Consider the following 56293-nt stretch of genomic DNA (forward strand, 5'->3'; position numbering starts at 1 on the left):
GTCTCGCTCATGAGTGGAAGACCACGGTTTTGTTATTGTTGAGGAACAGTCGTCCCTCGAGGAACCAAGCGACCGCGCGGGCGAGGACGCGGCGCTCGATGTCGCGTCCTTTCTGGACGAGGGCATCGGCGCTATGCTCGTGGCCGATGCGTTCGACATCCTGCTCGATGATGGGGCCTTCGTCGAGGTCGGAGGTGACGAAGTGGGCGGTTGCGCCGATGAGCTTGACCCCGCGGCCGAACGCCTGGTGGTAGGGCTTTGCGCCCTTGAACCCGGGCAGGAAGCTGTGGTGGATGTTGATGCAGCGGCCCGAGAGGAAGGTGGCAAGGTCGTCGGAGAGGATCTGCATGTAGCGGGCCAGGACGATGAGTTCGGCGCCGCTCTGCTCGACGATCGCCTTGATCTGCGCTTCCTGCTGGGACTTGGTGTCCTTGGTGATGGGGAGGTGGTGGAAGGGGGTGTCGCCCAGGTCCATGGCGCAATAGGTTTCGCGCGGGTGGTTGGAGATGATGCCGACCACGTCCATGTCGAGTTCGCCGATGCGCTTGCGGTAGAGGAGGTCGACGAGGCAATGGTCGAACTTGGAGGCGAGCAGGAGGACCTTGGTGCGCTGTTCGCGGGGCCGGATCTTCCATTCCATGCCGAAGGCCTCGGCGATGGCGGCGAACTCGCTGGCGAGGGCTTGGCTGTCCTGTTCCTCGGGCATGCCGAACACGACGCGCATGAAGAAGCGGCCGGTGTCGGCGTCATCGAACTGGTTGGCCTCGACGATGTTGCCGTTGAACTTGAAGAGGTGGCCGCTCACCCGGGCGACGATGCCAGGTCGGTTGGCGCAGGAGAGGGTGAGGATATAGGGCAGGTCAGCCATGTCATGGGTCCGCAATGAGGCTGCCGGCGCCACGGGCGCCGGGAGCATGTTTGTCAGCTTGGAAGGGCTCGGCTCAGTATTTGTGGAGATCGTCGCGCCTGTTGTCCTGGTAGGGGGCAGGGGCGACGGTCGCCCGGATTTCCTTTTGTGGCTGCCCGGGGTTGCCCCAGGTGACCACGACCTCGGTGCCTGGCTCTGCTGATTCCGGCTCGATGCAGACGAGCGAGAGCATCTCGCGGAAGTAGTAGCTATAGCCGCGTGAGGTGGCGGCGCCAACGACCCGGTCGCCGCGCAGCACCTTGTCAACGGTCATGGTGGCGCGCTGCTCGCGGGGCATTTCCATGAACTGGTAGGGCGTGGCTTCCTTGCGGAAGAGCGAGGCATAGACATCGGCGACATCCTGCGCATTCCACACCAGGGTCCGCATCACCCGCCCGGGTGTTTCGGCTTCCTTCTCGAGGGCAGCGCGCCCGATGAAGTCATGATCGAAGCGGATGTTCTTGCCCCAACCCAGCTCGATGGGGCTGCGATAATATTCGCTGACGTCGCTGGCCTCGTAGCTGCCGTTGACGCTGAAGGTGGCGAAGCCGCCGCCGAGCGACCGGAAGAACTCCTCGCGATAGCTGTCCATGTCCTTGCCGAAGACGGCAGGGAGATAATCGAGGACGGCGGTAGGGAAGCAGGCTTCAAGATGGCCGACATTGCTGGCGCGACCGCCCAGGCGCCGCAGGCCGTGCTTTTCGCCGGCCTTGAGCAGGGTGGCATAGACTTCCTCGGCATGGGCGCGAGGACCCTGCAGCTCGAAGCCGGGGCCAAAGGACATGCCCTGCCGCAGCGCGAGCAGCTTGTGGCCGGCGATCTCGATTTCGCCCGAATGCATGAACTTGATGTCGCGCAGGCTGGTGCCCGATACCTCCTCGAGGAGGGCCAGGGTGTTGGGCCCGGCTACCTGGAAGTTATACCAGTCCTCATGTTCGGAGACGACGTCATAGTTGCCCTGGCGACGGACATAGTCGACCCAGAAGCTGCCGCGGCCCATGAGCACGAACTCATCCTCGCCTACGCGGGTGAGGATGCCCTCGGCGATGACCTTGCCGTCGGCATTGCAGTGGGTGGCATGCTTGGACTGGAGGATGTCGAACTTCTTGAACCCGTTGATGACGGTATCGCGCAGCAGGCGCATGGCGTCGGGGCCCTTGAAGCGGCGCTCCCAGATCCAGGACCAGTCGCCGATCGAGCAGGTCCGCTTCCAGGACATGCTTTCATCGATCCAGTCGGTAAACTCGATCTCGCCAAAGCGGCTGGTGATATAGCCGGGCGGCATGAAGCGCATATCGGCGACGTTCATTCTAACTTCCTTTCTTCACGGCGCTCTTGCCGCCTGTGTCTGGGGCGGTGGGGGCAGGCCCACCGCCCGGATTGTCAGAAGCGGTAGCCCACTTCCACGCCGTACATACGCGGATCGCCCAATACGCCGCCGGTCAGGCCGCCGAAGGGCAGGCTGTAGAAGGCCTGCGCCGCGGTATAATATGTCTTGTTGGTCAGGTTGGTGCCGAACACCGCCACCCGCAGGTTGGAGCCCCCGATCTTGTCGAAGGTGATGCGGCCGCCCAGCACGCCATAGCCCGGGATGACTTCGCCCGGCAGGGGCGGGCGGTCCTGGCGAATGACGCTGGAGGTGTGGAAGTAATCGGCCTGTGCACTGACCTCGCCGATATTCTCGGGCACCGGCAGGATGACGCGGCCAGAGAGCCGGTAGTTCCACTTGGGCACATAGGCGAAGGGCGGGATGCCCGTCAGCGTGCCGTCGTTGAACTCCTTGTACTTGGCATCGGTATATCCCACGAAGCCGGTCAGTTCGATCGCCCGGATGGGGCTGACGAACAGTTCTGCCTGGGCGCCATTGATATGGGCCTTGGCGGCGTTGAACAGGGTACGGACCGGGGTGGTGCCAATGACGGTGAAGACGTTGCGCTGGATGTCCTCGTAGATGGAGTGGAAGGCGGACATGGAGGTGCGGTAGCGCATGCCGCCCAGGCGACCCTGGCTCTTGAAGCCGATCTCATAGTCGGTGAGGATCTCGGGCCTCAACTCGGTGAAGGTGGCAGGGGTAGTGGCGCCGCCATTGAAGCCGCCACTGCGGTAGCCGCGCCGGTTGGTGACATAGAGGAGGGTGTCGGCGTCGGGCTTGTAGTTGAGGCTCAGCGTCCAGGTCGGCTTCTTGAAGGTGGCCGACTTGCCGGTGTTGAGTGCGACGGCCGTGGGGCTCGACTGGGCATATTGGTAGACGTTGCGATCGTCGATCGTGTAGCGCGCGCCGGCCGTCATGCTGAGCTTCTGGCTCAGATGATAGTCAACCTGGGCGAAGAGCGACTTGCTCTCATTGGTGGCACGGTCGAGTGGGCTGATCAGGAAGGGGCTTGCGAACACACTGTTGAAGGTGGTGCTCGTCGCCTGCTCCCAGAAGAAATAGGCACCAGCGATATAGTCGAGCTTGTCGTCGAGCGCCTTGCCCGAGACCTGGAACTCGTTGGTCACCTGCTCGGCCTTGACCTTGACCCGCTGGATGAGGGTGTTGATCGGCAGCGAGGCATCTGCGGTGTCGTCGCTCCTGATCCGGCGATAGTTGAAGATGTTCTTGAGGGTGACGTCCCCGGCCTCGAGCGTCGAGGTGTTGGTTACGCCATAGTTGGAGGAACGGCTCGGGGAGTCGGTGAACTGGGCGACGCGTCGACGGTCGGCCTGCTGGGCGGCAAGGGCGGCCAGACGCACGGAGAGCGGGTTAACCGGGGAGTTGATGGCGGGGTTGACGGCAATGACGGTGACGCCGCCGTCGTTGCTGTGCCCCTTGAAGCCATCGACGATGGTGACATTGCGAAACTGGTCGGAGGGCTCGAGGAGCAGCGATACACGGAAGGAGTCCGAGTGATCGGTGCGCAGTTCGTTGCCGGTGGTGGCATTGGTGAGCCAGCCGTCGCGGCGGGTCAGGTTGCCCGCCAGGCGCAGGGCGACCTTGTCGCCGAGCGGGACGTTGAGCGCCCCTTGCAACTCGCGGCGGTCATAGTTGCCATAGGTGCCCTGGACATAGCCTTCGACCTTGCCGAGCTTGGGCGCCTCGGGGGCGATCAGGATCGCACCGCCTGTGTGGTTACGGCCGAAGAGGGTGCCCTGTGGCCCCGACACAACCTGGATGGAACTCAGGTCATAGAAAAGCTTGCCGCTGCCCTGAGGGCGGGCCTGCACGGCCTCGGCGAAATAGAGGCCCACCGCCGGGTCCGAGGTGGGAAGGCCCGAGGTCTCGATCTGACCGCGAATGATGAAGCTCACGGTCGACTGACGCCCTTGCACAGGATAGGTGCGCACTTCAGGTGCGACGCGGCCAAGGTCGGCGACCGAGGAGATGTTGGCGCGCTGCAACTGGTCGCCGCTGACCGCGGTCACAGACACAGGAACATCGACGATCGACTCGTCACGCCGCCGGGCGGTCACGACAATATTGTCCAATCCGTTCACAGAACCTGCTGACGTGCCTGCAGGAACAGAATCCTGACCGTAAACCGACCCGCTTGCCATGCCGACTAGCGCCATCAAGCAGAAGCCGCTGGTGTACCTGTATTTCTCGCGCACCTTCATTCTCCCTCATGAACTTCGCAAAGTTCGCCCTACTTGCTGTTCCCGCAGTTCTCACGCCGCGGATTGTTACACTGATGCCCGGCGATGATTCCATCGCAGCATTCAGTCTTGCCAAGAGTGCATGCACTTTATCGATTGGTCAACCATAGAATGTTCCGCGATCTTGGTCGCCGTTGATGCGCACGCTTCGGCGGCTTGACGGCCTGGTTTCGGCCCGCGTTCGCCATAGTTAAAGACAGAGGAGGGCGGAAATCCGCGCTAAAACAGAAGAAAGGGAGGCGGACTTTGCCTTGATCGGCCCAGCTATGGAAGGCAAAAATGCACAAACTGCATGCAGCCTGTTGATCAATTTTGTTCCTGAGTGTACACAGCTTGGATTGAAATGAGTGAGGCTCCAAGTGGGCGCCAAATAGCTCCGTCACGAGGCTGGCATCCGTCTCTCTGTGGCGAGCGGCGACCACGAGGGCGAGATGGAGTTTTCCCATGGCATTGAATGTCGACCTCCCCGGGACGCGGGAGCTATTTTACGGGGGCGCTTTCCACCAGCCCAAGGGTGGATATGGCAGAACGGTGAATCCAGCCAACGGCGAGGACCTGGGCCCGGTTGCGATCGCCAATACGGAGGATGTCGATCTTGCGGTGAAGGCTGCTCAGCGCGCGTTCATGGAATGGCGGAGGGTCGAGCCAACGCAGCGCGGTGCGCTGCTTCGCTCCCTTGCGGAACGCATTCGCTCCGAAGCTGAGTATCTTGGCTGGCTTGATTCCATCAACACGGGCAATCCGATCGCTGAGATGAAGAAGGATGCGGCTGCAGGCGCCGCATTGATCGATTATTTTGCGGGCATTGCCGGCATGGCCAAGGGCAGCACGATCCCGATGGGGCCGCAGGCGCTTAACTACGCTACGCTAGAACCCCTCGGGGTGGTTGCACGGATCGTCGCCTACAATCATCCACTGATGTTTCTCGCCTCACGGCTGGCTGCGCCGTTGGCTACGGGTAATACGGTCGTTCTCAAGGCTCCAGACCAAGCACCACTCTCTGCATATAGGCTTGCCGAAATCGTCGCAGACATTCTCCCGCGGGGGGTGGTGAACATTCTCAGCGGCAGCCGCGAATGCGGCGAAGCGCTGGTGGCACACGATCTCGTCAAGAAGGTTACGCTCATCGGCTCCACCGGGACCGGGCGAGCTATCCTTCGAGGGGCGGCCGACAAGATCATGCCGACACAGTTGGAATTGGGCGGCAAGAATCCCTTCATTATGTGCGATGATGCTGACCTGGACTTAGCGATCGACGGCGCAATTGCAGGCATGAATTTTGTTTGGGCAGGGCAAAGTTGCGGGTCGACCTCGCGCTGCTTCGTGCATGCATCGATCTACGAAAAAGTGCTGTCGGAATTTTCGAAGCGTATCCCCGCTCGGCATCGTTGCGGGGACCCCTCGGACCCTGCGACAACGATGGGCAGCTTGATCAGCAAGGCCCAGTTCGAGAAGGTCATCGGCTTCATCGAGGATTCCAAGGCAGAAGGCGCTAGGCTGGTGTGCGGCGGGGGGCGTCCGGCCGAAGAAAAGTTGGCCAATGGCTGGTTTGTCGAGGCCACGGTCTTCGCTGACGTCACGCCGCGCATGCGGCTCTTCCGCGAAGAGGTATTCGGGCCGGTCCTTGCGGTCATTCCGTGGGAAGACGAAGATCAACTGGTATCGATGGTCAATGACAGTGAATATGGCTTGACCGCTGCGATTTGGACGAATGACCTGAAAAAGGCCCATCGCCTCGCTGGGTTGGTCGAGGCCGGCTATGTGTGGATCAACCATGTCGGCAGCCACTTCGTTGGAACGGATTTCGGTGGCTACAAATCCTCCGGGCTAGGGCGGGAGGAGGGCTTTTCCGAGCTCATTGCCTTCACCCAGTCCAAGAACATCCACGTCTCGCTACGCTGAAGGGTGAATAAATGAAAATCACACCGCTGGATATTGAGGGTATCTTTGGGATCGTGCCGACTCCCGCGATTGAGGGATCCGAGCACTGGTCCGTTGTCGACTCAATCAATTATGATGAAACGGAGAAGATGATTCGGGCGGTGATGGCGGCCGGATGCGATATGATCGCGACCAATGGAACCTTCGGCGAAGGAGCAACTGTTACCTTCTCTGAACTTAAATCCTTCACCCGCTGCGTCGCTGACGTGATCGGTGGATCGCGTCCCTTCTTTGCCGGCGTCACGACGTTGAACACCCGGGAGACGATCGAGCGGGGGCGGGCCATCGTAGATGCGGGAGCCGATGGACTGTTCATCGGTCGTCCAATGTGGCTTGCCATGGACCAGGCGGCGATCGTTCGCTTCTACCAGGATATCGCTGAAGCGCTGCCCGGCGTCCCTCTCGTGGTCTATGACAATGCGCTGACATTCAAGGGCAAGATCTCCACCGAAGCCTATGTTGAACTGGCAGCCATCCCCGAAATCGTCGCGGCGAAGCATACAGGCGGTCCGATTGCAGAAGACATGCAGGCTGTCGGCCATGACATGCGTGTCCTGCCCCTTTTGGCAAACTGGCATGAGACTGCCAAGGAGCTGCCGGACTTGGCGAGGGCTGCATGGGCCGGTTCAATTGCTTGCGCCCCGAATGCCGTCATGCGCCAAGCAAGGGCAATACGCGACCGGGACTGGGACTTGGCCAACGATCTTGGCGAGCAGTTCCGTTGGGCCGAGCGAGTCATGATGCCGGGTGGCGACATGGCCACTTTCATGGATTATTCAATCCAGATTGCCCATTGCCGGTTCAAGACCGCTGGCATTTTCGATCCAGGTCCAGCCCGCCCGCCTTATCTGTTCCTTCCCGACGACTACCGTGAGGGCGGTCTCGAATGTGGTCGTCGATGGGCTAAGATCGAAGCGGAATTCACGCCCGCCCAATAATGGGCACGGATCGTAAAGGGTCGGAGCCGGCGAGATGAGTGACGAAATGCAATCAGAAGCGAGCCTGTTCGATCCGTTGTCAGTTGGACAACGGAAAAGTCGAAACAGGCTGTTCCTTGCTCCAATGTCGGTCTGCTACGCAGATTCGTCTGGCTTCGTGACCGACGCCCAGATTGAGCATTATGGCAGGCGGGCGCTGGGAGGCGTTGGCGTGGTCGTGACCGAAAATTTCGCTGTCTCGCCTGCCGGGCGCCAGTTGCCGGGGCAAACCAACATCTGGTCCGACGATCACCTGCCCGGTCTTTCCAGGCTGGCGGCAGAAATCAAGCGGCACGGCGCCCTGGCAATCGCGCAGATCGTTCATGCTGGCCGCTATGCGGGGCCTTGGGGGGACTATGAAGCTCATCCGGGCCTCGCCCCGTCGGCGATTCCATTCCCGCTGCAGCCCGGGCGTATCGTCACGCCCATTGAGATTTCGACGAAGCAAATCGCCGATGCAATCTGCGCATTTGCGAATGCGGCCCGTCTGGCTCAGTTGGCCGGGTTCGACGGCGTGGAAATTCACGGTGCCCAAGGCTTTCTAATCTCGCAATTCCTTTCCCCACGCTCGAACAAGCGTCATGACGTCTGGGGCGGGGATCCCGGTCGCCGTTCCCGATTTGCACGGGAGGTGCTCGCGGCAGTGCGGTCTGCTGTGACCGACGATTTCATCGTTGGGTGGCACATGCTGAGCGACGAACTCATGGAAGGGGGCTATGGATTGGAAGATGCCAAGGCCTTGGCGTGCGAACTGCAGGCGGGGATAGATTTCCTGATCCCGGTCGCAGGCACGTTCGAAGCATTTCAGCAAACCGAAAACCACGGGCTGATGACCCGTCCCGCGTTTCAGCTCGAATCCGCGATCCAAATCGCGCAGCTCCTCGACATACCAGTCGTGGCCAATGGGAATCTGGGTACTGCAGCTCACATGGCGGCACTGATCGAAAAGGAAGGGATATCGGCCATCGGCCTTGCACGACCGCTTCTTTCTGATCCCGACTGGCCCCGCAAGGTTATTGAAGGCCGAGAAGGCGAAATAAATCGATGCAATTGCCAGCCGCCATTGTGTCTGCAGACGCAGTTGTCGGGCGTAAAGTGCAGCGCGTGGCCATCGGCGATCCAAGAGACCGGGCACTATGGCTATCAAGACCAGTAATCTAACCAGCGGTATTCAATTAGGAGATTGATGTGAAAGACGTCCATAGCATCGCGATAGTCGGCGGCGGTTTAGGTGGACTTGCAACGGCGGTCGCGCTCTCGAAATATGGCTTCGACGTCCACGTTTACGAAAGGGCTTCCTCTCTGAGGGAAGTTGGTGCCGGCATCAATATCAGCCCTCAGGCAACAAAAGTTCTCCTGGACCTTGGGCTTGGCGAGGGCATGGCCAGCATTGGCAATGTCCTTAAGTGCCAGGTCCGCCGCTCGATGGAAACGGGCACCATTGTATCCGAGATGGACCTCGGCGGCATCGAGGATCGGTTGGGAGCTCCATATTATGTGTTCCACCGTGCCGACCTCCTGGACATCTTTGCAAAAGCCATTGCTGCCGATCGCATTCATCTCGGTCACAGATGCATAGGGCTGCGCGAGTTGCCAGAGTCCGTCGCAGTCGTCTTTGAAAATGGCAAGCAGATCGAAGCTGACGTCGTAATAGGGGCCGATGGTATTCACTCAGAGGTCCGGAACCATCTCTACGGCAAGGATAGTCCCGAGTTTACCGGTCAGATGGCTTGGAGGGCGATACTAGACGGCGACGCCGTCCCGCCTGAACTTCTCGGTCCCCATGGATTCTGCGGGTGGGTTGGCCAAGGCAGCCACCTCATGACCTATTATATGCGGGGAAGGAAGCTGATCAACATCGTCACCCAAACCGACACGGATGAATGGCTGGACGAAGGTTGGTCCATTGCAGGCGACCCGAATGTGATGAGGGCAACTTTCCCGAACGCCGCGCCGAGCCTCCAAACCCTCCTTGATGCAGTGACGGACTGTTCGCGCTGGGGCTTGTTCTCGCGCAAGCCAACGTTCAAGTGGGGACGAGGACGCATTCAGCTGATCGGCGATGCCGCTCACGCAATGCTGCCCAATGCCGGGCAGGGTGCAGCCCAGGCCTTCGAGGACGCTTATATCCTGGCTCGCTGGCTCGATGCGCATAGGGCCGATCCCTTGCTGGCTTTCGAGAAGTTCAAGGCAGTTCGTTATCCGCGGGCCCACGCTGTCCAGCGGCAGTCTGCCGCGAATGCGAAGACGCTTCACAGCGGCAAGTGGGACAAGGCTGCAAATGCGCAAGCGGCCAAGGAGAGTCAGGCCCAGGCGGCGCTCGGCCTCGACTGGATTTATAATTACGATGCCATCAACGACTGGGACAAGGTCATCGAATATCCCTTGTCCCGCGGGTGAGCCTTTAACTAACCCGGTCGCCAGCAGAGTTGACACAGCCCTAGGAAGTAGACAAATCATGGCGGTAGCCGCTTTTTCAGATACCACCGGCATCGAGGCGTCGCGCCCCTCGAAGTTCACCACCTATAGCTTCTCGCTATTTTTGCTGTGCATTCTCATTGCGATGACGGAAGGCTATGACGGCATTGCAATGTCACTCGCCGCGCCGATGCTGGCGACCGAATGGGCGCTCCCGCCGTCCTCTGTTGGCATCCTCCTGACAACCTCGATCGCCGGGATGATGTTTGGCAGTCTCGTGTTGGCACAGTTGGGTGATCGATGGGGGCGGCGGCCTACCGTGATTCTTTCGCTTTCCATTGCTGGGATCGGCACTGCCGCAGGGGCGGTGGCTCCTGATTTTGATACAATGCTTTTGACGAGGGTGGTCGCAGGGGTCGGGCTTGGAATGGCGATCCCTAATGTGCTTGCCATCGTCATGGAACTGGTTCCGAGCTGGTTTCGAACATTTTCCATCGTCCTCGTAAGTTGTGGATATCCGCTTGGCTCGAGTGTGGGTGGGCTCGTCGCAAGCCAGTTCACCTCCGATCATGGTCATAAGGCTGTTTTCTTGGTGGGCGGCGTCGGAACACTGCTAGCTGCGAGCTTGTGCCTGCTGTTCCTGCCGGAGTCTCCCGCGTTCCTCGCCTTTCGCGAAGGGAAGAGGGATAAACTGGAAGTCCTGTTGCAAAGGCTGGGTGGCAAGCTGATGGAGAATTTCAGTTTGGATCCAGTCCGGACCACGAATTCCAGGTCGCCAATTTCGATCTTGTTCAGTCGGGATTATCTCAAAATCACGATGTTGCTGCTTGCCGTAAATATCGGAAACATGTCGGTCGTCTTTTTCTTCCTTAATTGGCTTCCTTCGCTTCTGGTTGGGAAGGGCTTGGGAGTAGAGGCGGCAATCAAGGCGACGTCGATCTTCAATGGCGCGGGGATCGTTGGGGGGCTTGTGCTTGCGGGCGCGATATATAAGTACAAGCCGACGATCGTATTGGGCATTTGCTTCACGCTGGCTACGGCAGCCATCCTTTCGCTCGCTGATAACGCGGGAGGCGGGGCGTTTTGGACGCTCATTGGTATCTGCGGAGCGGCCGTTGTTGGTTCTCAATTCTGCCTAATGGCCATCGTTAACCAGTTTTACCCGGCAGAGATGCGAGCGACTGGATCTGGTTTCGTCGGAGGCGCTGGCAGATTGGGTGCCGTGGCCGCTCCTTTAGTCGGCGGATATGTCATGAACCAGACAGGCTCGGCGCCACTGACATTTGCCGTTGCGGCTGTCCCAGCCATCCTGGGCCTAGTCGCGGTCACGGTGCTTCACACGCGCACGAGTTTCGGGCGGACGGGTACTGGCCTCTGAGCAGGGCTCGAGCAGGTAGTAGCCAAGACCAAATCGAGGGCTTCGGCCCTTGCGGTGCTGGCTGCGGTTGATTGGAAGGGCCGCAGCCAGTCACTGAAGGTAAATGCAACGCGCTTTTCTGCCAACGCAAGCGCGCCATTGGGTTGCCTTAAAATCATAAGGATCCAAGCTGTACTCCGTGGGGGAGCGGCACTAGAAGCGGACAGGTTGATGGCAGAGATTTATGTGACCGACTGGAACGGGCGGCCTGAACCGCCAATCCCGAGATGGCGATAACCGCGCTCACCTTTTCTGTCCCGACGGCCGCGCCGCGCATCAGGACAAGATCGTCATGACCCGGTTCGAACGAGAAATCTGGGGTATTTCAGGGGGTGATAGCATCAGTGCCATGGATAGGCCGATCGGGCGGGTCCGCATCTCGATTTGCTATGATGCTGAATTTCCGCTGATCGCGCGTGCGCAAGCGAAGGCAGGCGCCCAAATTATCCTGGCGCCGTCCGCGACTGACACCATGCAGGGCTACTGGCGCGTGCGGATCGGCGCGCAGGCCCGCGCGCTTGAAAATCAATGCTATGTGGTTCAGGCGCCCACTGTCGGCCGCGCACCCTGGCTGCCCGCGCTTGATGAAAATTTCGGCGCAGCGGCTATTTTCGGGCCGCGTGACGGGGACGCACCCGACGATGGCGTTTTCGCTATCGGCGTCTCCAATCATCCCCAATGGGTCTTTGCAGATATCGTGCTGTCCGATGTCGATAACTGGCGAAACCGCGGTACGGTCTTGCCCTTCCGTCACTGACCCGAACAATATGTCGCAGTGCCCCACAATGAAAACAGGGCGGCAAACGACGATAGCCTAGCTTTCGTTTGCAACGATCGCAAAGCAGCTCCCATTGACACGGAAGAGAATGTGAATTGGATGGTCGAGTGATAAAATATGATGTCCTGATCGTAGGGGCTGGTCATGCCGGTGCCCAGGCGGCGATTTCGCTGCGTCAACTTGGCTTCGAAGGATCAGTCGCGATGATCGGCGACGAGGAGGATCCCCCTTATGAACGTCCACCGCTCTCCAAAGAATATTTCGCAGGCGACAAGAGCTTCGAACGTATTCTGATCCGCCCCGCTGCCTTCTGGACAGACCGTAAGATCGACATGCTGCTTGGACGCCGGGTTGCGAGCATCGACCCAGCAGGCAAGCTCGTCACGGCGGGTGCGGAGCAAATTGCGTATGGCAAGCTCATATGGTGCACGGGCGGATCGCCCCGGGTGCTCAGCTGCAACGGGGCGGACGCGGAGAATGTCCATGCCGTGCGGCGGCGTGCCGACGTAGACGCGATGATGTCAAAGATCGACAGTATCAACCATGTCACCATAATTGGCGGCGGATACATTGGATTGGAGGCGGCGGCGGTCCTCTCCAAATTTGGCAAGGCCGTGGTGTTGCTCGAAGCGCTCGATCGGGTGCTGGCGCGTGTCGCAGGTGAAGAACTCTCCCGTTTTTACGAGGCCGAGCATCGCGCTCATGGGGTCGATGTGCGCACGGGCGCGCGGATGGAATGCATAGAGGTCACCGATAGCAAGGCAACGGCCGTCCTTATGGCTGACGGCGAGCGCATCGAAACGGACTTGGTGATCGTGGGCATCGGCATTGTGCCTGAGACCGCCCCGCTGACTGCAGCCGGCGCCGCGGGCAGCAATGGCGTGGATGTTGACCAATATTGCCGCACCAGCCTGCCTGACGTTTATGCTGTGGGCGATTGCGCCTCGCACGCCAACAGCTTTGCGGGCGGCGCACAAATACGGTTGGAATCGGTGCAGAACGCCAATGATCAGGCGAAGGTCGCAGCTGCTCACATATTGGGCAAGGAAGAGGCCTATAAGACGGTGCCCTGGTTCTGGTCGAACCAATATGACCTCAAGCTTCAGACCGTCGGGCTTTCAACCGGCTTCGACCAAACCGTCTTGCGCGGCGATACGGTAACTCGCAGTTTCTCCGTTATATACCTGAGAGATTGCAAGATTATAGCACTAGATTGCGTGAACTCGGTCAAGGATTATGTTCAGGGGCGGGCGCTTGTCGTTGCGGGTGCGGAAATCGCGCCGCAAAGGTTGGCTGACAGTTCCACTGCGCTAAAGGACATGGCACCTGTTAGCCTGGAATCCGCGCCTCAATGAGGCACAATGAATGCAGACGCGCCTTGTAGAATATTTTCTGGCACTGGAGCGCGAAGGTCACTTCGCGCGCGCTGCATCTGCTTGTCACGTAACGCAACCGACGCTCTCTGCAGGCATTGCAAAGCTGGAAGAACAGCTGGGCAAGCGCCTGATCGTTCGCCATCGTCGCTATGTGGGTTTGTCCGAGGAAGGGAGGGCGATCCTCCCCTGGGCACGGCAATTGGTGGCGGCTGCCGAAGCGATAGCCCAGGTCGCCGATATAGCGCAAGGACCCTTGAGAGGAGAGTTGCGGCTGGGCGCCATACCCGCGGCCATGCCTGCCGTCGGCTTTCTTGTGGAAGCGCTGCTCCAGCGTCATCCGGACCTTAATCTGTCGGTGCGCGCCTTGACCTCACGGCAGATCGAACGGGACCTTGCGGCTTTCGAACTGGATGCAGGTCTCACCTATCTTGATTTTGAACCTCCCGCTCATGCTTTGGCGGTACCCCTCTACGTCGAGCGTTATCTGCTGGTTTCAGCCGTACGCGAGCAGGTGAAACTTGGCGGCTGGAGCGACATCGCGCGTCTTCGGCTCTGCCTGCTGCATCAGGGCATGCAGAACCGGCGTATCCTGGATGCTCGGCTCGCGGAACGCGGACTAGCGCTTCGTCCGGTTGTGACCGCGGACAGCTATGTGGCGCTCCTTGCCTTGGTTCAGCAGGGAAGGCTCTGTTCCATCATTCCCGACAGCCATGCCATGATGCTGCACGGCCTTGAATGGGCGCACACCCATTTACTTCCCGAGATGGAAGGGAGCCGGATCGGCATCATCGTCTCGGACCGAGCGCCCATGGCGCCTTTGGCACAGGCAGTGCTGGCTGTAGCGCGCGAATTGCGGTTGCCGCCGGGGTTTCAGTCTCAGTGATAGAAGATATCTATCTAAGATGGCCGGGATCAATTTGACGCAGGAAGCGAGCTTCGGCAGCGTGGCCAGCGACAATCACCAGAATGGGCTTGCCGCCAATGAAATGCGACGAAGCAAAGGCAGTGATAGAGCGGTGGATCCAGACGCATGGCCCATCGCGCGACCAGTTGCTGCCCATGCTGCATGCGCTGCTTGAAGAGATAGGTTTCATCGATAATGCGGCCGTCCCGCTGATTGCCCAGGCCCTTAACATCAGCCGCGCCGATGTTCATGGGGTTGTCACCTTCTATCATGATTTCCGGCGTTCGGCTCCGGGCCGGCATGTCGTAAAGCTGTGCCGTGCGGAAAGCTGTCAGGCCCGCGGCGGCGCGGCAATTGAGGCCGCCGCAGCCCAGCGGCTCGGCGTAGCCATGGGTGAGACGCGGCAGGACGGGCAAGTCAGTCTGGAGCCGGTTTACTGCTTGGGCCTCTGCGCGATCGGTCCTAATGCGTTGGTCGATGGCCGGCCGGTGGCTCGCATCGACGAGATTATACTGGACCGGATCGCACTGGAGATCGCGGCATGAATCCGGGCGAGAAAAACAAAGTTTTTATCAGCCGAGACATGGCGTCCGTTGCGCTTGGTGCCGACGATGTCGCACGCGCCTTCGTCGATGCGGGATGCGAGGTGATCCGAACCGGATCGCGCGGCCTTTTTTCGATCGAACCGTTAGTGGAGGTCGAGACGGAAGGCGGCCGCATCGGCTATGGGCCGGTCGGTGTGGGCGATGTGGCTTCGGTGCTGGACGGATCGCACGCCAATTGCCTGGGCGAAATCGCGTCGCTGCCCTTCTTCGCGCGCCAGCAGCGCTTCACCTTCGCACGCTGCGGCATCATCGATCCGCTCAGCCTGTCCGATTATGCGGCGCGTGACGGATGGAAGGGCCTGAACGCAGCGCGCGCCCAAACGCCCCAGCAGGTGGTGGACGCGGTCAAGGCGTCTGGTCTGCGCGGGCGGGGCGGGGCTGGCTTTCCCACCGGCATGAAATGGCAGACGGTGCTGGATGCGCCCGCCAACCCCAAATATATCGTCTGCAACGCCGACGAAGGCGACAGCGGCACCTTCGCCGACCGGATGCTGATGGAGGGCGACCCCTTCTGCCTGATCGAAGGAATGGCGATTGCCGCCCATGCCGTTGGCGCGGCGCATGGCTACATTTATATCCGCAGCGAATATCCCTTCGCCATCACCACTATGCGTGCGGCGATCGACGCCAGCGCGCATCTGATCGCTCCATTCACGCTGGAGGTGCGCGAGGGCGCGGGCGCCTATGTCTGCGGTGAGGAGACCGCGCTGCTCGACAGTATCGAGGGCAAGCGCGGGCAAGTGCGCGCCAAGCCGCCGCTCCCCGCCATTCAGGGCCTGTTCGGCCAGCCCACGGTCATCAACAATGTGTTGTCGCTGGCGGCAGTGCCGTTCATCCTGGCCGAAGGCGCGGAAGCTTATGCAGCGGTGGGTTTTGGCCGGTCGCGCGGCACTATGCCGGTGCAGCTGGCGGGCAATGTGAAGCATGGCGGTCTGTATGAGATCGGCTTCGGCATCACTCTGGGCGAACTGGTGAGCGAGATCGGCGGCGGCACGGCGAGTGGGCGCCCGGTGCGCGCGGTCCAGGTCGGCGGGCCGCTCGGCGCCTATTTCCCGCCATCCATGTTTCATCTGCCGTTTGATTATGAGGCGTTCACGCAGGCCGGTGGGCTGATTGGTCATGCCGGCATCACTGTGTTCGACGAGGCGGTCGACATGGCGCATATGGCCCGTTTTGCGATGGAATTTTGTGCAGCGGAAAGCTGCGGCAAATGCACGCCCTGCCGGATCGGCTCGACCCGAGGGGTAGAGATCATGGACCGGATTATTGCGCTTCGCACACCCCCGCGGGCCGCGCCGGTGGAAGCCGGCATTGCACTCGTTTTTGGCGGCGCAGGAAAACAAAAGGCCAACGAATCACATGCGCATCAGGGGAATTTGGGCAAAGCGCTTTATTCCCGTTCGCCAGACCGGATCGACACCTCGCTCGAAGCCCAAACCACTCTGCTGCGCGATCTGACCGACACTATGAAATATGGCTCGCTCTGTGCGCTGGGCAGTTTCACCCCTTATCCGGTGCTGAGCGCGCTTGACCATTTCCCCGAGGATTTCGGCGCACCGGCGCCCGTCAAGGAGCTGCGGAATGACCTTCACCCGCGAAACTGACCATGGCACGCCCCCTGCCATTGTAACTGGCAAGACCGTCTGCCTGACGATCGATGGCCAGAGCGTCACCATGCCCGAGGGCACTAGCATCATGCGCGCCGCGTCGCTCATGGGGGGGGCTATCCCGAAACTCTGCGCCACTGACAATGTGGAGAGCTTCGGTTCCTGCCGCCTATGTCTCGTCGAAGTGGAGGGCCGAAACGGCTATCCCGCCTCCTGCACCACCCCGGTAGCGGAAGGCATGGTTGTACGCACGCAGACCGAGCGGCTGAAGCAACTGCGCAGGGGCGTGATGGAGCTTTACATCTCCGACCATCCCCTCGATTGCCTGACCTGCGCCGCCAATGGCGATTGCGAACTGCAGGATCAGGCCGGCGCGGTGGGGCTACGCGACGTGCGTTACGGCTATGACGGCGCGACCAATATGGGCCAGGCGAAGGATCAGTCGAACCCCTATTTCGACTTTGATCCTTCCAAATGCATAGTCTGTTCGCGCTGCGTGCGTGCCTGCGAGGAAGTGCAGGGCACTTTCGCGCTGACGATCGAGAATAAGGGTTTTGATTCCAAAGTCTCGCCGTCGCAGGGCGAAGACTTCCTTGGGTCCGAATGTGTATCCTGCGGAGCCTGCGTCCAGGCTTGTCCCACCGCATCGCTGATCGAAAAGAAGGTAGTGGAAACCGGCACGCCTGATCGCGCGATCGTTACCACCTGTGCCTATTGCGGCGTCGGCTGCACGTTCCGCGCCGAGATGCGCGGTGAGGAGCTGGTGCGCATGGTGCCCTGGAAAGAGGGCAAGGCCAATCGCGGGCATAGTTGCGTCAAGGGCCGCTTCGCTTGGGGTTACGCACAGCACAAGGACCGTATCCTCAATCCCATGATCCGTGCATCGGTTGATCAACCATGGCGCGAGGTCTCTTGGGAGGAAGCGATCGCTTACACGGCCAGTGAGTTCCGGCGCATCCAGGCAAAATATGGCACCCGCTCCATCGGGGGCATCACGTCGAGCCGCTGCACCAATGAGGAAACCTTCCTCGTCCAGAAGCTGATCCGTCAAGGCTTCGGCAACAATAATGTCGATACCTGCGCGCGCGTCTGTCACTCTCCGACAGGCTATGGCCTCAAGACCACCTTCGGCACGTCGGCAGGCACGCAGGATTTCGACAGCGTGATGCAGTCGGATGTCATCATGGTCATCGGCGCCAATCCGACCGATGGCCATCCGGTCTTCGCATCGCGCATGAAGAAGCGGCTGCGGCAAGGGGCCAAGCTGATCGTCATTGATCCGCGCCGCACTGACCTTGTCAAATCGCCCCATGTGGAGGCGGAACATCATCTGCCGCTGCGGCCTGGCACCAATGTCGCGATGCTGACCGCGCTGGCGCATGTCATCGTGACAGAGAAGCTCTACGATGAATCCTTCATCCGTCAGCGCTGTGATTGGGACGAATTTGAGGATTGGGCGGACTTCGTCTCGGAATCGAGCCGCTCTCCCGAGGCGATCGAGCCGCTGACCGGGGTCAAGGCGGAAGAGGTGCGCGCAGCTGCCCGCCTTTATGCCACGGGCGGCAATGGCGCGATCTACTATGGCCTCGGTGTCACCGAACATAGCCAGGGAAGCTCGACGGTTATGGCAATCGCCAACCTCGCCATGGCGACCGGCAATGTCGGGCGCGAGGGCGTTGGCGTGAACCCGCTGCGGGGCCAAAACAATGTGCAGGGCGCCTGCGACATGGGCAGCTTCCCGCACGAGTTTTCCGGCTATCGCCATGTCTCCGACACAGCGACGCGCGCGTTGTTTGAGCAGGCCTGGGGCGTCCCCCTTGATCCCGAACCGGGCCTGCGTATCCCCAATATGCTCGATGCGGCTACCGACGGCACGTTCAAGGGTATCTTCATTCAGGGCGAGGACATTCTCCAGTCGGACCCGAACACCCATCATGTCGCGGCGGGGCTTGCGGCGATGGAGTGCGTGGTCGTGCAGGACCTGTTCCTCAACGAGACGGCCAACTACGCGCACATCTTCCTGCCTGGCTCCACCTTTCTCGAAAAAGACGGCACCTTCACCAATGCCGAGCGGCGCATTCAAAGGGTGCGCAAGGTGATGACGCCTCTCAACGGCTATGCCGACTGGGAAATCGTCCAGCTGGTCGCCAACGCGCTGGATCTTGGCTGGGCCTACAGCCATCCTTCGCAAATCATGGACGAGATAGCAGCCCTCACGCCGACCTTTGCTGGCGTTCATTATGACAGGCTGGAGGAAGAGGGTTCCCTCCAGTGGCCCGCAAACGATACAGCGCCTGACGGCACCCCTACCATGCACATTGAAGGCTTCGTGCGAGGCAAGGGCAAATTTGTCGTCACTGATTATGTGCCGACGGATGAAAAGACCGGCCCGCGCTTCCCGCTGCTTTTGACGACCGGTCGTATCCTCTCTCACTATAATGTCGGTGCGCAGACGAGACGTACTGACAATGTCGCCTGGCATCCTGAAGACCGGCTCGAAATCCATTCGTCCGATGCTGAAAATCGTGGGATCAAGGATGGTGACTGGGTCACTCTGAGGAGCCGCGCGGGGGAAACAACCCTAAGAGCGCTGATCACCGAGCGGGTCGCGCCGGGCGTGGTCTACACGACCTTTCATCATCCCACGACGCAGGCGAATGTCATCACCACCGATTTCTCCGACTGGGCGACCAATTGCCCAGAATATAAGGTGACAGCGGTTCAGGTTGGCCTCTCCAACGGACCGTCCGACTGGCAGCAAAGCTATGAAGCACAAGCTCAGCGCAGCCGCCGCATCGACGTCATCGAGGTGGCGGAATAGGTCATGACGCAAGACAGCCCAATGATGTCCAATCAGGATCGCCTGATCTACATGGCGAACCAGATCGCGCGAAATTTTGGGACCATGGATCCGGCTCGCGCAGCGGACGCTGTCGCCGACCATATTGCCAGCTTCTGGGATCCGCGCATGCGCGCGCAGATTTTCGAGCTGCAGGGAAAAGGCGATGTCAGGCTGGGCCCGGTCGCGGCAGCGGCCATCACTATTTTGCGTCAGTCCGGAGCGCCGCCACACCAGACCCAAGCCACCGAATTTAACAGCGTATCGGGAGTCGGGCACTCCGACGCAGGATAACCCAGTGTCGGATGGCATTTCGAAAGGACATCGGGTCAGTTTCGACGACGCATTGGCTATTGTTCGTCATGTGGCACCGCCGCTACCCGCGGTGGAGATCCCGCTGCAACGGGCCCATGGCGCCGTTCTCGCCCGCGACGTGGTGGCATTCGCCGACTATCCTCGGTTCGATATGTCTGCGATGGATGGTTTTGCGCTATCGTCCCAAAGCACCGAAACGGCATCAGATGCTGCTCCGCTGTTCATTCCCATCAATGGCCAGTCGTTTGCGGGTCGTGCGCCTGTCGGCCCGCTAGGCGACGGCTGGACCATTACCACGGGTGCTCCAATACCGCCAGGCTGCGATACCGTGCTGCCCAGAGAGCGGGCAACCATTGCCGACTTGGCAGGACTTCTTCACCTTCGACTGACCAGCCCCTTGCCCGTGGATGCGAATATCCGCCGTAGGGCTGAAGATGCTGCTGCTGGCGAAACTGTTGCGCGATCCGGCCAACGGGTGAGGGCGGAGATGATTGGCGCACTGCGCTGCTGTGGGGTTACCCAGGTGAGGGTGGCCGAAATGCCCAAGGTGACCGTGTTTTCAACCGGTGATGAGCTGATCGGGCTTGACGGATCGATCATTGATGAGGGCGTGCATGATAGCAACAGCTCGATGATTGTTGCTCAGGTCCGCGAAGCCGGTGCGCAGGCCACTCTAGCTTCTCAGCTGCCCGATGATGCCGCATCGATTGCCAACGCCATCCGGGCCATGAGCGCGAAGCGCTCGCACATCATAATTTCCACCGGCGGTGTTTCTGTGGGCGAGCGGGACTATGTCCCAGCAGCGCTCGAAGCCTGCGGCGCCACGATCCATTTTCATGGCGTCTACATGCGGCCCGGCAAGCCAGTATTATTTGCCTCGCTCCCTGACGGGACATTATTTTTTGGACTGCCGGGGAATCCGGTCGCAGCCTATCTGGGATTTCGCTTCTTTGCCTATGCCGCGTTGCGCTCGATGGTAGGGCTTGCGCCAGAGGTCGGCCTGGAAATCGACGTTGAAGCGCCAAGACATGCCGAGGTGACACGTTTCCTTCGAGTGCGATCGACGTTTTCCAGCTGCGGACCCAGGGTTGAATTGCTCAGCGAACAACAGTCGCATCGTATGCGGCCGCTCCTGGCGGCAAATGCGTGGCTCGCGATGCCGCCACAGCGTGATCTATCCAGGAAGCCGATCATTTATCCTTTGTCATGTTTGGGCGTGCGATGACGATCGATCTGGATAGTAGAACGGATGACCGGGCGTCGAAAACGCCATCATCGTTCGGCGAAGCTATAGCTGAGCAAGCGCAGCTTCTCCCGGTCGTGCGCCAGGGGGTTGAAGCTGCTTCCGAAGCGACGCGCGTGGTCGCTGTCGAGGCGCCCATTGCGATCGAAGTGAACGGTCTGGGATATGCAGTCATGATGGCCACACCGGCAGACCTCGTCGATTTCGCCGTAGGATTTGCGTTCACCGAACGCCTGATCGACCGGCTCAGCGATATCATCGATATCGAGCCGATCTGTTTGGAAAAGGGATGGCTGGTCCGGATCAGGATTGAGGAGCGATGTTTCGCAAATGTGCGGGAAAGGGTGCGTCATCGCCTCACTGACAGTGGATGCGGCATATGTGGGCTCGAGAATCTTGAGCAGGCGCTCAGGCCCTTGGGCCGGATAGAAGCAGTTCCAAGGATCAAGCCGTCAGCCATATTTTCTGCGCTCTCTCAACTGCGTTCCCATCAACCCCTTGGCCAGGCGACAGGTGCTGTTCACGCGGCGGCGCTGTGCGATCCTTTGGGACGCATTGTCAGCGTACGCGAGGACGTAGGTCGCCATAACAGCTTCGACAAGCTTATTGGCGCGGCGACGCGCAACACCGTAAGACTTGACGAAGGATTTGTTTTATTGTCATCCCGGTGCAGCTATGAATTGGTGGAGAAGGCAGCAATAGCGGGAATCCCGCTTTTGGCGACGATATCTGCGCCGACAACCCTCGCGGTCCAGCGCAGTAAATCATGTGGACTAACGCTGGTGTCGCTGGCGCGCGCTGATGCAATGCTTGTCATGAACGATCCACACGACATATTTTCGACGACAGTTATGGGTGCCCGGCTATCGGTATCAACATAACACTGTCTACAGGGACAGTTGTGCTATTGCTATTAACATAATGATTATTATCACACTTTTCTGCTGTAAGCGGGTGGATTCTAAATCGAAGTGCGAAATCCTTGGATTTATAGGGGTTTGATCCCCTTTCCAGGAAGGCACATGATGAACGGCTATCAGCATCTGGGTTTGGACGAGCGGCGCGATATCTATCGACTGGTGGGAACCGGACGGTCTGTTACCGAGAGCACCCATCAGGCATCGTCGGAGGCGCTCTTCATTGCCGTAGATACGCAAGGATCAAACTTGTCACGCAATAGATTATATTGCCGGTCGGTGAGCTCACGGTGCGTGAAAATGTGCTTTCTCTGTTTCCTCGGAACCGATTTGCGTTGCGTTTATTTCGAATATGCGCTATTGAATTGTTCTACCACGGAGAGATCCCATGACATTGCCCGCGCATTCAGAGCCGTTCGGCGGTCACATGCCGTCGGCTGATGACCGCCAGATCGCCAACCAACTTCGTCGCATGCTTGCAGCCCAAAAGTCGGGTGAAGCAACGTTGCGCATACGGGAGCCGGAGTCGAAGAAGCCCGTCGAGGTTACACTCACTCCCGCTATGTCTGACCTGTTCCTTGAATTGCTGCGTCATATCGGTAGCGGCAGCGCGGTAACACTCGTGCCGATTCAGGAAATGCTGACGACGCAGCAAGCTGCAGACCTCCTCAATGTGTCACGTCCCTATCTGATCAAGCTGCTTGAGCGGGAGGCGATGCCCCACACACTGGTAGGACGGCATCGCCGCATCCGGGCCGATGACGTGTTCCGCTACAAGGCAAAACGTGACGATGAACGTTCGCGAGCCCTCGACGAACTCATCAGCGGCGACGCCGACTTGGTCTGACCCAATGTTCGCAAACCGCTACACTGCCCTAATTGATGCCTGTACGCTCGTAAGTGTCTGGCGGCGCAATTTGCTGCTGTCGCTTGCCGAAGCCGAATTTTTCCGCATTCGCTGGTCAGAGCCCATTCTGACAGAGACCAGAGCAGCCCTAATCAAGATGGCCCGCGAGCGCGATCTCGACGATCCTGAGGGACGAGGAGAGCGAGCAATAAAGGCTATGCAGACGGCATTCCCAGAAGCGATGGTCGAAGACTTTAAGCTGCTCGGCAGCGCTCAATTTGGCCTGCCCGACCCCGGTGACGAACACGTCATCGCCGCCGCTGTCAAAACGCAAGCCCAAGCCCTAGTCACCGAGAATTTGAAGGATTTCCCGGCTGGCATCCTCGGCCAAATCAACATCGAGGCGCGAAGCGCCGACGACTTCATTGCCGACACGATTGCCCTTGAAGAGGGGCGCGCGATCGCTGCAGTCCGCAAAATGCGGGAGCGCCTGAAGCGACCTGAAATGTCGCCTGAAGACTTCTTACGGGCCCTGGAAGCCAACGGCCTGCTCGAAACGGCTTCGGTCCTCACACCGCACCTTGGCTCCATCTGAAGCTTCGCTTCCCATTCAGAGGAAATCAAAGTGGCGGTAACGCAGAAAGCCTTCCCCTCCATCCGTAAGCCGCTCGTACCGCGTAGCAGCCCCTCTGAGGCCGACCCGTTCATCCGCACCACAGTGCCGTTGCTCACGCAGCCTTCTCCAGATCGTTGCTCAGCTTTGATGCCTGCCATCTCCAAGGTAAAAGGTCATCGATCCGATTGATCGGGTAGTTGCCGATGCGTTCGATGACGTCGGTGAACCACGCTTCAGGCTCGACGCCGTTGAGGCGGCATGTACCGGCCAGGGAGTAGAAGAGCGCGGCCGCCTCTCCCGCCTTCATGGAGCCGACGAACATCCAGTTTCGGCGCCCGAGCGCGACACCGCGCAGGGCGTTCTCCACCAGATTGTTGCTGATCTCGAGCCGACCGTCGCTGCAGTAGCGGATCATGGCCTGCCAGCGGTTGAGCGGATAGCGTCAGCCCCCCTGTCCGGTTATAGCATCGCCCCCCGGCATCGCCCTGCGCATGAATGCGCCGAACATCGGCACGGTAAAGGCCGTCTCACCATAGCCTGGCGTGTAGATCATGCCCTTTGCGATGAGCGATGCCCTGACGGGGCCCAGGCTGGAAGGTTTGCGGCCCATATGATCCGCGATGGCGGCAGATGCGAAGGGCCCCTCCCCCAGATCCGCCATAGCGCGCAGATACCGCTTTTCCGTCGGGGTGAGCCGGTCAAAGCGAACGCGAAAAAAACTGTCGTCGAGCGCGGCAATCGCGGTGGGGTGAGCGAGATCGACGTCGGCTACGGTAATCGGGGACGCGGCAGCCGCATCCCAGCATTGTTTGCCCCACTCCTGCAGGAAATAGGGATAGCCTTGAGTGACTGTGATGATCTGCGCGACAGCGTCGGGCTCGATCGTGCAGTCCTCCGCCTCGATCGGATGGACGAGCGCAGCGGTTGCCGCATCGCTTCCGAGCGGGCCGATACTGGTGAAGAGGAATAACCGTTCGGCATAGGATTTGGCCTTGCCCATTTGGCCGGCGAGCTGCGGCAGGCCGGCGGCCACCAGCGTAATCGGCCTGTCATTCTGGCGCGCGCGGTGCAGCGCTGTGATCAGCGCCGCCAATTCGCGTTCAGGGACATATTGCAATTCGTCGATGAACAGCACGAGGGCTGTTTTCCGCTCTGCGGCTGCAGCGCCGGCGATGTCGATCAGATCGATAAGATCGGAGTCAAGGTCGCCATTATCGGCCACGCCGATTTCCCCCAGATCCAGCGACGCCTCCAGCTCGCCATAGCTGAGCTTGAACGCCTTGACGAAACGGGCCAGGGCGCCCAACCCGCGCTTGGCCAATGTCATCGCGGCCTGCCCGCGGTCGAGTTTCAGCATGGCGGTCCGCAGGGCCGGAACCAGCATCGCCGGCAGCGACTGCCCTTCGGGTGCCTCGATCGGCACGCACAAGATGCCCTCGCCTTCCGCCGCCCGGCGCATGGTGTTGAGGAGCACGGTCTTGCCCACGCCCCGCAGGCCAAGCAGGATCATGCTTTGCGCATGCCGTCCATTGCGGATGCGGTCGAGCGCGATAGCCACGGTTTCAAGCACCTCTTCGCGCCCGGCTAGTTCGGGCGGACTGCTACCTGCACCAGGGGCAAAGGGGTTGCGACGGGGATCCATTCTAGCGCTTTTAGGGGGTTATAGCCGTTTTGGCTAGAACTATATAACTCAGCTATTGCGGACTCTGCGTGTACCGATCCGATCGGAAAGGGGAAACCGCTCCTCCGTAGACGCCTTTGCTGTTACCCAGAAGCGGCATGGTGATCAATAAACCCCTTTGCGTGCCGCAGACGATCATCAAGGAGCCGGATCGAGCGGCGCCTATTCAAGCTTCGCCATCAGTCTTCCGGCAGCCCCCTGCTCGGCCGCCAGGTTGCGATTAAGGCCAGTGGCCTACGGGGGCTTTTCCAGCGCAGCGCGTCCATAATCCCCGCCAGCTCCTCGCCGCTGACGAACAGATCCTGGTTCAGCCCCACCCGCGTCGTATGCGCGCTGATCCCGTCGAGCAGCCACGCGAGGTCATCAGCGCTGAGGTCGGGCAGCATTCCCCGGTCGAACGCGCGACAGATGATCGCGCGCCAAAGCAGCCCGATCAATCAGGGTGCAGCGCCCCTGCCCCAACATAATATTCGGTTCGGGCTGGCTGCGTCGGCGTGCGCTCGTTTCTCTGCCAGGCCCATTTGCCCTCTGCGTTCATTGGATCGACGGGCGAATCCTGCTGGCCGAGTGCCTGCAAGAAAGATGCGTCAAAGAAGGGGCGGTAGTCGTCGGATTTGCTGGAGGGCGGATCGGCAGCCTGCGCCCAAGGATCGGTGGATTAAGGCTTCCAGTACCGCTATGCCTAGCGTGATTTGCAAGGAGGGTCAAAAAGCGTGAAACGTCAACTGATTGCGGCCGCATTGATGCTGCTTTCCGCGGCTACCAGCGCCGCCACGCCCATCATCGTGCACCGGCATCCTGGCTGCGGCTGCTGCGAGAAATGGGCAAAGCAGGTGCAAGCCCAACTCGGCCGGCGCGTCACCATAATCGATGACCAAGCAAGAGCCGCTCTCCAACGCGCCCGCGGCGTCCCTGCCACACTTGGCTCCTGCCACACCGCCCTCATCGACGGGATGGTGTTTGAGGGTCACGTTCCGATTGCTGACATGCGCCGTGTTCTTGCCCAGCGACCCAAGGGTGTCCGCGGTTTGGCCGTTGCGGGAATGCCGCTCGGTTCACCCGGCATGGACGTGCCAGGCCAGCCAAAACAATCTTATATTGTGACTGCATTTGGCACGGGTGGGACGCGGATTTACGCTCGGCATTAGCTTGGAAATCCTATTCACGCCGCAACGGGCTGTGGCTTCCCAATTCTTTTCCTCCAGAAGTTGGCCCAGCAGGGGCTGGAGCAGCTACTAGCTCGCCTAACGCGATTACACCAACACAAGCACAGATGGAGCTACCATAAGCCATGAGCTGGTCAGCGCGCCGCGAGGGCTGGAACCCGCAAACTGAAGATGCCCGTGACGATGGCGACGTCGATTATTCGAGGGTCATCCACTCGGCCGCATTTCGGCGCCTGCAGGGCAAAACGCAGATCCTGAACCTGGGCGACAGCGACTTCTATCGGACCCGCCTCACACATTCGCTCGAAGTCGCGCAGATCGCAGGCGGTATCGCGCGCCAACTCGCAAAAAGCTTTCCCGATCATCCCGCCTCGGCGCTGCTCCCTGATCGCGGCACCATCCACTCGATCGGCTGTACCCATGATTTTGGTCATCCACCCTTCGGGCACGGCGGCGAAATTGCGCTGCATTACTGCATGCGCGGCGCTGGGGGTTTCGAGGGCAATGGCCAGACCCTGCGTATCCTCGGCCGACTGGAAAATTTCTCCGAGAAAGCTGGGGCAAACCTTACCCGCAGGACGATGCTTGGCGTTCTCAAATATCCAGTTGCATTCAGCTGGGTGAACAATTCCGACCTCATCCCCGCCCTTCTCGTTGCCCCGACCACCATCAAGATCCTCGACGGCCAAGCTTGCAAGCCGCCCAAAAGCTATCATGACAGTGAGCAGGACATCGTAGATTGGGTCTTAGCGCTTCTCTCCGCTTCTGATCGAGAAGCCTTCCAATCGTACATTTCTCAGCCAGGCAAGCATGGCCGATCGCTTCACAAGTCCTTGGATTGTTCCATCATGGATGCGGCAGATGACATCGCTTACGGAGTTCATGACCTGGAAGACGCAATCGCCCTTGGCTTGGTCACGCGGGACGGCTTCGCCAGCGCGGTACAGGATCGTTGCCCAACCTTCCTCGATGCCCTCAAGGAGAAATATCCGGGGGAAAGCGCGAACGATGTTTTCTCGCTTATGCTCAACGGGCTCTTCGGTGGCGCTGCATCCCGGAAGCGCTTCATTGGCCGCCTGGTCCATCATTTTCTAACCGCCGTCGAATATGTCGAGAACGAGACATTTTCAGAGCCGCTCCTGCGCTATCGCGTGCGCGTACGAGATGGACAGCGTCAATTTCTCGATGCGCTCCAGGATTTTGTCGTCCGTGAGGTCATCACTAGTCCCGCCGTTCAGCATCTCGAGTTCAAGGGCCAAGCTATGGTGATTGCTGTCTTTGAGGCGATGCAGGCAGATCCGGTCCGCCTCTTACCACGCGACGAACTTCTGCAGTTTGAACAGGCGAGCGGCGATCTGCGGATCATCTGCGACTATGTCGCAGCGATGACCGATACGCATCTCCTCAAAACATATGAACGGCTGTTTTCTCCGCGAATGGGTTCTGTGTTCGATCGCCTCTAAGCCGAACGGACCAACAGACGTGTACCGGTTGAGGAGGGCATTCTACCGGTCCTTGCTCTTTTCGCTGGTGAGTGGCGTCCGCCACCGCAGAAGAAGCCCCGCAGCGGGGAATACGGCGGGGCTTCCTAGGCTTGCGCCTGCCGAGAATAATAACCGATTGCCAGCGATTCTGCCACATCTCTCGGACGGACTAGGGGACCGACCCGCGAGCCAGGACCTTACCCCAACTCCGTTGCCCGCATGCAGCTCACTTCACCTCGGAAAAAAATTATAAGCAAGTTAGTACGGGGAGCTTCTACGCAAGAAGAACAGAGATCAGGGACCGGATACTGAAATTCGTAATTCTAAAATGCAATTTCCTGCAATCTAAGACTCGCCGCTCTCACTCTCCTGCCGAAGAGCTTGGCGTTGCTCTAGCAGCCATCATTTCTCAACGCTATGAGGCCGCGCCGTGGGAGATTTCACGACATGCGCTTAAGAAATGGCCGTCCCTCATCCGGACCTTCCCTGTCAAAACTCGACAACGAGATCATCTCCGTTTTGCGAACAAACGGCAGGGCGACAAACCAGGACATAGCTGAACAATTATCGGTATCCGCCGCGACAGTATCGGCGCGCTTGCAGAGGATGGAAGAATCCCGCGCGATGCGCGTGGTCGCCGTCTCTGATTTCGCGGCTTGGGGCTATAATGTCATCATCGCTGTCGGGGTGCGGGTGCAAGGGCGCGACATTCACAAGGTTGGCAGCGACCTGGCAAAATTCCCTGAGGTTCTGAGCGTAAACATGATGAACGGTAGTCATGATCTGGAGCTGCTGGTCGCCCTGCACGATTTCGCTGAGGTCCGGGAATTCCTCTATGATCATATTGCCGGCGTCAAAGGCGTTTCCCAGATCGATTCCGGGGTAGCAGTCGATATCCTCAAATATCACTTCAACGTGGTGCCCCTATGACAGATATGAGCCACCACAAGCTTGATGCAATTGACCGCCGAATTGTGGACATATTGTCGCACGATGCGCGCGTTTCGAACCGCTCAATCGCCAAAGAGTTGGGTGTTACCGAAGGCACCGTCCGGCAGCGGATCAAACGGCTTCAGAAAGATGGCTTGATCCAATTCACGGTCGTCACCGATTTCCGAATGGCAGGCTCCCCGAACCTTTGCATGATGGGTATCGACGCTGATCCATCCCGTGTGCGTGCGATAGCGGAGCAGTTGAAGCGAATTCCCGAGATCAATTGCGTCGTGTTGCTACTGGGCCGCTTCAACCTCTTGGCCATGGGTCTGTTCACCAACATCGAGCAGCTTGACCGGGTGGTAAAGGCAAAGATCCGGCCATTACCTGGCGTGCAGCGCGTGGAAACGGCAATCTCCGTCCACAACCTTAAATATGAGGCAAGCGTCGCCAAGATCATGCAGAGAGAAGAGCAGGCCGAAGGCCCTGCTCCGGAAGCTGCGTCGCTTCCAGGTGGCAAGGCGAAGCGTTCTGCTCAAAAGCGTAGAATGTCTGTCTAACGACATGGTCAGGCCAGTCCGTAGGAAAGCGGAGCCGCGGCGCTTGTAAACTCATCTAGCTAGGCAGATGATAAGTGCTCGACTCACAAGAGGAGCGCGGTATGCAAGTGGAAAGTCAGACCGATCATATCGCCATGCTGGCCCTGATGATGGTTGGCGTCCTCATCAAGCGGCTGGACGCTGTGGGCCAGCTTGATGATGGAACGAAACACCAGCTTCATAAACTCGCCTCCGCGGTTCGCATCCATGCTGAAAATGCGGGACACGATGATCTGCATATTCTTTTCGACAATATCGATCGGGCGCTGGGCGCTGCTTCTGAAGCGGCCGCGGGCTGATCAGACTTGATGACCATCGGTGGATAACGCCAAATGCCTCAACTCATTGTCACAACCCGCAAGGGTGCAGAGATCAATATTGTGGAGTCGCGGGAGGTTTCCGTCATGGAAGCCATCCGAGACGCGGGTATCGATGAGGTGCTGGCGCTCTGCGGAGGCTGTTGTTCTTGTGCAACCTGCCATGTTCATGTTGATGAAGACTGGTTCGAAAAGCTGCCGCCTATGACCGATGACGAGGGCGATCTTCTGGATAGTTCGGATCACAGAACAGCAACGTCTCGCCTTTCCTGCCAGCTGCCGTTTAGCCAGGCCCTCGATGGTCTGCGGGTGACTATCGCACCGGAGGATTGAAGTTCAGTGGTGAGGCATGACAATGAGCATTGTCATGTGGGATCAGGTCCGAGCAATAAACAGGAATGAAAGGTCGATTGCGCCAGGGGTGCCCACCCAAGCTCTGTTGGAACGCATAGATTGAAATTGACGGTGGGCTTCGTTCAAGTCGGCATTGATCCAAAGGCGACGTTTCCGACCGGTAGTTTGGGATTTTCCCGGGCCAATGATGCGTGCGTCCTAGACGATATGGTATAGGGCAAAAGTGAGAGAGCCTCAGCAGACAATGCTCTAATGTCACAATTAGCCAAGCTGCGAGCATCACGACATTTTGATGTGGCAACCGAAGTTCCCCGAGCCCGAACATGCCTTTTGCCACGAGGGCTGCTCGATTGATCGGGCTGGAGATGTTCTGGCAAACTGCTGCTTCATGTCGTTTGAGGAATGGAAACTGTCGAATTCCGGCGGCGAACAGAGAGTCACATCAACAACGCAACATTTACATCTCTACAAATATGTTTAAAGGGAGGGGCCTTCACTGATTACAGGTCCCTCCTCATGGCAGACGAAAACAAGTCCGACATCACCGCACTCACCGTTCAACTGCTAAGCGCCTTCGTATCGAAGAACACGGTTTCCAGCGAAAGTCTTGCCGAGCTGATCAAGACGACGCGGGCCGCGTTGACCGAAGAGCCCACGCCTGCTGTGAGCGAAACACCGGCACAGGAATTTGTGCCAGCAGTCTCTGTCCGCAAGAGCCTGTCGTCACCAGAGCACATCATCAGTCTCATTGACGGGAAGCCTTACAAGACGCTGAAGCGGCATCTTGCCACACATGGGCTGACCCCAGAACAATATCGCGAGCGCTATAAGCTTCCCAAGTCCTACCCTTTGGTGGCTACGAGCTATTCTGACGCGCGTCGCGCTGTAGCGCAGAGACTGGGTCTTGGCCGGAAACCCGCCGCTACCTCTGTAGCCACCAATGCCCGGGCTGTTGAAGCACCGGCAGCGGAGAGCAAGAGCGCACCCAGCAAAGCAGCTGCCAAGGCCGCAAAACCGAAGGCGCCCCCCGCATCGGCCGAGAAGGCCGAGGTAAAGGCGCCTGCAGCCGCCAAGGCTGCCCCGCGCAAGCGCCTTTCGATTGCATCGGCCAAGGAAGAAAAATCCTCCACTCCGGCCGTCGCGAAGGCCGAGAACGCTGAAACTGTGACGAACGCTCCGCAGAGCGATGCTGGCAAGGCGACCCAACCCAAGGCGAGTGCTGCCAAGGCAAAGCCTGCGCCGAACGGCAAGGCACCCGCCAAGCCAAAGTCGTCAAAAGCCAATACAAAGGCTGCTGCTGCGAATATCGATGCAAAGGCCCCCGAACCCGCAACCAACTGATTAAAGGATGTGCAGCCCTGCCCTCGGGTGGGGCTGCCTCCATTTTGGGCAGCTGACAGACGGGCGCTTCGTTAGTCGCATTGCTCTCCTTCCGCTCTGGACAGCGCAGCGGCGTTTCGCTTAAGCGCGCCCGATGCCACAAGAACTCAGTCTTGCCGTCGTGGGAGCACTGCACCCCAATGCCGACGGCACGAACCGGCAGTTCGAGATCCGGATGCTCAATCCTGGCGATCCAATTTCGCTTGTGCTGGAACCCAACAACAAGGCGGACAGCTCCGCCGTTGCGGTGTTCTCGTTCCGCGGATTGCAGATCGGGTATTTATCGGCTGAACGGTGCGGCTGGATTGGTTCCAAGATCAGTCAAGGTCAGGACGTCCGCGCCATTTTCCAGGCTGCCACCAAGGACGGCGCGATCATTCGAGTGCATCTTGATGGCGGCTCCCCTACCTTACCGCCGCCGCCACCTGAGCCAGTCACGACCCACGATGAGTTGCATGAGAACAAAGCCGATCCGGATTCCGGCTTTTGGCCGGATTATATTCCACCGGATGATTGAAGCAGCGCCGGTGCGATGGCGCCGGCTCAATGCACACGCCCAAGAGCTCTCCTCGCCTCCGGGGTAATCGTATAGACAGCCTCCCGCTGCGCGCCGCGGTTCGCATGATCGATACGGTACCCCTTATAGTGACGCCGCAGTAAACCCGCCCGCACAAGGTCTGATGCGGCGCGGCTGATGCTTGTCCGTCCTGATCGCAATATCCGCGCTTTCACCTCCTCAGCGAGGAGAATCTCCGCTGCAGCGGGATCCTCCGGCAGCTGGCCTTTGGCGACCAGGTCGGCGCGCACCGCTTCAATCAGCGTGCGCCGCCGGCCGTCTCGCTGCGCGAGCGGAATCAGCGCCTCGCAGAGCCAATCCCGTACCGGCAGCAGCGCGCCGCCATAACGTACATAAGGTCCAACGCTATCGCCCTGCCCTACGGCCTTGTAGATGAGGTTCAGCACCATGAACGCGTAACGGGGTCGCTTGGACACCTGCGAAATACGTTCGATGAGATCGGGCAGCGAACCCAAGGTGGACGCTGCTTCATAGGGTGCGAAAAGATCGGCCTGCTGGAACATATCAGGAATCTAGCACAAGCTGCCCGCATGTGAATCCCCCTGCACCAGTAGCAAACGACAAAAAACACACGTGTCACTTTACCGGGACGCGCCGGAAGGTCCTGCCCCGCAAATCTCGTTGCTCGAAGCGAAAAAGCCGATAGATATGGCCGCTCCATTTTTACCGGAGACCTTCATGAACAATAGCGCCCTCGCTGAAGCCATCGCAACCGAGCATGGCCTGAGCAAAGCCGACGCCCGCACCTATGTTGACGCGGTGTTCAATGCCATCGCCAGCGCGGCTGCCAATGGCAACGAAGTAAGCTTGAATGGTTTTGGCAAGTTCAAGGTAAAGGATAGCCCTGCTCGTGAAGGCCGCAATCCGGCAAATGGTCAGACGATCCAGATCGCGGCGTCAAAGAAGCTGACATTCACGCCTGCCAAGGCAGTCAAGGACCAGCTGAACGGCTGAGACGGTGAGCGCCGCCGGACGCGGCGGCGCTCCATCCTTTTATGCGAATGTCACTTTTTCTAAGCAGGTAAAGTGACACTTCTGGCATTCTGTTGGCCGGGCGCCAGCATCTTGCGCCACGCCGCCAATTGCACTTTCTGCAATCGCTCTGCCGCCCTTCGCAGTTGTCGGCCGGAAGGTGCGATGCGAAAGGGGGGCTGCCTTTCAGGCATCCTCTCCTAAGACTTAGTGGGCTGGTCGTTCTCGATCGGCCCTTTTTTTCTGTTCTGTTCGGCGTGAGATCCCTATTTATCGCATGACCGATCAGTCGCCGCAGCAGTCCTTCAATTCCGCGCGGCGACACATGGACTTGTTCTACAATCCAGACTGTTGAGCTGCAACATGCGCAATCTGAACTTGGTTTTTGCCAGCCTAGCTCGTTCCCGTTTCCGTTCGAAATTCCGCCTCGGTACTGCTGAGCTCACATATCTGGAAGCTCGCGGACTGCCTGTAATTTTGACCCATGCCGCCGAGTTTATTTCCAAGCGCCTTGCGACAGAGGAGCCGGTAAACGTCGAACTAAAGGCTACGCGTTCTTTACCCCGCAAATGAGAAGAAACTCAATTTGCAGGGTAAACCTTGAAATTAGGTGAATTACCCAGCAAAATGGGAGAAAGCCAATCCGCGGGGTAAACTATGGCCGTTCAATCATTTTCCGACGAGCAAGCAAGGGTCATCGTCAATCTTGAGCAGGCCTACCAGGTCTGGATGGAGACCCTTCGCACCCTCAATGATATGCCCTACAATATGCGTATCAAAGAGGTGTCCGGCCGGGAATATCTCTACGAAGTGACCGACCGACTGGGAAGCATGAAAAGCAGAGGCCCAGTGGATGCGGAAAAACAAGCCGAATTCGATGAGTACAAGGCCGCCAAGGCCGAATTGAAAACGCGACTGACACGGAGCAAGGCCACCCTCAAGGAGCAAGGCAGCCTCTATCGCGCCCTGCGCCTCCCCATGCTCCCGACGGAAGCGGGCAAAATCTTGCGCCAGGCAGATCGCATGCGCTTTCTCGGCGCCCAGGCGATGGTGGTAGGCACCAATGCGCTGACTGCCTATGCACTTGAAGCGAACGGGTTCATACGCGATGCGCCGGACGCAACCATCGACTTTGATCTCGCACTTACCGCAACGGATGCTGATGAAGATCGGCCTACATTGTGGAAGATATTGAAGGAGGTCGATATGACCTATGCGGTCAATGCCGAACGGCCCTTCCAAGCTCGCAACGCCAGCGCTTATGAAATTGAAATACTGTCCGCTCCAAGTCGGATCGGCGGGCAAATTGCGCGCGACAAGCCTCGACCTGTGCCACTTCCCGAGCAGGAATGGCTGCTAAATGGTCGGCCCGTGGATCGGGTGGTCGGCGTACGCGATGGCGAGGCGGCGCGCATCGTGGCGCCTGATCCTCGATGGTTCGCTCTCCAAAAGTTGTGGATGGCACAAAAACCGGAGCGCAGTCCGCAGAAAAGGCCCAAGGATCGCCAGCAAGGCATCGCGCTACTCAACGCCGTTTGGCAGACAATGCCGCACTACGCGCTGGACGCCGCCTTCTATGAAGAATTGCCCGACGATTTGAAACCTCACTTCATTCAATGGGATGATCAAAAGCAACGGTGAAATCCGCATGGGCACGATGATGGAGAGCCCGACTACAACTGAATTCGGCCTGCCAAAATCTGCGAGCGGGCAGCACGTGCGGACGGTGCAAGTGTCAATTCTTCAGGCTAGCCGACCTTCCGACACACAGGGAGAAGCATCATGCATGGATAGTGACGTTGGGCGCGGTGATCGCGACGATCGATTGCACGCCCACGCTCCCGCGGGACGATGAGGCTCGCGCTGTGGGGCGAATGAGTCTGCTTAGTGCGAGGCCTCAAGCAGCGTAGCAAGTTTAGTGTTCAGACTGTCACGTAGCGGATTGACGACCGTCAGCCCTCGCGTCACGAATCCGTCTTGCATGTCTTTGGACAGCAGCAACGTGCAACCTGCGTCGGCTGCCGCAGTGAGGATCAATGCATCCCAGAACTGCAGCTTATGGTCCACCACTAGATCCGCGGCAGCAACTATGGTCTTGGGTTCTGAAACCGAACTGCCAAAAGCTTGAGCAAACTCGATCAGCACCGCCCGCGCCTCGTTCGCACTCGCGCCACCCCGGCGCAGCACGACGAACAGTTCGCCAAGCGTCTGCGCTGGAGCAATAAGGCTCACCACACTACGAAGCCGCGCGATGAGATTTCTAATCTGGTCGATTTTCGCGTCGTCGCGAGCGTCACGACTGACCCCTGCGAGATAGGCCAAGATATTGGTGTCGAGGGCAACGCGCGTCATTCGTAAAGATCGTCACGCGACCAGTTTCCTGCATGCCGCACGGGCAAGGCAGCCACAAATTTCAGAAGATGCTGTATCGATCGTTGCTCGCGGGCACGGTCGACGGGCAGCACCCTTGCCACGGCGCGGCCGCGCGACATGACAGTAAAGCTCTCGCCCTCTGCAACTTCGCGTAAGAGTTCCGAGAAACGCTGATTGGCGTCACTAGCGCTGATTGCTCGTTCCATGCCACCAATCTAGTGTATAACACTAAATCTGCCAAGGTGGGGCGGGCAGCGCATGCGCCGCCTACACACAGGGGGCTTGGGCTATTGCCCTTAGGTTGAAATCGAACGGGACCCAACATGATCGTCATCCGTTACATCAGCAGCTTTGGGAGAGAGATTATGAACCGCACATCCACTTTCATCACTGCGTTCGCGATCAGCTTGGCGCTGTCAGCCTGCGGCGGAAAAGGAGACGACAAGCTGGGCGAACAGGCACAGGAAGCGATGGAAAACAAAGCGGACAAGATGGACGCGATGGCTGACAATATGAGCGGCACCGCTGAAGACATGATGGAGGCCAAGGCCGACGCCACGAGAGAAGCCGGCGAGGCCAAGGAAGAAGCAATCGACAGGTCTGACGTCAATGCCGACGCGCTGCCCCCCGCGCAGCGATCTGAAATCGTGAATGGGAATTGATGGTCTGCGCAGGCGGCTGCGCCTGCACCATTGGGAGTAAAAGCCTGTCTTCATGAGCGACGACAAGAGCCTGATCATCATTTGCCCGCAATGCAGCACCGCGAACCGCGTTCCGGCTCAGCTGCTGCAGGCGGGCGGTACGTGCGGGCGGTGCAAGCGGCCACTCTTCGCAGGCGAGCCGATAACGCTCACCGCCGCCAATTTTGATGCGCATGCAAGTCGCAGCGGCATACCCCTGCTTGTCGATTTCTGGGCCTCTTGGTGTGGACCTTGCCGTCAGATGGCACCTGCCTTCGCAGCGGCGGTGCGCCAGCTTGAGCCCTTCATGCGCTTGGGTAAGCTCGACACCGAAGCAGAGCAGGCAATTGCGGGACGCTATGGGATCCGCTCGATACCCACGATGATCCTGTTTTCAATAGGGAGGGAAGTTGCCAGGCAGTCAGGCGCCATGCCGCAACAGGCGATAGTCACCTGGGCCAGGTCCCAATCTATGGGAGGCATGCCGCGCTGAGGCTTAGATTTGGCGGGCATAAGCCCGCCAATGCATTATCAATCAGCAGCGCAGATCGGTCCGGTTATAGCGCGGACGGCCCCCCTCCCCCGCGAACCAGCGTGCAGTTGACAAGCTCCTTCTCCTGTTCTCGGCTTCTAGCTGAACGCAGGGAGACACATCATGCAACGGATAATGGCCGTGAGCGCCGCGGTCGCGGCGATCGCAAGCACGCCCACGCTCGCGCGAGACAATTCGGCGCGCGCAGTGCAGCTGATTGATCTGACGGGCAGCGCGGCCCACGCCGCTGTGCAGCCGAGCTCGGCTGCACAGGCCGAAAGCGCGCACGCGGCCAACGCCGGGACCAAAATCGCGTCCAGTGCTACGGCATTCCGCGTTCATGACCTCAGCCGCCGTTGGGTAGAGTTCCAGATGGCGAGCAGCCTTGCTGAACCTCAAGTGCCGCCTGCGCCGGCTGACGACGCCGTCTCCATGACGGAGGGTATCGCCATCCCCGCCTGGATGCGCGGTGCTTCTCCCCTCCCCTCAGCCATTTTGCCAAGCTACACCCCCGGCTGTAACCCGCTGGGCTACAGGCCGACCGGCTTTCTCACTCCCGACGCAGAAGGCAGACGCCAGAGCTATTTTGCGCTCATGAGCAGGATCGCCTGCGAACATGGCCTTCCAATCGGCCTCTTCGACGCCATGATCATCCAGGAGAGCCGCTACAATCCGCTCGCGCTTTCCCCCAAGCGCGCCTTCGGCCTCGCGCAACTCATGCCGGGTACCGCCGCAATGCTCGGCGTCAATCGCTTCGACCTGGTCGATAATCTCCGCGGCGGCGCCAGATATTTGCGCAGTCACCTCGACCAGTTCGGCCGTTATGATCTCGCTCTAGCCGCCTATAATGCAGGTCCAGGGAAGGTCCGGAATGGCCGGGTGCCGCCATTTCCCGAGACGCGCGGCTATGTCGCCAATATCCTTGAATTCTGGCTGAAGCTGAGTGCCCCGGTTGCAGTGCAGCCTGTAAGATATCTGCGTACTAAGGAAGCGAAATTCGGCCGTAGCGCCGCGCTGTCAGTCTTCTAAAAAAGCGCTTCAATGATCCTCGAGAGTGAATTCGTCGCGTGCGCGGCGGCGCCGTTCCAGCTCGTGGAGAACCCGTTGAATCAGCAGCGCCGCCAATGGCCGCGACCATTCCTTTCGAAACTCTACCCCCTCCATCTCTGGTGTGTTCAGCATCATCTCCGGGAAGGTCACATTGAATTCCACGAGAAACTCGTACAGAGCGTTGAAGCTCTTATCCTGAACAATGTCCGAGCTTTCCAGCTTCTTTGCGCCCGCCCAAGCATGAACCAATTCAAAGCCCAAGGCGTGCAGTATGGCGATAAATTCGGGCAGCTGCATGATGACGCGCTTAGTCGGCTGCCGATGCAGGATGATGCCGAGCCGGCTTTTTGAGATTTGGGAGCGAACCGCAAGATCGCGAAGGGTCATCTTTCGATCGTCGAGCATGCCGTGGATCACTGGAATATAGCGGTTCATCTCGGCAAGAACCGCAGGGCTTTGCCCCTCACCCCTAACACTCATGTCCATCGATATGCCCCTGTTGCGAACTGATCGCAGGTTGCAAAAGCATATCAGGACACGCGTGGCAAGACCTCATTTATGGGTTAAGTTATTGATTATAGGTCAATACAAAGTTGATCCGTGGTTGTTATTTGGTTTCTATCGCGTCAACCAAAGACACTGCGGCGTGCTCGATGACATAGTCGATCAGCAACACCGTGACGGCTTGGGCGTCACTGATCTCCTGACGGAGATGCTGGGCGATCATCGCCTTGCGTTGCTCAAACAGTTCACGACCCGCCCAATGCAGATCAAGCCGGACCGGCAACGTTGCGTCGCCACTTGTGACGACGAGATAATCCCGAAGATCGCTGGCCGCAGTCGCAGTGATCGGCCGCCCCTGATTTTGCAGGCGGTCGGCGATAATGGAGGTGACCGCATCCTCCCTATTCGTGTCAGGCGAGAAGATCTTGAAGCTTGCCATCGCAAGTCCATAGAGCGGGACAGAGATTTCGAGTTTCAACGCAACTTTCCCCGATGCCATTCTCAACCCCTACATCCCACGAATAATATTATCGAATCACGACTTTACGACCCTGCAGGCGTGTTTCTGCCGGCCGATTCGGCTCGACATGACATTGCCTCCGCTCCGTCCTGATATGCGGTCCCGAATGCCGGGACAAGCCGCCCCGGTCGCAGGGACAGTCGTCTTCCACTCCGGGACAGTAGTCCTGTCTACAAGGACGTCTGACAACTTAAGCACGCCTGAACGAACTTTTTTTCGCCCCAGCACAGCTGTCGGAGCGGCTTTCGCTTGGCGAGTGAAATTTGAGCAACCCAATGTCCCTTGCGGCACAAGTGACGTGCCATCCTTCAATAAGGGAATTGCTGATGCGATCTGTAAAGAAATTTGCTCGAAGGGGCGAAGTCGCAGCGCTGGCGGCCGCTTCGGCGGTCGTGGGCGTTGCGGCTATAGCCGCTCCTGCCCTTGCAGGCGCTGACACCACCTTCGACACCGCCCTTACTCAGTTCACCGGCTTTCTCGAGGGCTCGGGCGGCAAGATCATCACCGTCCTGTCTCTGGCCGGCGGCATCGTTGGGTTGGCCAGCGGCCGCTTCAGCCTTGCGCAGGTCGCCATCCCCGTGGGGGTGGGAGTGGGTGCCGGTACCGGCATTCCGATCGTCACCTCGACGGTGACCGCGACGATCTGACGCATTTTTGGCAGGGCCGGGAATAGCAGCACCGGCACTGCCATCGGGGGTGGTGTTATGGCCCAGGACAAATATGTCATACCTTCTCATCTAGACGATCCTGAACTGATCGGATTGTGGACAGTAGATGAGTTCCTAGCGATGGTGGCTCCCTTCATCTGGGGGATCCTGTCTCAGCACATCATCATTGGCATAGCGTCTGGCGGCGCTGGCTGGTGGGGATTACGAAAGGCTAAGGCAGGCCGCACCGCCTCATGGCTTTTGCACTGGGCCTATTGGCATCTTCCGGCCGGGCTTACCGGCCTTAGAGCCACACCACCTTCCTACCTCCGCCTGATGGCAGGGTGATATGGACCTCTCATTCCAACATTCCCAAGCGCAGCGCATCCTGCGCCAGCGCAACATCCTGGCAGCAACCAGCATCGCTTTGAGCGGTCTCGCCCTCGTGATGGTGTTCATCAGCATGTCACGCGACCGTGAAATCATTCTGCAACCTGTACTAAGCTCTCCAGTGACGGTGAGCAGCGCCGGTGTCAGCCGGGAATATCTCGAGATGATCACGCGCGATGTCGTGGTGCTGACGCTCGATCGCAGCCCGCAGAATCTCGACTATTGGATGAATGCAGTGCTCGATATCACAGCGCCGCGCGTCCACGGCAAGATCAAGGCCGATCTCCTAAAAATCGTGGAGGAACAGCGCGGGTCCTCGATTGCGCAGTTCTTCACCATCCAGTCGATGAAGCTCGATCCCGCCGACCTTCACTCGGAGGTGAGCGGCGATCTCACTACAATCGTCGGCAGCAAGGTGGTGTCCAGGCAGCCGCGCACCTTCCGTTACGACTGGGAATATTCAGGCCTCAGCTTGAAGCTGATCGGCTTCGGCGTCGTGGAAAAAGAAGAAGCCAAGGATTGATGATGTCCTATTTTGCCTTCGGCAGCGCCGCGACGGGCGCCGCCCTGCTGCCGCGCCCATGCATCGGTCACCGGACGATCGGCGCGTCCTTGTTGCTGATCGCCGCTGCGCTGGCGACGCCGTCCGCTTGGGCGGACCAAAATATCGTCGCCGCCGATAGTGCCCAGGTCGATTGCCAGGCTTCGGCCAAGGATCTGACCCGCATCAGCCTGGTGGAAGACGAATTTGCCAGCGTCTCCAAAATCTCGACCGGCAACAGCACGGACGATTTCTCGGTGGTGAATGAGCCCGTGCGGGGCGACATTTATCTCTCCGTGCCCGACGGGTTCAAGCGGCCGATGCTCTCCTTTTTCGGCACCAGCAAGCGCGGCTATGTCTACAAATTCGCGTGCCGCATCGGGGGCGACGACGCCGTGCAGCTATTCGTCTCCAATCCCGCTATTGCGCGGGAGAAGGCGGCCGAAGCGGCACCCGGCGACGGGGCGCCCGATCCCCAGGAAGCCGCCGTGCAGTTGATGCAGGCCATGTATGCGGGCGGCGCGACGGCCGGCTATGACATGCTCCAGCGCTCGCCGCGGCCCGTCTATGTAGGCGACCTAAAGGTTCAGATGATCGCGGAATATCGCGGCGCCGATCTTACCGGCAAGGTGCTACGCATCGAGAACAAGGGCAAAGCGCCCATTGAACTTAATGAAGCGACCGTCGCGCCAGCCAGCGCGCTCGCCGTTTCGATCGCCCAGCCCAAGCTCGCTCCAGGCAAGGTCACGACCGCCTATCTCGTATCGAAAAATGGGAGGCCATGATGGCGCTTGCCAATCTCTTTTCGCGTAAAGCCACATCCACCATTCCGCCAAGCGACGGCGTGTCGCCGGTCGCGGCCGATCTTCAAGCCAATGAGGATGTGCGGCGCAAGCAAATGACCCTGCTCGCCGGAGTTGCGGGCGTCGGCCTCATCGCATCCTGCTTCTGGATCTTCAGCGACGACAAAACGGCGGACGAGGTCGAAACCAGCAGCGTCACGGATGTCGATGTCTCCACCAAGGATCTCGTGAACCGCAACCTCTCCCAGCAGGAGTGGATGGCGATGTCGGAGAACCAGTTTCAAGCCCAGGAAAATCAGCTCAAAGCCGTTGGCAGCCAGCAAGAACGCATGGATGCGCTGACGGCGCAGGTGGAGGCACTGAAAGGACAGAACCAGGCCATGCAGGCCGACGGGCAGCGGGTGCTCTCTGCCTATCAGGCTGAGAATGACCAACTGCGCCGTCAAGTTTCGCAAGCCCGGCCTGCGCCAGCAGCAGGGCCGACGGCCCTTTACGGGCCGGGCGGCACGCAAGCCTATCAGCGGCCGGAAGCGCCCGAAGGCAAGGGCACGCCTCTAGCGATCACCCGCGCCAATGAAGTGAAGATGGTTAGCTTCGCCGGTGGCGAGGGCGGGACGGCTTCCAAGGTCGAGCGGGGCAACACCGTCTATACTGACAGCTCCAACTATCTTCCGCCCAACAGCTTTGCGCGGGCGCGCGTGATCGTTGGCGTTGATGCCAGCGCCGGGGTCAACAGCCAAACCGATCCGCTGCCCGTAGTCCTGCGCGTCACGGGCCCCGCGCGCTCGGTTTTCGCCAACGGCAAGCTGCTCACGACCAAGATCGAGGGCTGCCTCGTCAATGGCGCGGCGCGCGGCGATCTCTCTAGCGAGAAGGTTTATGTGAAGCTCCAGAAGATGACCTGCCCGCAGCCCGGCGGTCGCTATGCTGTGTCAGAGGTAAAGGGTTTCATCGCCTTTGCGGGCAAAACCGGCGTGCGCGGTCGCGTGGTGTCGCGCGAAGGGTCGCTGGTCACCCAGGCATTCCTCGCCGGCATGATGGGCGGCTTTGGCCGGGGCTTCTCCGCCAACAGCAACAGCATCTTCCAGGGCACCAACATCTCAACCGACGGCAAACGGCCTAAGCTTTCCACCGGCGATATTCTCGAAGGCGGCATTGGCGAGGGCGTCGCCCAGACCGGCGACATGGTGTCCAAATATCTGATCGAACGGGCCGAACAATATCAGCCGGTGATCGAGATGCCGACCGGCATCGATGTCGAGATTGTCTTCCTGGAGGGTGTCTATGTCCGCAACTAAGCTTATTTGCCGGATGGGCGGGCTTGTCCGTCCCTCGCGCGTGGTCATCGCCGCGTCCGCCTGCGTTGGCCTTGCCAGCCTCGCCCTTGCCGCTGACGTTAGCAACGAGAGCAGCGCGGTCCGTGGCTTGCTGAAGACCCGGCTCCCCAAGACAGCGGTGAGCGGCGTCGATTGCACCAAGATCCGGGGCCTGTGCGAAGTGACCGCCGGCTCCAACCTCTTCTATGTGGATGGCTCGGCGCGCTATCTCATCATCGGCCGCGTCTATGACATGGAAACGCGGCAGGACATCACCGCGGCGCGCCTGCTCGAAATGAACCCGGACATGCTGGTGGGCGCTGCTGCGTCCGCCAATGCAGCGGCGACCAGCGGCGAAGTGCAGAAGGCAGCAGCGGGCGCTGCGCGCGCCGACAATGTTGTGCCCGACTCCCCGCGCTTCCTGCCGCTCGCCGAACTGCCCAAGGAGGGCGCGATCGTCTGGGGCCATAGCGCCGCCCCTTCGGTCACCGTCTTCTCCGATTTTCGCTGCAGCTATTGCCGTGCGCTCTCTACCGTGCTGCGCGCGATGAACGTTCGCGTGATCGAGCGCCCCATCTCCTCGCTTGGCAGCCGCGATCTCTCCGACCGCGTCTATTGCGCGAAGAACAGGGAAGAAGCGCTGCACGCGGCCTATGCCGGCGAGCCGATCAAGGCCGGTCCCGTCTGCGACACCAGCGGGCTCGACGCCAATGAAGCCTTCGCGCGCAAACATGGCCTTAACGGCACGCCCGTGATCGTGCGCAGCGATGGCGCCGTGCTCGAGGGCTATCGGCCGAGGCCCTTCCTCGAGAAATGGCTGAAGGAAGGCCGGTCATGATGAGCCCCAATAAGCCACGCCCCTTTAGCTGGCCGCAGGCCCTCGTCGGTCTCTTCGCCATCACCACCCTGTCCGGCTGCGTTGGCCTTAGCGGCAACATCAAGGGCAACTTTGCCTGCCAGGCCCCCGATGGCATCTGTGCGCCGAGCGCCGTAATCGACGATCGCGCCCTTCGCCTTATCAGCGAGGATCCCTCGGCCACGCCGGCACCCGCCGGGACGTACCGGCCAGAGGGTAAACCTCCAACCGCAAAAAGCACATCGGCGGCGCGGGTCGCTGTTGTTCAGCCGGTGCGCGGCCCGGTCAGCACGACGCCCGGCCGCTCGAATGAGCGGGTGCTGCGGATCGTCTTTCCTGCCCATATTGATGCGCGCGGGCGGCTGCACGAGGCGAGCGCTGTTCATGCCGTCGTTTCTCAAGGCGAATGGCTGACATCGACCGACGATAACGCAGCGCCGACCCGCACTGCGATGTCCGCCGCACCGGACATGCCGAGCCTCGCTGAAGCAGTTGCCAGCAAGGAGGCGGCGCCTCTGGAGGTTGATCCAAACTTGCCCGACCCCGCCGTTGTGGCGGCAGCGCGGGCGCGCAAGGCCGATCCGGTCGCGGCCATCAAGGCGGAGGTCGCAGGGCGGCTGAGGCCTTCGCCGCGGTCTGCGACCGATGATGTCGCGCCATCTACGGGCGGGCAGTCCACAATATCTGCAGCCGAGCAGCCGACAACCGCCGCTGTTCGGACGACCGTGCAGGCAGCCTCCTTCCCCGCAGCGGTTGGGGAGGACAACTGATGCCAGGACTATTTCAGCGCCTGATGGCCAATATGCTCGGCGATAGCGATAAGCCAGATGCGGATCGGCCAGACATTGCCGTACCGATGCTCGCCCATTGGCTCCCCTATCGCAGCTATGATTCCAAGACCGGCATTTTCTACAACAGCGCCTCGCGCGGCTTTGTGCTGGAGGTTGCGCCGATGGTGGGGGCGGACGAACGCACCGGCGAGATCCTATCGCAGTTCATCTCCGAAGCCATTCCTACGCCTGGCTGCCTCCAGTTCCACCAATGGATGTCGCCGCGTGTGGGGGAACATCTCTCCAGATGGAATGTCCCCCGCTATCTTGCCCGCGGCGTTTATGAGCGGATGGCCAAGCACCGGGTCGAATTTTTGACCGAGGGCGTCTGGTCCTCGCTGTCGGCCGACGCGCCCTTTTATCTGCGTGATCATCGCGTGGCGATTTCGTATTCCACGCCGGAATCCTCGGGCGTGTCCAATGAGGAGATTATAGCCGTGATGGAGGGGATGATCTCCGCCCTCGCCTCGATCAACGTCACCGCCCGCAAAATGGACCCGGTGAAGCTCATCGCCTGGATCGACGATCTCACCTCGCCCACCACCGCGCCTGGCGACGATGCCGTGAGCTACAGCCCCTATGACAGCATTGCCGACCAATCCATCCGCCGCGACATCGAGATGCGGATCGAGGCGGACAAAATCCTGCTGCGTACCGAGCGCTTCCGCCCGACCGGCAAGGAGGTCGACGGCACGCCCGAGATCGGCGAAATCTACCCCGACACCTTCGACGTTCGCTCCTTTTCTGTACGCAACCTCCCCCAGCGCTGGGCGCCCTGGGACATGACCCGCCTCATCGGCGACATGTTCACCGACAAGCTGCGCATGCCCTGCCCCGTCACCACCAATCTCTGCATCGATTTTCCCGATGTGGAGGCCGCATCGAGCAAGGCGGGCTTGAAATATATGCGCACCACCAGCCTTGCAGACAGCAAATCGGCAAAATTCCTGCCCCAGCTCAAGGAGCAGAGCCAGGAATGGGCGCGGGTAAATGATGAGCTCAAGCAAGGCAGCAAGCTTGTCAAACTCTTCTATTGCGTCACCGCCTTTTCGCCCCAGGGCAAGGGCGATGCCAATGAACGGGTCCTAAAATCGCTCTACCGCGCCTGTGGCTGGGATCTGCTCGACGATCGCTATCTCCAGATCATGGGCCTGCTCTGCGCCATGCCGATGACGATGGCGAACGGGCTGTCCAAGGATCTCATGCGCATGAAGCGGATGCGGACTCACCTCACCAGCACCGCAGCTAACCTGGCGCCGATCCAGGGCGAATATCTGGGCGGCCCTGTGCCCCACATGTTGCTGATCGGCAGGCGCGGGCAGCCATTCTTCTGGTCCCCCTTCGAAAATGCCGCGGGCAATCATAATGTCGCAGTGTTCGGCAAATCCGGCTCGGGCAAATCGGTTGCGCTTCAGGAACTCTGCGCATCACTCTGCGGCGCGGGCGCGCGCGTGGTCGTGATCGACGATGGCCGGTCCTTTGAGCATAGCGCCAAGCTCCAGGGCGGCGCCTTTGTCGAGTTCACCATGTCGTCGGGCTTTTGCCTTAATCCTTTCAGCATGATCGATGCCGAGCTCGCCGCGCGCGACGAGGACTATCTGCTCGACTGCATGGCGATGCTGAAGGCGATCATGAACCAGATGGCCCGGCATATCGACACCCTCAATGACACCGAACGCGGGCTGATCGATGGCGCCGTCAATGAAGTCTGGGAAGCCCGAGGCCGGGACGGGTCCATCGACGCGGTGATTGGGGCGCTCGAGCAGACCGGCAATGCGCTCGCCACCAATCTCGCCCTCGCCATGCGGCCCTTCTCATCGAAGGGCACATATGGGAAATTTTTCGAGGGCGAGGCATCGTTTGAACTGTCAGCGCAGCTGACCGTATTCGAGCTTTCGGATCTTTCCACCCGCGAGGAACTGCGCAGCGTCGTCCTGACCGCCATCATGTTCATGGCGCAGCAGATGATGCGCAAGGTCGATCGCGCCGTCCCCAAAGCCCTGTTGTTGGACGAAGCTTGGCAATTGTTGCGTGGTGGCGAGATGGCCGACTTTATCGAAACCTATGCACGCACCTGCCGGAAATATGGCGCGTCTCTGGTAACAGCAACCCAGTCGCTCAACGACTATTATAAGTCGGCAGGTTCCATTGCTGCGCTGGAAAATAGCGACTGGTTCGTGATCCTCCAGCAGAAGCCGGAAACCATTGCCGACTTCAAGAAGCATGATCGCTTCGAGATGGACGATTATACCGACGCCTTGCTGCGATCGTTGAAGCGCAACGGCTTTGAATATTCCGACATCATGATCAAGGGACCCGACACTTTGGCGGTTGGCCGCCTCGTGCTCGACCCCTATTCGGCCACCCTCTTCTCCTCCAGCCCGAAGACCTTCGCCGCGATCGAGAGAATGATGCAGGATGGGCTCACCATGGAGGAGGCGATCGAACGCATCGCCTATCCCAATAGCCCCGACAAATGGACCGGCGGCAGCGCGGCGCCGCTGGCCCTAGCGGCGGAGTGACGGCCATGGCGATCCCTTTCGAACAGCCACGGTCCTTCGATTGGCGGCACACCGCTTATTGTCTGCTGCACCTCACGGGCACGATCACATCCACGCTGCTGATGAGCTGGGGCCTTCTTGTCCTTTTGTTCCTGATGCTGGGCGACTTCAGCTTCGATGGGCTGATGCACCAGCTGCATAATCTGACCTCGCGCTACATGGCCGCCGATCGCGGGCGCGCGACTGCCTTCTTCGCGCTGCTGGGCGGTGTCCAACTGTGCCTGCTTGCCTGCCTCCTTCTTCTCCGCCGCCATTCGATCATGCCGCGCCGCGCAGCGTGCAGGAGCCATATCCATGTCTGAACAAGACCAACTCCACCTGCCTCACATCCCCATCGCTACTGCCTCTCCCGCGGCGCAGCTACAGCGACGCCGACAGACAGGGTTTGCCGGTCTCAGCCGATCCCAGATCGCTGCTGGCGCGCTCGTCCTGGGCACCGCCATCTGGGTAATGTGGGTGACCAAGACGCTGGTCACGCCCAAACAGGACCATATCGTCTCCGCCCGGCTCTCCGCGATCGTGGGCGATTATGTGCAGGCGCAAGCCCGTTCCGCCACGCCGGCTCCCCAGGTCGAGGGGGAGATGCGCCGTTTCATGGCGGCGCTCGATAAGGAGGTGCAGCGACGCTCCGACAAAGGCGAGATCATCATGGTCGGAGAAGCTGTGCTGACCAAAAATGTGCCAGACATCACCGACAGCATCGAAAAGGCCGTCTATGCCTCGGGGATCGCCTATCCGCGCCAGGCGTCGGCTCAAGACATGCAGGCGCTGGCCCGGCAGACAGCTGCCCTATCCTCCCCCACCGCCGCCCCGGCGCCGGCAGTTCCAGCTGCCCCGATCGCGATGACGTCGGAGGATGCCAGCGCCTCGGCCTTAGCCCCTCTCCATGCCAGCTCTGCGCCAGTCCCGGCTTTTGGAGGCTATGATGGCGCAAGCGACCAGTGAAGCGCTGCCCTCAAGCTGGCAGCCGCGTTGGCGCCTCTGGGGCGCGTTAGGGCTCAGCCTGGTGACACTCGGCAGCTATCGGGCGATCAGCGAATGGCGTGACGCCCATGCGTTGTTGATCAACCGCACGGACTCTCTGCCGAACTGGGCTTTCGTCATCCACAGAGCCACGGCCCCGCTGCGCGGCGATTACGTCTTCTTCACCCCGCCGAAAACGGCGCTGGTCCGCCGGCATTTTGGCGCCAAGGCGCAGCCCTTCGGTAAGCTGGTCTATGGCATGCCCGGCGACATTGTCAGCCATGACGGCGCCACCGTCGCCATCAATGGCAAGCCAGTCGCCCACATGAAACCAAAGACGCGCTGGGGTGAAATGCTGACGCCCGGCACCACCGGGCCGATACCGCAAGGCTGCTACTATGTCGGGACAGCACACAAAGACGGGTTCGATAGCCGTTATGCGGATATCGGCTTTGTCTGTGCGCGGCAGATCATCGGCACGGGCTCTCCGATCTTATGAGGGCGACGCTGGCAGGTATAGCTGGGGCGGCTGCACTCCTTAGCGCGCTGTTCACCGTTGGCCCGATGCGGGGACAGGCCAAGGATTTTGGCCAAGCCGGAGAAAGTTTTCCCATCATCGAACCCGATCTGCTCGCGACGATCGAAGCTCGGCTGAAGCGGGCGGAAGCCACCGGCGAGCTGGCGCGGATGAATGCGCAGTTCGCCAAGCGAGCAGAGGCCAAGGTGCGTCGGCCCCATCCGGTCAATGGCATCACACAGACTGAGCAGCCACGGTCATGGGACTTTGACCCGACCGTCACGCTGGAGCAGGATATTCGCGACCTGAAGGGCCAGCTCATCGCGGCCGCCGGGCAGCGCATCAATCCGCTCGATTTCGTGAGCCTCGCCCAGCAGCTGGTGTTCATCGACGGCGACGATGAAGCACAGATGGCATGGGCAACAGCGCGCTATAGCGACGCCCAAGCCAAGCTCATCCTTGTTGCCGGGTCACCCATTGACGAGATGACCCGCCGCCAGCGCCGCTTCTATTTCGATCAGGAAGGGCGCCTCACGACTAGGTTCGGCATCGAGCATGTCCCGGCAGTGGTGAAGCCTGCGGGCAAGGTCATGCGCGTAAGTGAGATTGCGCTTCCCAAAGAGAAGACGAGCTAATGCCGCTTTGGCTAGACCTGCTGCGCACACCGATGGCAGCGCCAGAGACGCGCCGCCTTCGGCGCATGCGCTTGGGCTGGCAGCTCCTGTGCCTCTTCACCGCTGTATCCGTCAGCCTGATCGTACCGCTGCGTGCGTTGTTGGGCCAAGCTGCCCCGTGCATCGCCGCAGCGCTGATCGCACTGACGCTGATCCAGAGCGTGATCTACTGGGTCGCCAAGCAGCGCGCGGACAGTGCGATCCTCGATCTGCGGGAGCCGGTGCAATGACCCGGCTCCTCCGCCCCGTCCTGCTGATCGTCTGGGCCGCCTTGCTCGGATCCATTCTGTCGCCAGCGGCGCAGGCAGCGCCCACCTGCAACGGCAAGTTCGTCAATCCGATCACGGACGTCTGCTGGTCCTGCCTATTCCCCTTGTCCGTCGGGGGCCTCAAAATCTGGCCTGGCAATCGGCCCGACGCGTCAAACCCCTCCTCGCCGATCTGCGCCTGCAGCGATCCGATCCCGCGCGTGGGTATCTCGGTCGGCTTCTGGGAACCGGCGCGTCTTGCCGATGTCACCATGAAGCCCTGGTGCTTCCCCAATCTGGGCGGTGTGCGCATCGCGCCGGGCTTCGATATCGGTCAGGGCTATATGGCTGGTCCCTCCATGGTCGGGGGACGATCGCAGAGCACCGCCAAATGGCACGTCCATTGGTATGTTTATCCGCTACTCTATTGGATGGAGCTGCTGACCGATTTCGTCTGCTTCGAGCAGGCAAGCTTCGACATCGCCTATATGACCGAGGTCGATCCGCTCTGGCAGGATGACGCGCTCTCCGGCCTCATCAATCCCGAAGCCATCGTCTTTGCCAATCCCGTCGCGCAAGCTGCCTGCGCGGCCGACTGTGTGACCGCAACCGCCGCGATGCCAATCGACACGCTGTTCTGGTGCGCGGGCTGCCAGGGAGCCATGTACCCTATGAACGGGAACATTCCGTCCTCGATCGGCCACGTCCAATCCTCGCGCCTCGCGCTTTCGCGCTTTGCCTACAAGATGCATCGGCAGGCGCTCGCCTGGGGAACCATGGGCTCCAAGGGCCTGTGCAGCAAATATGTGATGCCGATCATGCGCAAGCAGCAATATCGCTTCCAGATGGTGAACCCGATCCCGACCGTGTCGGGCCGCTACGCCTGCTCCTCGATCGGCGCATCCACCATGCCGCCCGGCGCCGGGCGTGCCTACCCCGCCGGAGGCGAGGATATGGGCTATCTCGTGTGGAGAAAGAGAAATTGCTGTGTCTTCTGATCGCGCTGTCACTAATCGGCGGGAGAAGCGCGCGATGAGCTCCTCCTGGGTGCGGGTCGGCATCGGAGTGCTGCTTGGCGTCGGCGGAATCTCTGCCTTGCTTGGCCAGACGGTCGAGGGCATCGACATTCAGGCGATCAAGCGGCGGGCTGCTGGGCTTGAAGACGACGCGGCCGCGTTCGTCGATCACGTCAAGGATCGCGGCGACGCGTTCCGCGCGGATGCCTTGGCGGTACAGGAGGGCGGCACTGAAAATATGCGTCGCATCGCAGCCAGCGATCTTCCCAAGGGACCTGATGGCGCGATAGATTTTGACGACATCGTTAACGGCGCCGCCACCAATCTCAACGGCAAAGCGGGTGAGGCCCCGCAGTTCATTGCCTTTGCCAGCCTTTCCATGCCGCCGGCGTCATTGAAGCAGATGGTCCACGACACGGCCAAGGCGGGCGGCATTGTCGTGTTCCGCGGTTTTCCCGACAACAGCATGAAGCGCTTCGCCGCCGCGCTCGCCAAGGCCGTCGATGAAAGCGACTTCGCCAATATCGGCGTTGATCCCCGGCTGTTCCGCGCCTTTGATGTGCGGGCTGTGCCGACCTATGTCGCAGTATCATCGGATTTTGACCCCTGCTCGGGTTTCCACTGCACAACGCCGCTGCCGCCCTATGACAGTATGACCGGCAATGTGACCGTGCGCTATGCTTTGGGAAGCTTCGTCGATGGCAATGGGCCAGGCGCCCGGGTCGCGGCGGTGGCGCTTTCGAACATGAAGCGAGGGCGGCCATGAAGCGGCTTGCCTCGCTCATCGCCCTGGTGCTGCTCGGCGTTGCCGTGCCCACGCGCGCGCAGATGACCACCAATCAAGCGCGCGAAGAGGGCAAGTCCCTCGGCAACGCGATGCGGAGCGATGAGGCCCGGGTTCCTAAGAATGACGCCCAAGCCATGATCGTGCCGGGCTACCAGGGGACTGACCTGCTCGAGGCAGATTATTTCAGCAATCCCGACAGGCTCGCCAATGACGCCCATGCTCTCAAAGGGGCGAGCGAAGCCTATCAGATTGCGACCGACGCCAACAAAAGCCGCCCCACCTTTCCAGGTGACGAGCTCCAGGCCGTCACGGCCAATGCGTCGGCGATCGAGAATGATCCCTCCACCCAGCTGGGCGGCGAGAGCATCAGCGGCGGCAGTGGCGAGTGCAAGCCCCTGCCGGCGGAAGAAAGCCAGATCTATTATGACGCCACCTGCGACACGGGGGTTGTCGTCAATTCGGTGCCATCGGAAACCGTCTATAGCTGCCCCCCTGGTTGGACGCTTGGCGGCGCCACCTGCTCCACGGTCGAAACCGTTCCGGCCAGCGTCCGCTATAGCTGCGAGGCAGGCTGGACCTTGAGCGGCGCACAATGTGCGCAGACGCAGCCGGCCAATGTGAGCGCCTATAGCTGCCCGGCAGGATGGACGCTCAATGGCAGCAGGTGCAGCCGAACCCTCAGCGAGAATGCCAATCAAACGGGGTACAGCTGTCCCAACGGCTACAGCCTGGCCGGATCAGTCTGTCAGAGGACCGTCACCACCGGCGCAACGCCGAGCTACTCCTGTCCGAGCGGCTATTCGCTATCGGGCACGAGTTGTTCGCGCAATTTCAGCTATGCCGCCACCGCGACACATAGCTGTGAGCCAGGCTGGACCCTAAATGGCACCACCTGTTCGCGCCAGCTGACGCAGCCCGCCACGCAAAGCTATTCTTGCCCCACCGGCTACAGCTTGGAAAACGGAACCTGCTCCCAAAGCGCCAATTATCAGGCGACCGCCACCTATAGCTGCCCCAGCGGCGGAACGGTCCAGGGTAGCCAGTGCGTCACCACCAACACGACTTCGGCCACGCCCACCTATGCCTGTCCTTATTATTACTACAACCCAGGCACCATGTTCGGGGGCGGCGGTCCCTATTGCGTGCTGCGCAAGGCGGAATTCGCTGGCAAGAAATGCGCGCCCACCGGCACTAATCCCGGGAGTATCGAATTCCTGCGCGAGCAAAAAGCGTCGGGCGATACATTTTGTCTTTATAAGCCACTCACGACCTATACCTGTCCGAGCGCCGCGTGGAACTTCGATCCCGCCTATAATCAGTGCGTATCGAACGTCGTGCAGAACGGCGTTGTCACCTATACCTGCCCGCAAGGCGGCAGCCTGCAGGGCACCGCCTGTTACCACAACGATGTGACCGGAGCCTCGGTCACCTATGTCTGCCCTGCCGATTACGCCTTGTCAGGCCAGACATGTGTCAAATCCGAATATAAACAGGCTAACGTCCAATATAGCTGTCCGACCGGCGGGAACCTCTCGGGCGTAACCTGCAATGTGAACGAGCAGATCGCGGCATCCGTGAGCTATGCTTGTCCCTCCGGCTACAGCCTCACTGGCACAACATGTTCGCGAACCGACACATTGCCGGGCACGCCGGTCTATGCTTGTTCGACCGGCTATTCGCTCAGCGGCACGACCTGCACCAGAACGGAAGACCAGGCAGCGACGCCCATCTATGCCTGCCCGACCGGCTTTGTCCTTTCGGGCTCACAATGCACGGCGACCGTCGCTGCGCCGCCCATCTATTATTGTCCCGCCGATTTCACCCTTTCTGGCCAGACATGCTCGCGAACCCACAGCCAGCCCGCCGCGTCACACCAGCAATGCCCTAAGGGCGCGAACAGCAACCCAGACGGCAGCTGCTCTACGCAGGATCCGCAAAATGACTGCGGCGCCCTTCAAGGCAACCCGCAGTGCAGCTGGAAATATGATAATTGTCTCGACGAGACCCCGTCCGCCGATGGGTGCAAGATGATGGAGAAGGTCTATCGCTGCCCGGTACCGGGCGCAATGGTGCAGCAGCCCCCAAAATATGTGTGCGGCGATGATGTCTATTGCATCAACGGAGACTGCGAAGCGATCAGCCGAGAGGCATCGACCGAGTTCGAGGATGCGCTGACGGCGCTGCACGCGATCGACACGGCGGGCAAGGATTTCGACCCCGATGACATGCATGTGTTTCCCGGGACCCGGGACACCTGCCACAAGCCGATATTCGGCGTCGTCAATTGCTGCGCGGGCAAGGTCTCGGGGCTGCTGCCGCTCGGCATCGGCGGCGCGGCTCTCGCTGGTGCGATCAGCGGCAATGTCGCGGCTCTCGCCGGCGTCGCCACCCAGTTCCTCACGACCTTCCTCTGCTCGACCGATGAGAAGATGCTCGATGTGAAGGATCGCATGGGCTTTTGCACCTTCGTGGGCAGCTATTGCTCGAGCAGCGTGCTCGGCGTCTGCAAGACCAAACGGAAGACCTATTGCTGTTTTGAGAGCAAGCTCTCGCGCATTCTTCAGGAACAGGGTCGACCGCAGATCAACAAACCGTTCGGCAAACCTAAGTCCGAACAGTGCGAAGGCTTCACGGTCGAAGAATTCTCGCGCCTTGATCTCTCGGTGATGGACTTCACCGACGTCTACTCCGACTTCATGAACGCCGCGCGGATGCCTGACGAAATCGAGACGATGAACGACATTCAACAGAAAATACAGGACTATTATGAACTGCATAGTCAGTGACTTTTGGACATCTGGTCGGGGAAAATCACGCATGAATACCCCGGCAACGCTCTTGATGCTGCTGCTGGCCCTCTCCCCTGTCGCAGCGCCGGTGCGCGCACAGGACGCGGGTGCTCATGCCGACACCCAGCGGCCGGACAATGATTTCTACTGCGGTGAACGCCGGCTCGGCCAGTGGTTCTATTGCAGCAAACCCAAGGCTCCGGAGAAACAGTCACCGGCAGCGCCACAGGCGAGTGCGGCCGATCGCATGGCAGCGATCACCAGGGAACTGAATGAGCTCAAGGCCAAGGCGATCCTCGACCCGACCGAGGACAATGTGATCGCCTATGTCCGCTTTCAGCGTGAGCAGCTGGACCGAGCCTCAACCTTCTCGGACACCTGGCAGCGCGCGCTCTGGCAGAATCCGGACCTCGACTATACCTTGCAACGCCCCGTCAACACGGTGGGCAAGCGGGCTTGGCTCGACAACCGTAAGGCCGATCGCAATGCGGTGCTGACCAATCTTGGCCAGCGGTACGGGCTTTTCTATTTCTACGCGCAGAGCTGCGGCGCCTGCGACATATTCGCGCCGATCCTGCGTTCGGTCGCGGACAGCCACCGCATGGCGGTGATGGCTGTATCCATGGACGGCGGACCCAGCCGTGATTTCCCCAACTATGTCGTTGATACCGGGCAGCGGTCCCGCATGGGCGTGCCGGGCAATGAGACGCCAGCGCTTGTATTGTTCGACACCGCGACCAAGCGCGCCATCCCGGTGGGCTTTGGCATCCTCTCGGGCGACGAGATCATGGACCGGATCTTCATGCTGACCAACACCAAGGTGGGGAGCGACTTCTGATGGCAGAGGGCACCAAGGCCGGCCGGTTCGGCCTCTTCCTCACAGGGGCGGGATCGGCGGCCGCCATAATAGCTGCCACCCATCTTGCGGTGATTGGCGTCGCCAATGCCAATGTGGCTTCGGAAATGAACAGCTTCTTCAGCGAAGCGGGCGGCGCGGCTAACGTCACCGGGCCGTCCGCCTTTCAGGGCCAGTCCGCTGGCTATTATTCGCTCGGCAATGTCTGGACCCGCTTTCCGCAAAAGAGCGTGTCACCCTTCAACCTCCAGCTTCCAAGCGCTCGCGCCGGCTGCGGCGGCATCGATCTTTTTGCTGGCTCTTTCTCCTTCATCAATGCGTCAGAGATCGTGGCGATGCTCAAGGCGACCGCCAACAATGCACTGGGCTTCGCGTTCAAACTCGCAATCGACTCCGTTTCGCCGGAGATCGGCAAAGTGATGGACGAGTTCAGCCAGAAGGCGCAGCTCCTCAACCAAATGAACATTTCGAGCTGCGAGACGGCGCAGGCGCTGGTCGGCGGCATCTGGCCGACGATGGACACGACCCGCGCGACCATCTGCGAAGCGGTTGGGAACAGCCAGGGCGTCTTCTCCGACTGGGCCGCGTCGCGCCAGGGCTGCAACAATGGCGGCAGCCGGGACAGCACGATCGCGGGCAACAGCGATACCGCGATGAAGGATCAGCTCGTCGGCGAACACCACAATTACACCTGGGAGGCGCTCAAGAAATCCGCCAAATTTGGCGCCTTCGACCAGGATTTTTCCGAATATGTGATGACGCTGGTAGGCACCATCGTCACCCGTCCGTCCGCGGATTCGAGCGTCGGCGGTAAGGTGGTCATGTTTGGCCCGGCCGAAGAAGCCGTGGTGACCGCCCTGCTCGATGGCACCGACAATGCGCCAGCGGTCAAGGTACTCAAATGCAATGACAGCGATTGCTATGATGTGGGGGAGACCAGGCTCTCGGTTCCCGCGTCTTCGGCCCTGCGGCCGCGCATCCGGCGGATGATCAGCGACATGAGCATCAAGGCTCGGACCAACGGCACATTGACCGCGGCGGAAAAGCAGCTGCTTAACATGGCAACGATCCCGCTCTACAAGATTCTCACCGTGCAGGCCTTTGCGCATAATGCGCTGACCGACGGCGAAATAGAGGCGCTATCTGAAATTGTAGCGGTCGATATCCTCAATGCCATGCTTGATAATATGCTTGACCGGGTCGAGCAGTCGAAGGTCCATTACCAGACGGCGGACCAGGCGACCGCCGAGCAGTGGAAGGCGCAGATCGCCGCCACACGGCAGAAGTTCGGGCAGCGCGAGGTGAAGCTCAACAACAAGCTCCAGCTCACCTATCAGGTGATCAACCGGAGCGTGTTCCTGGAATCGACGCTGCAAAACACGATGTCGCCTGGAATGGCGGCAGCGCTCAATTTCTCGCGTGGGCTGAGCGCCCAGGGCGTCCGGTAAGGGGCGCGGACCATGCTGGAGGTCTTCACGGTCGGCGGCGGGGAATATCTCGTCAACATCTTCAACGCGGTGTCCGCCTGGACCGGAGGCGGCGGCTATCGTTCCCTGATCCGCGTGATCATGGTGATGGGCCTCATCTACTCGCTGCTCGTAGTGGCGTTCACGCTCAACTATAAGGCCTGGCTCAACTGGTTCCTGCAGGCGACCGCCATCTACCTCTGCCTTATGGTGCCCACGGTCGATATCAAGGTGACCGATCGGGTTAATCCGAGCCTTGCGCCCGCAACGGTCGCCCACGTGCCCTTGGGGCTTGGGGTGCTGGCGAGCTTCACAACCCAGATCGGCGATTATCTGACCCGCACGGCAGAAACCGTGTTCGTGAGCCCGAGCGCGCTCAACTATAGCAGCAATGGCCTGATCTATGGTGCCCGCCTGTTCGACGCGACGCGCAATTTCAACATTCGCGATGCCGAGTTTTCTGCCAATCTCGACCATTATATGAAGCAGTGCGTCTTTGGCGACATCATGCTCTATCAGAAGTCGCTAACGGATCTCGCCAACGCCACCAACCTCTGGGCGGCGATCGCCT

57 protein-coding genes and 3 pseudogenes (1 of these 60 cut by a window edge) are annotated in these 56293 nt (G+C 60.1%); 49 read left to right on the forward strand and 11 right to left on the reverse strand.

The window, feature by feature from the left end; translation table 11 throughout:
• Positions 1-7 precede the first annotated feature (7 nt).
• From purU to DM806_RS26025, 3 genes are all read right to left on the reverse strand, one after another.
• Positions 8-868, reverse strand: coding sequence for a formyltetrahydrofolate deformylase (gene purU / locus DM806_RS26015; RefSeq protein WP_179043289.1), 861 nt, complete (start codon positions 866-868; stop codon positions 8-10).
• A 73-nt stretch (positions 869-941) separates the two neighbouring features.
• On the reverse strand, positions 942-2216 hold the full coding sequence (locus DM806_RS26020) for an aminomethyl transferase family protein (RefSeq protein WP_179043290.1): 1275 nt from the start codon (positions 2214-2216) through the stop codon (positions 942-944).
• 74 nt (positions 2217-2290) lie between these two features.
• Positions 2291-4381, reverse strand: coding sequence for a TonB-dependent receptor (locus DM806_RS26025; protein ID WP_179046053.1), 2091 nt, complete (start codon positions 4379-4381; stop codon positions 2291-2293).
• A 603-nt stretch (positions 4382-4984) separates the two neighbouring features.
• On the opposite strand from DM806_RS26025, the gene DM806_RS26030 reads away from it, so the two are divergent.
• From DM806_RS26030 to DM806_RS26105, 16 genes are all read left to right on the forward strand, one after another.
• Positions 4985-6442, forward strand: coding sequence for an aldehyde dehydrogenase family protein (locus tag DM806_RS26030; RefSeq protein ID WP_179046054.1), 1458 nt, complete (start codon positions 4985-4987; stop codon positions 6440-6442).
• 11 nt (positions 6443-6453) lie between these two features.
• Positions 6454-7419 (forward strand): dihydrodipicolinate synthase family protein, encoded by a 966-nt coding sequence (locus DM806_RS26035; protein WP_179046055.1) that lies wholly within the window; start codon positions 6454-6456, stop codon positions 7417-7419.
• A gap of 34 nt (positions 7420-7453) precedes the next feature.
• A complete protein-coding gene (locus DM806_RS26040) occupies positions 7454-8614 on the forward strand; it encodes an oxidoreductase (protein ID WP_218647672.1) in 1161 nt (386 codons plus the stop codon).
• A 32-nt stretch (positions 8615-8646) separates the two neighbouring features.
• Positions 8647-9858 (forward strand): FAD-dependent monooxygenase, encoded by a 1212-nt coding sequence (locus DM806_RS26045; protein ID WP_179046056.1) that lies wholly within the window; start codon positions 8647-8649, stop codon positions 9856-9858.
• Positions 9859-9916: 58 nt separating this feature from the next.
• Positions 9917-11254, forward strand: coding sequence for an MFS transporter (locus DM806_RS26050; RefSeq protein ID WP_179046057.1), 1338 nt, complete (start codon positions 9917-9919; stop codon positions 11252-11254).
• Positions 11255-11501: 247 nt separating this feature from the next.
• Positions 11502-12050 carry a nitrilase-related carbon-nitrogen hydrolase gene (locus DM806_RS26055; protein ID WP_179046202.1) on the forward strand — a complete coding sequence of 183 codons (549 nt, stop codon included), beginning with the start codon at positions 11502-11504 and terminating at the stop codon, positions 12048-12050.
• A gap of 128 nt (positions 12051-12178) precedes the next feature.
• Positions 12179-13426 (forward strand): NAD(P)/FAD-dependent oxidoreductase, encoded by a 1248-nt coding sequence (locus tag DM806_RS26060; RefSeq protein ID WP_179046058.1) that lies wholly within the window; start codon positions 12179-12181, stop codon positions 13424-13426.
• Positions 13427-13436: 10 nt separating this feature from the next.
• Positions 13437-14330: a LysR family transcriptional regulator gene (locus DM806_RS26065; RefSeq protein WP_179046059.1), complete on the forward strand. Its 894-nt coding sequence runs from the start codon at positions 13437-13439 to the stop codon at positions 14328-14330.
• Positions 14331-14428: 98 nt separating this feature from the next.
• Positions 14429-14896, forward strand: a complete 468-nt coding sequence (locus DM806_RS26070; RefSeq protein ID WP_179046060.1) for an NAD(P)H-dependent oxidoreductase subunit E — start codon at positions 14429-14431, stop codon at positions 14894-14896.
• A gap of 38 nt (positions 14897-14934) precedes the next feature.
• Positions 14935-16560 (forward strand): NADH-ubiquinone oxidoreductase-F iron-sulfur binding region domain-containing protein, encoded by a 1626-nt coding sequence (locus tag DM806_RS26075; protein ID WP_256869521.1) that lies wholly within the window; start codon positions 14935-14937, stop codon positions 16558-16560.
• Entirely contained in the window at positions 16538-19384 is a 2847-nt protein-coding gene (gene fdhF / locus DM806_RS26080; protein WP_179046062.1) for a formate dehydrogenase subunit alpha, read from the forward strand. Before DM806_RS26075 ends, fdhF begins: the two co-directional genes overlap by 23 nt.
• Positions 19385-19387: 3 nt before the next feature.
• Positions 19388-19696 carry a formate dehydrogenase subunit delta gene (locus DM806_RS26085; RefSeq protein WP_179046063.1) on the forward strand — a complete coding sequence of 103 codons (309 nt, stop codon included), beginning with the start codon at positions 19388-19390 and terminating at the stop codon, positions 19694-19696.
• A gap of 4 nt (positions 19697-19700) precedes the next feature.
• Positions 19701-20942, forward strand: a complete 1242-nt coding sequence (locus tag DM806_RS27910) for a molybdopterin molybdotransferase MoeA (protein ID WP_179046064.1) — start codon at positions 19701-19703, stop codon at positions 20940-20942.
• A complete protein-coding gene (fdhD, locus tag DM806_RS26095; RefSeq protein WP_179046065.1) occupies positions 20939-21841 on the forward strand; it encodes a formate dehydrogenase accessory sulfurtransferase FdhD in 903 nt (300 codons plus the stop codon). Before DM806_RS27910 ends, fdhD begins: the two co-directional genes overlap by 4 nt.
• Before the next feature lie 424 nt (positions 21842-22265).
• On the forward strand, positions 22266-22724 hold the full coding sequence (locus DM806_RS26100; protein ID WP_179046066.1) for an excisionase family DNA-binding protein: 459 nt from the start codon (positions 22266-22268) through the stop codon (positions 22722-22724).
• A gap of 4 nt (positions 22725-22728) precedes the next feature.
• On the forward strand, positions 22729-23319 hold the full coding sequence (locus DM806_RS26105) for a PIN domain-containing protein (protein ID WP_179046067.1): 591 nt from the start codon (positions 22729-22731) through the stop codon (positions 23317-23319).
• Between the two features lie 133 nt (positions 23320-23452).
• On the opposite strand, the pseudogene DM806_RS26110 reads toward DM806_RS26105, so the two are convergent.
• From DM806_RS26110 to DM806_RS26120, 3 genes and pseudogenes are all read right to left on the reverse strand, one after another.
• Positions 23453-23779: pseudogene (locus tag DM806_RS26110) on the reverse strand (transposase domain-containing protein); the annotation flags it as partial.
• A 3-nt stretch (positions 23780-23782) separates the two neighbouring features.
• The gene (locus DM806_RS26115) at positions 23783-24982 is read right to left on the reverse strand and encodes an ATP-binding protein (RefSeq protein ID WP_179046069.1); all 1200 of its coding nucleotides are present in this window, start codon (positions 24980-24982) and stop codon (positions 23783-23785) included.
• Positions 24983-25183: 201 nt separating this feature from the next.
• Positions 25184-25508, reverse strand: a pseudogene (locus tag DM806_RS26120) (integrase); the annotation flags it as partial.
• 256 nt (positions 25509-25764) lie between these two features.
• On the opposite strand from DM806_RS26120, the gene DM806_RS26125 reads away from it, so the two are divergent.
• From DM806_RS26125 to DM806_RS26160, 8 genes are all read left to right on the forward strand, one after another.
• Positions 25765-26169, forward strand: a complete 405-nt coding sequence (locus tag DM806_RS26125; RefSeq protein ID WP_179046203.1) for a DUF411 domain-containing protein — start codon at positions 25765-25767, stop codon at positions 26167-26169.
• A gap of 143 nt (positions 26170-26312) precedes the next feature.
• Positions 26313-27650, forward strand: a complete 1338-nt coding sequence (locus DM806_RS26130; protein WP_179046070.1) for an anti-phage deoxyguanosine triphosphatase — start codon at positions 26313-26315, stop codon at positions 27648-27650.
• Positions 27651-28118: 468 nt separating this feature from the next.
• Positions 28119-28601, forward strand: coding sequence for an Lrp/AsnC family transcriptional regulator (locus tag DM806_RS26135; protein ID WP_179046071.1), 483 nt, complete (start codon positions 28119-28121; stop codon positions 28599-28601).
• Positions 28598-29164 (forward strand): Lrp/AsnC family transcriptional regulator, encoded by a 567-nt coding sequence (locus DM806_RS26140; RefSeq protein ID WP_179046072.1) that lies wholly within the window; start codon positions 28598-28600, stop codon positions 29162-29164. Before DM806_RS26135 ends, DM806_RS26140 begins: the two co-directional genes overlap by 4 nt.
• A 101-nt stretch (positions 29165-29265) precedes the next feature.
• Positions 29266-29502, forward strand: coding sequence for a hypothetical protein (locus DM806_RS26145; protein WP_179046073.1), 237 nt, complete (start codon positions 29266-29268; stop codon positions 29500-29502).
• 33 nt (positions 29503-29535) lie between these two features.
• Positions 29536-29853: a 2Fe-2S iron-sulfur cluster-binding protein gene (locus DM806_RS26150; protein WP_179046074.1), complete on the forward strand. Its 318-nt coding sequence runs from the start codon at positions 29536-29538 to the stop codon at positions 29851-29853.
• A 537-nt stretch (positions 29854-30390) separates the two neighbouring features.
• Complete coding sequence (locus DM806_RS26155; RefSeq protein WP_179046075.1) at positions 30391-31215, forward strand: MucR family transcriptional regulator; 825 nt, start codon at positions 30391-30393, stop codon at positions 31213-31215.
• 133 nt (positions 31216-31348) lie between these two features.
• A complete protein-coding gene (locus DM806_RS26160) occupies positions 31349-31771 on the forward strand; it encodes an HIRAN domain-containing protein (protein ID WP_179046076.1) in 423 nt (140 codons plus the stop codon).
• Positions 31772-31797: 26 nt separating this feature from the next.
• Here the strand turns inward: DM806_RS26160 and DM806_RS26165 are convergent, their stop codons facing one another.
• Positions 31798-32334 carry a hypothetical protein gene (locus DM806_RS26165; RefSeq protein WP_179046077.1) on the reverse strand — a complete coding sequence of 179 codons (537 nt, stop codon included), beginning with the start codon at positions 32332-32334 and terminating at the stop codon, positions 31798-31800.
• Between the two features lie 145 nt (positions 32335-32479).
• Between DM806_RS26165 and DM806_RS26170 the strand changes: the two genes are divergently transcribed.
• From DM806_RS26170 to DM806_RS26180, 3 genes are all read left to right on the forward strand, one after another.
• Positions 32480-32785, forward strand: a complete 306-nt coding sequence (locus DM806_RS26170; RefSeq protein ID WP_179046204.1) for an HU family DNA-binding protein — start codon at positions 32480-32482, stop codon at positions 32783-32785.
• Positions 32786-33166: 381 nt separating this feature from the next.
• Positions 33167-33376 (forward strand): DUF4186 family protein, encoded by a 210-nt coding sequence (locus DM806_RS26175; RefSeq protein WP_179046078.1) that lies wholly within the window; start codon positions 33167-33169, stop codon positions 33374-33376.
• A gap of 84 nt (positions 33377-33460) precedes the next feature.
• On the forward strand, positions 33461-34444 hold the full coding sequence (locus tag DM806_RS26180) for a GSU2403 family nucleotidyltransferase fold protein (RefSeq protein WP_179046079.1): 984 nt from the start codon (positions 33461-33463) through the stop codon (positions 34442-34444).
• 243 nt (positions 34445-34687) lie between these two features.
• Here the strand turns inward: DM806_RS26180 and DM806_RS26185 are convergent, their stop codons facing one another.
• On the reverse strand, positions 34688-35155 hold the full coding sequence (locus DM806_RS26185) for a PIN domain-containing protein (RefSeq protein ID WP_179046080.1): 468 nt from the start codon (positions 35153-35155) through the stop codon (positions 34688-34690).
• Positions 35152-35382, reverse strand: coding sequence for a type II toxin-antitoxin system Phd/YefM family antitoxin (locus DM806_RS26190; protein WP_179046081.1), 231 nt, complete (start codon positions 35380-35382; stop codon positions 35152-35154). The genes DM806_RS26185 and DM806_RS26190 overlap by 4 nt, the downstream gene beginning before the upstream one ends.
• 117 nt (positions 35383-35499) lie before the next feature.
• On the opposite strand from DM806_RS26190, the gene DM806_RS26195 reads away from it, so the two are divergent.
• From DM806_RS26195 to DM806_RS27660, 3 genes are all read left to right on the forward strand, one after another.
• Positions 35500-35838, forward strand: coding sequence for a hypothetical protein (locus tag DM806_RS26195; protein ID WP_179046082.1), 339 nt, complete (start codon positions 35500-35502; stop codon positions 35836-35838).
• A 52-nt stretch (positions 35839-35890) separates the two neighbouring features.
• Positions 35891-36349: a thioredoxin TrxC gene (gene trxC / locus DM806_RS26200; protein WP_179046083.1), complete on the forward strand. Its 459-nt coding sequence runs from the start codon at positions 35891-35893 to the stop codon at positions 36347-36349.
• 162 nt (positions 36350-36511) lie between these two features.
• On the forward strand, positions 36512-37417 hold the full coding sequence (locus DM806_RS27660) for a lytic transglycosylase domain-containing protein (RefSeq protein ID WP_218647674.1): 906 nt from the start codon (positions 36512-36514) through the stop codon (positions 37415-37417).
• 9 nt (positions 37418-37426) lie between these two features.
• Here the strand turns inward: DM806_RS27660 and DM806_RS26210 are convergent, their stop codons facing one another.
• Both DM806_RS26210 and DM806_RS26215 read right to left on the reverse strand, forming a co-directional pair.
• The gene (locus DM806_RS26210) at positions 37427-37924 is read right to left on the reverse strand and encodes a hypothetical protein (RefSeq protein ID WP_179046084.1); all 498 of its coding nucleotides are present in this window, start codon (positions 37922-37924) and stop codon (positions 37427-37429) included.
• A gap of 121 nt (positions 37925-38045) precedes the next feature.
• Positions 38046-38441 carry a hypothetical protein gene (locus tag DM806_RS26215; protein ID WP_179046085.1) on the reverse strand — a complete coding sequence of 132 codons (396 nt, stop codon included), beginning with the start codon at positions 38439-38441 and terminating at the stop codon, positions 38046-38048.
• Between the two features lie 347 nt (positions 38442-38788).
• On the opposite strand from DM806_RS26215, the gene DM806_RS26220 reads away from it, so the two are divergent.
• The 19 genes and pseudogenes from DM806_RS26220 to DM806_RS26310 all read left to right on the forward strand — a co-directional run.
• On the forward strand, positions 38789-39109 hold the full coding sequence (locus DM806_RS26220) for a hypothetical protein (protein ID WP_179046086.1): 321 nt from the start codon (positions 38789-38791) through the stop codon (positions 39107-39109).
• Between the two features lie 57 nt (positions 39110-39166).
• Positions 39167-39457, forward strand: coding sequence for a type IV conjugative transfer system protein TraL (traL, locus tag DM806_RS26225; RefSeq protein WP_179046087.1), 291 nt, complete (start codon positions 39167-39169; stop codon positions 39455-39457).
• 1 nt (position 39458) lies between these two features.
• Positions 39459-40022 (forward strand): type IV conjugative transfer system protein TraE, encoded by a 564-nt coding sequence (locus DM806_RS26230; RefSeq protein WP_179046088.1) that lies wholly within the window; start codon positions 39459-39461, stop codon positions 40020-40022.
• On the forward strand, positions 40022-40825 hold the full coding sequence (locus DM806_RS26235; RefSeq protein ID WP_179046089.1) for a type-F conjugative transfer system secretin TraK: 804 nt from the start codon (positions 40022-40024) through the stop codon (positions 40823-40825). Before DM806_RS26230 ends, DM806_RS26235 begins: the two co-directional genes overlap by 1 nt.
• A complete protein-coding gene (locus DM806_RS26240; protein ID WP_179046090.1) occupies positions 40825-42141 on the forward strand; it encodes a TraB/VirB10 family protein in 1317 nt (438 codons plus the stop codon). The genes DM806_RS26235 and DM806_RS26240 overlap by 1 nt, the downstream gene beginning before the upstream one ends.
• On the forward strand, positions 42128-42997 hold the full coding sequence (locus DM806_RS26245; protein WP_179046091.1) for a DsbC family protein: 870 nt from the start codon (positions 42128-42130) through the stop codon (positions 42995-42997). The genes DM806_RS26240 and DM806_RS26245 overlap by 14 nt, the downstream gene beginning before the upstream one ends.
• Positions 42994-43785, forward strand: a complete 792-nt coding sequence (locus DM806_RS26250; protein ID WP_256869522.1) for a TraV family lipoprotein — start codon at positions 42994-42996, stop codon at positions 43783-43785. The genes DM806_RS26245 and DM806_RS26250 overlap by 4 nt, the downstream gene beginning before the upstream one ends.
• On the forward strand, positions 43785-46367 hold the full coding sequence (gene traC, locus DM806_RS26255) for a type IV secretion system protein TraC (protein WP_179046092.1): 2583 nt from the start codon (positions 43785-43787) through the stop codon (positions 46365-46367). The genes DM806_RS26250 and traC overlap by 1 nt, the downstream gene beginning before the upstream one ends.
• A 5-nt stretch (positions 46368-46372) precedes the next feature.
• Positions 46373-46708, forward strand: coding sequence for a hypothetical protein (locus DM806_RS26260; protein ID WP_179046093.1), 336 nt, complete (start codon positions 46373-46375; stop codon positions 46706-46708).
• Positions 46701-47351, forward strand: coding sequence for a TrbI F-type domain-containing protein (locus tag DM806_RS26265; RefSeq protein WP_179046094.1), 651 nt, complete (start codon positions 46701-46703; stop codon positions 47349-47351). Before DM806_RS26260 ends, DM806_RS26265 begins: the two co-directional genes overlap by 8 nt.
• Positions 47332-47868: a S26 family signal peptidase gene (locus tag DM806_RS26270; protein ID WP_179046095.1), complete on the forward strand. Its 537-nt coding sequence runs from the start codon at positions 47332-47334 to the stop codon at positions 47866-47868. The genes DM806_RS26265 and DM806_RS26270 overlap by 20 nt, the downstream gene beginning before the upstream one ends.
• Entirely contained in the window at positions 47865-48521 is a 657-nt protein-coding gene (gene traW, locus DM806_RS26275) for a type-F conjugative transfer system protein TraW (RefSeq protein WP_179046096.1), read from the forward strand. The genes DM806_RS26270 and traW overlap by 4 nt, the downstream gene beginning before the upstream one ends.
• Positions 48521-48790, forward strand: coding sequence for a hypothetical protein (locus DM806_RS26280; protein WP_179046097.1), 270 nt, complete (start codon positions 48521-48523; stop codon positions 48788-48790). Before traW ends, DM806_RS26280 begins: the two co-directional genes overlap by 1 nt.
• Positions 48787-49806 (forward strand): conjugal transfer pilus assembly protein TraU, encoded by a 1020-nt coding sequence (traU, locus tag DM806_RS26285; RefSeq protein WP_179046098.1) that lies wholly within the window; start codon positions 48787-48789, stop codon positions 49804-49806. The genes DM806_RS26280 and traU overlap by 4 nt, the downstream gene beginning before the upstream one ends.
• Before the next feature lie 34 nt (positions 49807-49840).
• Positions 49841-50590, forward strand: a complete 750-nt coding sequence (gene trbC / locus DM806_RS26290) for a type-F conjugative transfer system pilin assembly protein TrbC (protein ID WP_179046099.1) — start codon at positions 49841-49843, stop codon at positions 50588-50590.
• A gap of 1937 nt (positions 50591-52527) precedes the next feature.
• A pseudogene (locus tag DM806_RS27915) lies at positions 52528-53397 on the forward strand (conjugal transfer protein TraN); the annotation flags it as partial.
• Positions 53398-53452: 55 nt separating this feature from the next.
• Positions 53453-54238, forward strand: a complete 786-nt coding sequence (locus DM806_RS26300; protein ID WP_372859816.1) for a conjugal transfer protein TraF — start codon at positions 53453-53455, stop codon at positions 54236-54238.
• Positions 54239-54303: 65 nt separating this feature from the next.
• Positions 54304-55704, forward strand: a complete 1401-nt coding sequence (locus DM806_RS26305; protein ID WP_372859818.1) for a conjugal transfer protein TraH — start codon at positions 54304-54306, stop codon at positions 55702-55704.
• Between the two features lie 12 nt (positions 55705-55716).
• Positions 55717-56293: the 5' portion of a conjugal transfer protein TraG N-terminal domain-containing protein gene (locus tag DM806_RS26310; protein ID WP_179046102.1), read on the forward strand. Its footprint extends 2198 nt past the window's final position; 577 of the gene's 2775 nt are visible here — the first part of the coding sequence; the start codon lies at positions 55717-55719; the stop codon falls past the right edge of the window.

It is taken from the genome of Sphingobium lactosutens (assembly GCF_013393185.1).
Lineage (GTDB): Bacteria > Pseudomonadota > Alphaproteobacteria > Sphingomonadales > Sphingomonadaceae > Sphingobium > Sphingobium lactosutens_A.

What these genes read in the sequence shown, in the direction of transcription:
- DM806_RS26040 (WP_218647672.1), top strand. Translation starts at nt 7,454, where the DNA reads ATGAGTGACGAAATGCAATCAGAAGCGAGCCTGTTCGATCCGTTGTCA.
- DM806_RS26245 (WP_179046091.1), top strand. Translation starts at nt 42,128, where the DNA reads ATGTCCGCAACTAAGCTTATTTGCCGGATGGGCGGGCTTGTCCGTCCC.
- DM806_RS26135 (WP_179046071.1), top strand. Translation starts at nt 28,119, where the DNA reads ATGCGCTTAAGAAATGGCCGTCCCTCATCCGGACCTTCCCTGTCAAAA.
- DM806_RS26130 (WP_179046070.1), top strand. Translation starts at nt 26,313, where the DNA reads ATGAGCTGGTCAGCGCGCCGCGAGGGCTGGAACCCGCAAACTGAAGAT.
- fdhD (WP_179046065.1), top strand. Translation starts at nt 20,939, where the DNA reads ATGACGATCGATCTGGATAGTAGAACGGATGACCGGGCGTCGAAAACG.
- DM806_RS26050 (WP_179046057.1), top strand. Translation starts at nt 9,917, where the DNA reads ATGGCGGTAGCCGCTTTTTCAGATACCACCGGCATCGAGGCGTCGCGC.
- DM806_RS26250 (WP_256869522.1), top strand. Translation starts at nt 42,994, where the DNA reads ATGATGAGCCCCAATAAGCCACGCCCCTTTAGCTGGCCGCAGGCCCTC.
- DM806_RS26085 (WP_179046063.1), top strand. Translation starts at nt 19,388, where the DNA reads ATGACGCAAGACAGCCCAATGATGTCCAATCAGGATCGCCTGATCTAC.
- DM806_RS26260 (WP_179046093.1), top strand. Translation starts at nt 46,373, where the DNA reads ATGGCGATCCCTTTCGAACAGCCACGGTCCTTCGATTGGCGGCACACC.
- traL (WP_179046087.1), top strand. Translation starts at nt 39,167, where the DNA reads ATGGCCCAGGACAAATATGTCATACCTTCTCATCTAGACGATCCTGAA.
- DM806_RS26175 (WP_179046078.1), top strand. Translation starts at nt 33,167, where the DNA reads ATGCGCAATCTGAACTTGGTTTTTGCCAGCCTAGCTCGTTCCCGTTTC.
- DM806_RS26240 (WP_179046090.1), top strand. Translation starts at nt 40,825, where the DNA reads ATGGCGCTTGCCAATCTCTTTTCGCGTAAAGCCACATCCACCATTCCG.
- DM806_RS26235 (WP_179046089.1), top strand. Translation starts at nt 40,022, where the DNA reads ATGATGTCCTATTTTGCCTTCGGCAGCGCCGCGACGGGCGCCGCCCTG.
- DM806_RS26220 (WP_179046086.1), top strand. Translation starts at nt 38,789, where the DNA reads ATGCGATCTGTAAAGAAATTTGCTCGAAGGGGCGAAGTCGCAGCGCTG.
- DM806_RS26020 (WP_179043290.1), bottom strand. Translation starts at nt 2,216, where the DNA reads ATGAACGTCGCCGATATGCGCTTCATGCCGCCCGGCTATATCACCAGC.
- DM806_RS26210 (WP_179046084.1), bottom strand. Translation starts at nt 37,924, where the DNA reads ATGGACATGAGTGTTAGGGGTGAGGGGCAAAGCCCTGCGGTTCTTGCC.
- traC (WP_179046092.1), top strand. Translation starts at nt 43,785, where the DNA reads ATGCCAGGACTATTTCAGCGCCTGATGGCCAATATGCTCGGCGATAGC.
- DM806_RS26215 (WP_179046085.1), bottom strand. Translation starts at nt 38,441, where the DNA reads ATGGCATCGGGGAAAGTTGCGTTGAAACTCGAAATCTCTGTCCCGCTC.
- DM806_RS27660 (WP_218647674.1), top strand. Translation starts at nt 36,512, where the DNA reads ATGCAACGGATAATGGCCGTGAGCGCCGCGGTCGCGGCGATCGCAAGC.
- DM806_RS26300 (WP_372859816.1), top strand. Translation starts at nt 53,453, where the DNA reads ATGCTGCTGCTGGCCCTCTCCCCTGTCGCAGCGCCGGTGCGCGCACAG.
- traW (WP_179046096.1), top strand. Translation starts at nt 47,865, where the DNA reads ATGAGGGCGACGCTGGCAGGTATAGCTGGGGCGGCTGCACTCCTTAGC.
- traU (WP_179046098.1), top strand. Translation starts at nt 48,787, where the DNA reads ATGACCCGGCTCCTCCGCCCCGTCCTGCTGATCGTCTGGGCCGCCTTG.
- trbC (WP_179046099.1), top strand. Translation starts at nt 49,841, where the DNA reads ATGAGCTCCTCCTGGGTGCGGGTCGGCATCGGAGTGCTGCTTGGCGTC.
- DM806_RS26170 (WP_179046204.1), top strand. Translation starts at nt 32,480, where the DNA reads ATGGCCGCTCCATTTTTACCGGAGACCTTCATGAACAATAGCGCCCTC.
- DM806_RS26180 (WP_179046079.1), top strand. Translation starts at nt 33,461, where the DNA reads ATGGCCGTTCAATCATTTTCCGACGAGCAAGCAAGGGTCATCGTCAAT.
- DM806_RS26165 (WP_179046077.1), bottom strand. Translation starts at nt 32,334, where the DNA reads ATGTTCCAGCAGGCCGATCTTTTCGCACCCTATGAAGCAGCGTCCACC.
- DM806_RS26035 (WP_179046055.1), top strand. Translation starts at nt 6,454, where the DNA reads ATGAAAATCACACCGCTGGATATTGAGGGTATCTTTGGGATCGTGCCG.
- DM806_RS26065 (WP_179046059.1), top strand. Translation starts at nt 13,437, where the DNA reads ATGCAGACGCGCCTTGTAGAATATTTTCTGGCACTGGAGCGCGAAGGT.
- DM806_RS26270 (WP_179046095.1), top strand. Translation starts at nt 47,332, where the DNA reads ATGGCGCAAGCGACCAGTGAAGCGCTGCCCTCAAGCTGGCAGCCGCGT.
- DM806_RS26105 (WP_179046067.1), top strand. Translation starts at nt 22,729, where the DNA reads ATGTTCGCAAACCGCTACACTGCCCTAATTGATGCCTGTACGCTCGTA.
- DM806_RS26190 (WP_179046081.1), bottom strand. Translation starts at nt 35,382, where the DNA reads ATGGAACGAGCAATCAGCGCTAGTGACGCCAATCAGCGTTTCTCGGAA.
- DM806_RS26075 (WP_256869521.1), top strand. Translation starts at nt 14,935, where the DNA reads ATGGCGTCCGTTGCGCTTGGTGCCGACGATGTCGCACGCGCCTTCGTC.
- DM806_RS26100 (WP_179046066.1), top strand. Translation starts at nt 22,266, where the DNA reads ATGACATTGCCCGCGCATTCAGAGCCGTTCGGCGGTCACATGCCGTCG.
- DM806_RS26150 (WP_179046074.1), top strand. Translation starts at nt 29,536, where the DNA reads ATGCCTCAACTCATTGTCACAACCCGCAAGGGTGCAGAGATCAATATT.
- DM806_RS26230 (WP_179046088.1), top strand. Translation starts at nt 39,459, where the DNA reads ATGGACCTCTCATTCCAACATTCCCAAGCGCAGCGCATCCTGCGCCAG.
- fdhF (WP_179046062.1), top strand. Translation starts at nt 16,538, where the DNA reads ATGACCTTCACCCGCGAAACTGACCATGGCACGCCCCCTGCCATTGTA.
- DM806_RS26280 (WP_179046097.1), top strand. Translation starts at nt 48,521, where the DNA reads ATGCCGCTTTGGCTAGACCTGCTGCGCACACCGATGGCAGCGCCAGAG.
- DM806_RS26155 (WP_179046075.1), top strand. Translation starts at nt 30,391, where the DNA reads ATGGCAGACGAAAACAAGTCCGACATCACCGCACTCACCGTTCAACTG.
- DM806_RS26125 (WP_179046203.1), top strand. Translation starts at nt 25,765, where the DNA reads ATGCTGCTTTCCGCGGCTACCAGCGCCGCCACGCCCATCATCGTGCAC.
- DM806_RS26195 (WP_179046082.1), top strand. Translation starts at nt 35,500, where the DNA reads ATGATCGTCATCCGTTACATCAGCAGCTTTGGGAGAGAGATTATGAAC.
- trxC (WP_179046083.1), top strand. Translation starts at nt 35,891, where the DNA reads ATGAGCGACGACAAGAGCCTGATCATCATTTGCCCGCAATGCAGCACC.
- DM806_RS26070 (WP_179046060.1), top strand. Translation starts at nt 14,429, where the DNA reads ATGAAATGCGACGAAGCAAAGGCAGTGATAGAGCGGTGGATCCAGACG.
- purU (WP_179043289.1), bottom strand. Translation starts at nt 868, where the DNA reads ATGGCTGACCTGCCCTATATCCTCACCCTCTCCTGCGCCAACCGACCT.
- DM806_RS26185 (WP_179046080.1), bottom strand. Translation starts at nt 35,155, where the DNA reads ATGACGCGCGTTGCCCTCGACACCAATATCTTGGCCTATCTCGCAGGG.
- DM806_RS26030 (WP_179046054.1), top strand. Translation starts at nt 4,985, where the DNA reads ATGGCATTGAATGTCGACCTCCCCGGGACGCGGGAGCTATTTTACGGG.
- DM806_RS26145 (WP_179046073.1), top strand. Translation starts at nt 29,266, where the DNA reads ATGCAAGTGGAAAGTCAGACCGATCATATCGCCATGCTGGCCCTGATG.
- DM806_RS26160 (WP_179046076.1), top strand. Translation starts at nt 31,349, where the DNA reads ATGCCACAAGAACTCAGTCTTGCCGTCGTGGGAGCACTGCACCCCAAT.
- DM806_RS26265 (WP_179046094.1), top strand. Translation starts at nt 46,701, where the DNA reads ATGTCTGAACAAGACCAACTCCACCTGCCTCACATCCCCATCGCTACT.
- DM806_RS26140 (WP_179046072.1), top strand. Translation starts at nt 28,598, where the DNA reads ATGACAGATATGAGCCACCACAAGCTTGATGCAATTGACCGCCGAATT.
- DM806_RS26115 (WP_179046069.1), bottom strand. Translation starts at nt 24,982, where the DNA reads ATGGATCCCCGTCGCAACCCCTTTGCCCCTGGTGCAGGTAGCAGTCCG.